Here is a 57671-nt window from a genome sequence, read left to right as displayed (position 1 = left end):
GTTGCCGCCTACCGCGCCAACTACAGTAATGCGGTGGGTTTGGCCTCGGTCGTATTAGAAAACGGCACCAAAACCAATCAATTTCAGGGTATTGGTCGTCAGCGGATTTGGGGGCTTCAGGCCGAAGTAAACTATCTCTGGGAAAAACTCAACGTGTGGAGCAATTTTACATATACAAATCCACTCGACTTAACGTCAAATTTGCGTATCAGTGATATTGCAGATTTTTCATTCAATATTGGGGCAAATTATCAATTCACAAAAAGTCTGAGGCTAAACATCACCTCTCACTATGTGGGTGCCCGTAAAACGGGAGCTGGAACTTCTGGCAGCCGAAACCCCATCCAACTGTTTGCCCCTTATTTCATCATGGATGGTGCTCTGACTTACCACGATGTCATCAAAGGTGTATCGTTACAGATAACAAGTTATAATCTATTAAACAAAGAATATTTTGTCCCTGGCATCAGAGAAGCCGATAATATTGTGGGAGCGTCGCGCTTTCCGCAAGAAAAACGAAATATTTCAATGGGTATATTGTTTGAAATAAAATAATTCATGATGAACACTTTACCCGATTTTTTTGACTTTTTGGTAATGGAAAGAAATAAAATTAAGTCTTTGCCCGACGGGTTTGAAATACATGAGGGCTATTTTCCAGAACGAATGGAAGAAATTGGTCGGTTCAGAATTAGGGCTTGGCGGAATGAGAATGGAATAAATCCAACATTTTTTTCACAGGATGTTTGGATAGATTCTTTAGATAAAAACGCGCACCATTGGATTATAACCAAAGAGGAAGTCATTGTGGCCGCGGCACGTTTAAGTTTTCATGAGTGCATTGAGGAAGTTCCTTACGCTGATTTTTTGCACGACGAACATCGTCCGCTTTTTCAAAAAAGCCCCATTGCTTCCATCAACCGTTTGGTGGTCGACCCCGCGTTTCGGGGTCGGGGTTTTGCCAGAATTCTGGACAATGAGCGCATTAACGAAGCGGCAAAGTCTGGCTCTAAAATAATGATTGCTTTCCCACAGTTGTCCCGACTTGTGCATTTGCAAAAACTAGGTTTTAATTTAATTTCTCAACTTGAAAACATCCCCGAAATGCCCGAACGGCCTTTCTTCCTCATGAAGCTAGACCTTTAGTCCATTTATATTTTACTTGATTATGTTAAAAAAAGAGCGGCTATATCACCTGATGAACTTGAAAGAAGGCGACCTAAAGGTTGTCAATCCTTTCATGCGTTACTCTTTTTTTATGGGGGTATCCGTTGCTATTTTTTATACCGCAACGATGTCTTTATTCCTCAATAGTTTTGACCGAACCATGCTGCCAAAAGCGTACATCGCCAGCGGTATCATCGTTTATGCTTTGGGATACATTGTTTCTAAAATTCAAGAACGCGTTTACTTTTCAAAAATCGCCCTGTTCTTGATTATTTTCTTGATTATTTCCGTTACGGGACTGCTCATTGGCCACTTCATTACGGGCAATAAGTGGATTTACTTTTTTCTGTTTATCTGGAACCGCGTCTTTGTTTTTGTCAACGGAATTTCTTTCTGGGCCATTGTTTCGCGCATTTTCAATCTACAACAAGCCAAGCGTCTTGTTAGCTTTATTACCACAGGCGACGTCATTTCTTCCATCGTAAGTTATTTATCCGTCCCGCTGTTATTGCAGTTAACAGATACCAACGGATTGTTGTATTTATCAATTGGCACCCTGGTCTTTTGTTTAGTTTTGATGGTAACGATTTCTAAAAGATACGAATCAGAACTTTCCATTTTTTCGCGCGAAAAAGAAAAACCGAAACAAAAAACCTTCAATTATTTTTTCAAAACGCCGTATTATACAGCCGTATTTATGTTGGCGTTGTTCCCAGTAATGGGGTTGTTTTATGTCGAATTTATTTTTGCAGTTGAATCCAAAAAAGTATTTCCCGACAAAGAATTACTAACTGGCTTTTTGGGCTTATTTTTTGGGCTTTGTGCCATTATTGAGCTGTTAATCAAAACCTTACTGTACGGGCGCTTTATTGAAAAATATGGATTAAAACTAGGCTTGGTTGTATTGCCCTTGGTCCTTACCATTTTTTATGCGTTTGCCGCAGTTTATGGTACCTTTTATGGTACTACTTACGTGTTTTTTGCATTTATCGTCATGAGCCGTTTTGCAATGAGTACGGTTCGAAAATCAATCAGTGACCCTTCCTACCAATTGCTTTTCCAACCCATACATCCTGAAGAAAGGCTTGAACTACAAAGCCGGATTGAAGGCGGCCCCAAGGCGGGAGGAAATATTGTAGCGGGCGTACTACTTTTAGTCCTGACCTATTTTACATTCATCGACACCATTTATCTTTCCTACATTTTTGTGGGTATCCTTCTTGTATGGTTATGGGTTGCGGTCAGTACCCAAACTCTCTACCGAAACGTATTGAAAAACCTGTTGAAAGAGTCCGCAGAACGTAAAAATACAAGCGATAAAAAAACCACAGAAACATTTATGCCTGTAGAGTATACTGGCAAAAAAACAGATTTCGATGTTGTCACCAAAATGGCAAACTCTCCATTGCCCGAAGAAAGGCTTGAGTCAGTCTCCCTTCTTGAAAACTCAGGACGCTATTATGCCTTCAAATACATTGATACCTTGATGCAGGATCCTAACCCGCGCGTAAAACGGGCTGCCTTGCTGGCCGCGGGCAACATACGAAAAATGGAATTATGGCCGCATTTGTTAAGCAACATTACCTCTAATTATTTTAAACTCCCCACAAAAATTGCTCTAGCATCCATCGGCGACCCTGTCATGGGAGAATTGGAACGTTTTTTTAACCGCTCAGAAAACGACCGTGCAACCCAAAAGGAAATCATCAGTATTGTTGAAAAAATTGATAGTCTATCTTCAACTCGTTTTTTAAGAGCTAAAATGAACCATCCCGACCCTCACATAAGAGACCGGGTTTTTGAAGCGCTCAATCAAAATCGTTATACCGCAACGGTGCTCGAACGCACCCACATCAACGCTGAAATTGACGAAAAAGCCGCCTTTGTGGTTTGGCTGATTGCCGCACAGTCCGATATTGCGAGAATGCCCGATTTAGCCCCTCTACTCCGTTCGTTGGAAGAAGAAACCAAACAAACTGCTCCAAAACTATTTAATCTGCTCAATATCCTGATTATAGACCAAGATTTTGACTTAATTAAAGACTTACACGAAAATAAAAACGAAACTACACAAGGCTTTGTACAAGAAGTCTTTTCGATGGCCCTTTCTGAAGAACTTCGCGTAAAATTGACCCCAATTTTTGAGGATGATACAATTGAAGATAAAGTGCAAAAATGCCGCGAAAATTATCCACAGCAGCACTTGTCACCTGAGGAGCGTGTACTTGACATTATTAACCGGGATTTTGCCCAGCTTTCCAGTGAATTAAAAGCCTCCGCAATTCAAAGCTTGTTGCATTTTCCGAACTCCCAAAATCAATACGTCTTAATCTCAAGCGCACACTCAAACAGTGAAGTGATTGTTGAAACAGCCCTTTATGTGTTGCACAAGTTATATCCTACAGCATTTGAAGAATTTAAGGAAACAGCCGCGTTTTTACCCAATTGCCATCGAACTGATCTTTGCAAAAAGATAGAACATGGGTTTAAGCAGGAAGATTTATTAATCAATAAACTCAACGCCATTCGTTCAATCGATTTATTAAAAAAATTGCCCGCCGATTCGCTCTTGCCAATGACCATTTCACTACAAAAACTTCAATTGACCTCCTACGAAACCCTCCTCATAGATCGGTATTGTACGGCAGGCCCGCCGTTGTTGTTTGTGTATGACGGTGAAATTGAACTACTCGAAACCGATGGCAATAAGCAGTGTATAAGCGAAGGCGGGTATTGGTTTCGCGAACCAGAACCGCCTCCAAAGGTGTATCTACACTCAGTAAATGCCCTGAAAGACAGCACTATTTTTCTTTTAGACCCCTATTTAGTTTATAATCTTATTGCCGAAAATACTGCTTACAAAGAGGATGTTGCTTTGGAAACAGCCTAAACCGTCCAGTATATCAAGAATCAATGAAAAACTTATTGTCAACCTATCAACAACCAAACAGTTTACACCAAATAGCTGTTTTTGCCCGTGGAATAACCATGTGGCTTTTGTTACTGTGGGGAGGTGGAGCGTGGGGACAATACAACAAACAGGCTACTGAAAAGGGAATACCCCTCAGCAGGATGTTTAATCCGAAACAATACAACGCCCATGGTCAAAACTTCGCCATTGCGCAGGATAAACGGGGTTTGATGTATTTCGGAAATTTTGCAGGAGTACTTGAGTACGACGGGGTTTCGTGGAGAACCATACCTACCCAAAACATCACCAAAGTTTCGGCACTGTGTGTGAGTGAGTTCGGGCGGGTGTTTGTGGGTGGAAAAGGAGAGTTTGGCTATTTAAAACCCGATAGCACCGGAACGCTCTATTTTGAAAGTTTAAGCAAAGCCATTAAAACCTCCTTTGGGCAAATACTGAATATATTTCAAACAAAGGCGGGCGTCTATTTTATCTCACAAGATTACGTTTTTTTACTCACCTCCAAAGGCCTCAAAGAATTTAGAGTAAAGGGCACCATTCTGTCTTCGTTTTATGAAAATCAAAAAATTATCTTATTTCTAAAAAACGGAGGGCCACAGTATTTGGAAGGCCAAAACTTGGTTCCCATCCCTAAAACCGCCATCACTCCTACACTTTTTGACCTAACCGCCGTATTTCCTTTAGAAAACAATGAGTTCCTGTTGCTTACGAGCAGTCAAGGTTTGTTCAAATTATCCGAAAACACCATCAAAGTTTTTGATTGTGAAGCCAATAGCCAATTAATTGCCAATCAAACTACCTCTGGAACAGTTCTAAGAAATGGCCAATTTGCCATTGGAACCTTGAATGCTGGCATTGTCATTATTTCTAATAATGGCCAAATTATCAACCAACTTAAGGACAATGACTACTTGCAAAACTTGCTCGTCAATGCCATCTTTACCAACCGCGACGGGGCATTATGGTTAGCGCTTAATAACGGTATTGTACAAATTGAAGTAGACTCTCCCATTGAAAAATTCAACGAATTTAGTAACCTGAAAGGCGAAGTAAAAGCCGTTGTACGGGCCAATGGACGCCTATATGCTGGCACGCTCAATGGTCTTTTTTACATCGACAAATTTAACGTCAAGCCAGTAGCCGCCCTCAATGCAGGCTGTTTTGACTTAGCCGTGGCCCCTAATGGGCTCCTCGCCGCCACCAACCGAGGCCTAATTTTAGTTACTGAACGTGGCACTCAACAACTTACACCTTTTTATTCGCTGTGCGTCTACGTTTCTAAAATCAATCCCTCCGTCGTTTTTGTGGGGCAACAAAATGGGCTAGGGATGTTAAACCTAGCGGGCGGTGGACGAAACTACCGACTTGTTGGTAAAACCAATGAGCAAATAGTAGGGATAACCGAAGACGAAAAAGGGAATCTTTGGCTTGAAACCCTATCAGACGGCGTCATAAAAATCAACGTTCAAGCCAATGAAGAAAAAAAGTACGCTGCCAAAGACGGTTTGCCGCCCTTGTCGTACAATCGAATCACCAACACCTCCAAAGGACTTATTGCCTATAATCAAAAGGGGATTTTTAAGTTTCAGCCCCAAAAAGACCAATTCGAGCCTTTTAATCTTTTCCAGACCGATAGCGCAGCAACTGTATATTGGAATGGAAAAATTTTGGAAGAGCGAAACGGAAAAATATGGACCACCCGTGGCGACGAGAAATTGATTACCTCTTATCTACCCACTGGCCAGCCCAACAAACCCTATCAGGCTACCAATACGGCATTTTTGCCGATTTCAGATATTCCATTTAACGTCATTTATCCAGACCAATCAAACGTAATTTGGTTTGGGGGGTCTGAAGGTTTGATTCGGTTTGATTTAAACCATAGTCAAGAATACCAAAGGTCGTTTCCAGCATTGATTCGGAAAGTGACTGTCAAAGGTGAACAGGCACTTTTCAACGGTTATCCTACCGATACAGCAGCCATCACCGATAATTTGTCAGTGCCGAAAATTAGTTTAGAGCCTAATAATAATAACATAGAATTTGAATTTTCAGCCCCAAGTTTTAATGTCAACGAAGTATTGAGCTTTCAATACTACCTCGAAAACTTTGATAAGGTATGGTCAGAATGGACTACCCAATCTCAAAAAGAATATACCAACCTTCCGCCTGGAAACTATAAATTTAGGGTAAGAGCCCGCAATATTTACGGGAAGCAAAGTGAGGAAGCCATTGTGGAATTCTCAATTGCCACGCCAATGTATCTTAAATGGTGGGCTATTGCAGCTTATATTTTATTTTTTGGAGCGCTTATTTACAACTCCGTCCGTTGGCGTTTGCGGGTATTGGTCCGTGAAAAACTAGAACTTGAAAACCTTATTCGCGAGCGTACCGAGGAGGTGGTGACCCAAAAAGTTGAGTTGGAACAACAATCCGAAGAGCTAACCACCAAAAATGACCAACTCGAAAAAATCGACTTCATCGTTCAGGCCATCAACACTGAAATTAACTTCGCGAATTTGTTTCAAACCGTCTTAAACCGTTTGAAAATCATTCGTAATATGGACTGTGCAAGCGCCTTGATTTTTAATAATGAAACCAACGGCTATCAATTCAAAGCGCTTTATGGATTCAATGAACTATCGACGGTAGAATCGGTTCAGTTAAGCCTCGAAGAAGCCGAAAATCGCTATATTTACGAAGCCATTGAAGTCTACGAAGATATATATTTTAAGAATGACATAAGTTATGAAAAACTGAATAACCCCATTGATTCATTGGTGACTCCCAAATCCATGATTGCCATCGTTATCAAAGTGGATAATCATATTGAAGGTTTTATCACGCTCGAAAACTCCGTCCGCGCCAACGCCTTTGACCAGCGAGATTTCAACATGATTAAAAACTTAAAGGAACACCTGATTGCGGCTTACATCAAAACCCGCATTCTGGAAGACCTAGAAAATACCCTAAGCAACCTTAAAAATACCCAAGAGGAGTTGATTAGGCAGGAACGTCTGGCTTCTGTGGGTCAATTGACGAAAGGAATTGTTGACCGAATTTTGAATCCTTTAAACTATATCAACAATTTTTCTGAATCTTCAACTATTTTGATTGATGAACTCAATGAGCTGCTTGAAAAAAACAAGGCAAGTCTCAACCAGGATTTACAGGAAGAATTTGAAGATTCGCTGACATTACTTAAAAATAGCATTACAAAAATTTATGACCATGGAAACAGTACCACGCGCATTGTCAAAGACATGCAGAAATTGCTGAAAGAAAAATCTCGTGAATTCTTTGAAACAGATTTAAATCATTTTATCGAAAGCAGGGCCAAAGTCATTTTTCACGACTTTACCCAAAAGAACAAGGATTTTAACGGCGATTTACTTATCGAACTTGAAAATCAATCACTCAAAACCCGGATTCTTCCACCTGAGTTTGGGGATGTTCTTTCCAACATTATAGACAATGCCCTCTACACTTTGTCTGAAAAAAGTAAACTCAATAAAAGTTTTTCACCTCAAATTAAATTAACAACAAAATTAATTAACGGAGAAGTAGAAGTAAGAATCAAAGACAACGGTAAAGGGATACCACAACGCGACTTAAATCTGATATTCAGTCCTTTCTTTACCACAAAGCCCACCTCAAAAGGCACAGGATTGGGTCTTTTTATGACCAAAGATATCATTGAACTCCATAAAGGGAAAATAGAACTCAATTCCAAAGAGGGTGAGTTTACCGAAGTAATTATCACATTACCTGCGCTCAGCTAAGCCTCTTTTAATCAAAAGGATATATGGAAAATGACAATAAAACGATTGAGTCTGAAAAAAAAGGTGAATTAGAACACCAAGAAAATCAACAATCTGAGCATGATATTGAAGCCCTGAAAGAGCGATATAAGCAATTAAATAAATTAGCAGAAATTGGTCAATTAACGGCGGGAATTCTGCACGAAATTCAAAATCCGCTTAATTTTGTAAACAATTTTTCTAAACTCTCCATTGACCTGATTAAAGAAATAAAGGAGATTTTTGACAACCGAAAGGATGTTCAGCTAACCGCCGAGGAGGAAGATTTACTTTTTTTGCTTGACCAACTAAACGGTCTAAACGAAAAAATCGGGGAAAATGGGGGCAGAATCACCCGCATCATCCAAAGTATGTTAGCCCAAACAAGAACCGAAAATAAAAACATCCAATTTGACCCCGTCGATTTAAATCTTTTGTTGGAGGAGTTTACCAAACTTGCCTATCAGGGTACGCGGGGAGAAGATAAATCGTTTAATGTGTCGTTGGTTTTTCAACTGGATGCCACCTTAAAAATGGTAAAATTATCAGCCACCGAAATCAGTCGGGTGGTGCTGAATTTGGTGAATAACGCCTGTTACGCCATCAATGAAAAACTCAAACAGGAGATTGAGGGCTACACCCCACAAATTATCGTCAGTTCAAAACGGCTGAATGATGTGGTTGAAATAAAAATCAGGGACAACGGCATCGGTATTCCGAACGAAATTAAAGTAAAATTATTTACCCCCTTTTTTACCACCAAACCCGTCGGCAAAGGCTCAGGATTGGGGTTAGCATTGAGCCGAGACATTGTAACTGTGATGCACCGAGGTACGTTGAGTGTTGACTCTGAGGCGGGTGTTTTTACCGAATTTACCCTTCAAATTCCCCTAACATTATGAAATATTTAAGTGTATTATAACCCTTTACGATCTAACCAATCTGTTAAAACGTTAAAAACTCACCTCAAATTACCAAGACAATGGCAATCAAGATACTAAGTATGGATGACGAATTAGATATGGAAATGCTCATCCAAACTCGATTCAGAAAACAAATTCGTGAAAAAAGATACGAATTCATTTTTGTACATAATGGCGTTGAAGCCCTCGAAGCGTTGACTGAACATTCCGACATCGACATTGTGCTTTCAGATATTAACATGCCCGAGATGGACGGGCTGACTTTTTTGTCGCACCTCAACCAAATAAAAAAATCAAGGATTAAAGCCGTGATGGTTTCCGCCCACGGCGATATGGACAACATTCGCCGGGCCATGAACCTTGGTGCGTTTGATTTTATAACGAAACCCATCAATTTTGATGACTTAGACATTACCATCGACAAAACCGCAGGGTACATCGAAATGGTCATACAGCATGAAAAGGAGCGAGATCAATTGGTTTCGATTCAGAATGATTTGCTCATTGCCCGTGATATTCAGCAGTCCATGCTACCAAAGATTTTTCCACCTTTTCCACAACGAAAAGACCTAGATTTGCATGGCTTTCTCGAACCCGCCAAATCGGTAGGTGGAGATCTATTCGATTTCTTCTTGATAGATGAGAATCACCTCTTCTTCATCATCGGCGATGTATCAGACAAAGGGGTGCCCGCATGTATGTTTATGGCCATAACAAAAGCCATTTTCAAAACCCATTTTTTACACCGAAATTATGAAGACATCGCCGATGAAGTAAAAGAAGTCAATGCATTCTTATCGGAAGACAATGACTCTTTTATGTTTGTGACGGCCTTTGTCGGTATCTTGGATTTACAGACAGGCGTGGTTGAATACGTAGATGCAGGCCATGAGCCACCCTTTATTTTGAGAAAAGACAAGGGTGTTGAACCCGTCGTTAAAACCACAGGGATGGCGCTCGGTATTGATCCCGACTACAACTACAAAAAACAAATACTCACATTAACCCCCGGCGACACCCTTTTTATGTACACCGACGGCGTAACCGATGCCAATAATAAGGCGGGTGATCGCTTCGGAACCCATAGAGCAGAGGAGGTTTTAATGCCATTTGTCAATGCTCCGTTGCCTCAAGACATCAACAACTCCATTCGCCAGCACTTGAAAGATTTTATCGGCGAAAACTCACAATTTGATGATATTACAGTCTTGACCATCCAATTCAACGGCAATTAAGAGACACATTTCTTTTCTTAAACCAATAAAATTCCAAGAAAGTAGCCACAGAAACTAAGCCTTTTAGGTATAGTTTTTGTGGCTACTTTCTTTTCGTATAATTAAAACCTACGATTGGCATATAATTTTTAGCCCTTTCGTACACAAAAAAACATTTTTTAACCCTAAAATGGCTTAATTAGCCCCTTATTTAGTACACTAAAGACCTTGACTTTTTTTACTCAACACTTCCTTTTAGGAAATCATGGATACAATTCAAATCGTTATTGTTGAAGATGACGCAATTATCGGAGCAGACCTCCAAGACCGCCTTGAGGAAATGGGCTACGAAGTAATTGGTCTATTCGATAATGGTGAAGAAGCTTATGAATACATCCAAGAAACTTCGCCAGATTTAATAATCATGGATGTGCAGTTGTCTGGAAAATGGGATGGAATTGAAACTGTAAGGCAGTTAACAAAAAAAAACCAATTCCCTATCATTTTTTTAACGGGTAATTCCGATGAAATCACCTTTTCAAAAGCAAAAACCACTGGTCCAGCGGCTTTTCTTTCAAAACCATATCGGGGTCGGGATTTAAAACATGCTATTGAGTTGGCCATCATTCAATCGGCGGAGAAAACAAAAAAACTGGTTGATGTAGTTGCAGGAGATGAGAGTGCTTACGTTCTTCAGGATCGGCTTTTTGTTAAAGTAAAAAATGGAATGGAACGTTTGTTTTTTCAGGACATCCAATGGGTCGAAGCCAATGATTATTACTGTAAAGTTTTTACCCGAACCAAAGAGATTCAAATTTTGCAAACTTTGGGTAAATTTAGTGAGACACTCAGCAATTTATCCGAATTTTTGAGAGTACACCGTTCTTTTATTGTTAACTTGAACCACGTTGAGCAAATAGGTGATCTTTCACTTTATATTGGTAAACATCAAATCCCCGTTAGCAAATCCGCCAGAGAGGAAATCATGGGACGTTTAAAGAAGATTTCTTAATTTCATTTCAATAATGAAAAAAACTTTACTCAAAACACTGTTTTTTTTGTTTAGTCTTTCGGTTTTTTCACAAAATTCTCTCCCTGATAGTTCTGAGAAAAATATTTTGTTATTAGACAATAATCTCCTTAAAATCAGAAAATTATATACTTTAGCTGAATCTGTAAACAACACCGATATCAGAAGGGCAAAAAGAATTTTTCATTTATCTTACCATATTGCTAAAGCAAATAATCACCAAGAGTGGCTTCCAAAAATTGAGTTTAATCTAGGAAATGCAGGGGCAAACTTAAGCCAACCCGATTCTGCTCTTTATTACTACAATCGGGCTTTATACGCATTTCAGAAGCAAAATAATTTAAAATGGGAAGCCAGAATTTTTGGTAAAATCTGCTGGGTATACACATATCTGGGCAATTTTGAAAAAGCACTACTTTACGGTTTTCGGGCGCTTACAATTTATCAAAAACTCAATGACCCCATTGGAATTGCGAAGGCCAATTCGGATTTAGCTTCCGTTTTTTTTTCTCAGAATAAATTTGAAGAAGCAATCAATTATGCACAAAAAGCATACTATGAACAAAAACAATCAAATATTTTAAGAGACCTCTCCACATCTGCCCAACTGCTCGGGGATGCATGGCTACAGTTTGGTAACTTTCAAAAAGCGTTAGTATTTCATAACGAAAGCCTAAAAATCAGGCGCCTCTTCAACTACGACATAGATATTGCTCTCTCACTAAACAGTAGAGCCAATGTTTATAAAAAAAAGCGACAATATTCATCCGCCCTAGCGGATTACAACGAAAGTCTTCAAATAGCCCAGCGTAGCGGAATCAATTGGCTCACTTCATCGGTTACTGGCAATATTGGCCATGTTTACCATTTGATCGGAAAATATCGGCAAGCCTTGCCTTATTTACTTGAAAATGAAAAACTGCTAAAAAAACCTTTTCACTCCCAAAATGCCGTTAATAATTTTAAACTTCTGGCTGAAGCCTATGGCCAGCTCAACCAATACGATTCTGCCTTCTACTTTCAAAAAAAAGCATCCTATATCGGTGACAGTCTACTTCGTAATCAGAATAGCGCTCAATTTTCGAGTTTAAAAAACCAATACGAATCCGAGCAAAAGGAGACTCAAATTGCCATACAGAATAAACAATTATCGGAGGACCGAATAAAACTTTGGACATTATCATCATTTCTTGGCCTTATGGTTATTGGTGGTCTGATGCTTTTCAGGCTCATTCGTACTTTGCGCCAGCGCAACAAAGAAAAAGAGTATCTGATAAGAGAAATTCATCACAGAGTGAAAAATAACCTTCAAGTTCTTTCCAGTTTATTGCATCTTCAAAGTAGATATATAAAAGATAAAGCGGCTTTGGAAGCCATACGAGAAAGTGAAAACAGAGTAGAAGCGATGGGGCTTATTCACCAAAAATTATACATGGGAGTCAATCCAGGGACGGTTGACATGAACGATTATCTCAAAAACCTGGGTATTTCTTTGTTAGATTCATTTGGTTTGATTAACAAAGAGCAGGTGAGGATTAATTATAAGCTGGATCCAATTTATTTAGACGTAGACACTGCCATGATTATTGGCCTGATTGTTAATGAATTATTAACAAATTCCCTAAAATATGCTTTTCCAGAGGGGCGAACAGGTGAGATAGAACTTTCGTTTTGTGAAGAAAATGGTAAACTCTGCCTTCAAGTAAAAGACAATGGTATTGGCTCCGCCAAAGCCCCAGAATTAAATAACGGAACCGCTTTTGGGCTGAATCTGGTAAAGATTTTAAGTAAAAAACTCAAAGGAGACTCCAAAATCATCGAAACAACGGAAGGATATTCAACTTTTCTGCAATTTGAAAAAGTATTGGGGAATCGAACGGTGTTTGGAATTCAATAAATTTGGTTGATTAATCAAAAATCAATTATGTTTTTCACTTGTCCAAACCCTTGGATGTCCAGATGCTGTTTTGAGTTTATTGTTTGAATTTGATAGTATGGTCTAATAACGGGAGATTCGGGCAATTTTAGGGGATGAGCTAAAGGCAACTCCTCCCCTTTCTGCAATTGCAATACGTCATTGAAATCTTTCGCGGGTGGTGTTGGGCAAAGAATATGAAATAATCTTTGCCCCTGACGTTTTTCGATTTCAGTCGTGATTAATTCAAGGATTAGTGTCAATACATTTGTCAGATTTGGAACCGCAATGGTTGCACGGGTAATCATGTGCTTCAAATTTTCGTCAAATATTGATTCTATCCCTATTTTAGAAGGATTTTCTTCATCCTCATAACTCAGACCATGGATTGGATTTATACCGTGTTCACTTACCAACAAACTTAATGTTTGTACGAAACCTTCATTTTCTTCCTGGGCCTTCCTAACTCCTAATGATAAAGGGTATCGGATTTCTAAACTAAGACGGTTTATCCCAATGGTAAATATATGTTTATCAAATACATTACCTTTTGATTCACTGATAGCAGAAACAAACGTTACAGAGGGTGTAATTTTCATTTCAGGATTTTCATAAGGATGCATCAAGGCCAAATAATTAATCGCAAAACGCAAACCAGCTGGGTCGTTATCTTGGGCCATTACAAGTTGTGCTTGCGGATTTTTATTTATTATTTCTTGTAAAAATTTTATTTGTTTATTGCTAGGTTGTCCACAGGTAGCCACGTAAAGACGGCGTTCATCGGGTTGCTCAGGCGACAATTGCTTTAGTGAAAGAGCGTCTATTGCAGATTCAGAAATCAAAATGCGGTGAAAAGTTAGCTCCTGAAATTTGTTTTTAACCTCATTATTAAGTAGATATACTTGTTTTTCCTCACCTAATTTACCAAATGAAAAAACCCTATTTTCGGTAACTGACCTACCAATAGTGCCGATGATACCCTGTTGTATTTCTTCTTTTTCTCCTATTATTACTGGCGAATTTACCATAAAAAAAGGGTTAGAAATCCAAAGTGCTTCTCCCCTTTCCCCTTCAGGAAAAGCCTTAAAGTTCGTATTTCTTATATCAATTGAGACCATTTTTCCATCACTCGCAAACATCAAAAAAGCTGTATTTATATGCTTTATTTTGTTATAAAAAAGGGTTATATTTTTAATACATCCATTAAACTCTTTCGCAAACAGTACCTTTTTTGCTATTCCCCTTCCTTCTAAATAATCGGTATTTTCTAGTGATAAAATGGAGTATTTGGCATATAATTTCTTTTCTCGTTGTGAATTATCATCTAATAAACTATACAATTGGCGGCTTGCTGGTTCAAATGATTTTTTATTTTGATTAAACTCAATTTTTGACTTGATTAAATCAAGTATTCTAAATATGTTATGATAATTCCCCTGCTCCATGCGTTCCATGAACTTGAAAATATCCCCACTAAATTTTGGGTCGTTCAAGTCAATAAAAAATTTTAAGCCTTGTTGGTTAATCGTCAACACAAGTCGATGCTTATCTTTATTTTGTACTATTTCATACAATCGCCAAATATTCCGTTTATTTGATTTTTTTGTATTCAATTGATACCCGTAGTGTAGTAACACCAGCTCTAAATCTACTTCCTTCCTTAGTTGGTCTAAATCACGATGCATGAGTGTTTTTTTAAGGCGAGGAATTAAAAAAATATATCTTTTAATTCCTCGCTAGTGTATTTATTTGTCAGTAAAAGTTGATAATAGGTGTAAGCTTTGTTTACGAGGGTTTCAGTGAATTGCAATGAAATAAAGTTAACTCCGTTTTCGTACAAAAAAGCCTGATAATGAAGTAAATTCTTCGCATTCCCACGTCCTGAGTACATATTTTTAAAATTATGGTATTCTATCCCCACAATTTCTGCTAAATTTTTGAGATTCATTTTCTTTATTGCATCAATAGTGGCGGTATCGGTACGTTCAAAAATTGCGTCTGTCATCTTGCGATTCTTGTAAACAAAAAAAGAGTAGGTAAACACCAATTTCCAATAATATTCACAAGCTTCTATATGCTTTTTAATCTCCGATAATTTTGCCCTTAACACCGCTGGGTCTTCATTTATTTCGGAAGTTATTTGCAGGGTTTTTAAAACTTTCTCACCAACTAAAATTGGGTTATAGTTCCCTTTTTCATCGCTTTCTAATTTTGGCCTACCTCTGGATTTCATGTTTTTATACTTGAAGTGATTAGATTCATAATTTATTCATATTTTCAGAAAACGTAGAACTTATATTTCTATAATTAAAGATAAATTTCAAAAGTATTCAACTAAAATTATAATATTTATCTAAGCTCTTTCTCATCATAGAGTGGTTGTTTTTTCGATTGACCCATTGATTTTTATTTCTTGAATTTTATTAGAAAAATAAAAAAAGCGAAAAATAAATTACGCCTAAGTGATTTATTCAATTTTGAATTACGAATTTTTTAAAAATCAATTTAATGACATAACTTTATGCTTTTTAGTCTTATCATCATAAATCAATAATTTAATTTCTTTTTTGGGGTTCTATAACTAGTTAATATATCAAGTATGTGTACTATTTAGTGTTTAATTGATAGCATATTGCAGCCTTAACAGTTTCAAATATTGTAACATCTGTGTCATGTTTTCTATACATGGATAAATATACATATCAGCCCAAAATAAATAGTATATTTTATTCATTTATAACTAATAATTAATATTCAAAGATAGTAAAATATAGATTTATCAGTATAGTTTAGTCAAAAAAACAGTTCCAGATTGGGATGTTAGTATTTGTTAAGTCCTGATTTTGCAATCTTTTTTATCTACTAGCAGCTTCTCAATCATTCGGGTTAAAAAGCCTTTTGTACTACTTTGTCTAAATTCTTGCATTCAACTTTTTTAGTTACGTTAGATAGTCATCGTCTGATTAACACTTCTTTGTTACACCCTTTCCATCTTTTGTTTTCGTATTTCTTAATTTTATGCAGATTGAGGAGGTTTGAGTTGGATTAATGCCTAACGTTCCACTAGAACCCCCATAAACCCCTTCTGTTCAACTTTTCAATTAAAATTAATTCAGTATCGTGTTTTGCAATAAAAGAGTTCAGCGAACCCAAAAAGGCGCTTAAATCGCATCCGTTGGTCTCCCGTGGGTGTTTGCTAGAGCAAATCAAAATTACTTCTGTTTTAAAGATTTGCATAATGTATATTCATTCATGTTTCGCAATAAATCATTTTGTTTATTAATTCAAAACCCATTTCTTACCCTCTTTTTAAAGAAGTTAACCTATCTATTTAGTTTACTGATTTTTTTTCCCCGATGGTTAAAAAAATAAAAATTTAAAAATTTTTTTTTAAAGAGTTTTTTAATACTTTTTTAAAGAGTTTTTTAATATAGTTTTTTAGCAGCTCAAAAATAGGGGCTAATTGGCTTATATTCAGTTGATTACAAACATAGTAATGTATATTCATTCATGTATAAATGTATATTCATTCATGTATAAATGTATATTCATTCATGTATAAATGTATACTGAGTCATGTATAAATGTATATTCATTCATGTATAATCACAGAATGAATAAAATGTATATTCATTCATGTGTGGATAACTATATATATTATTGATTTATAGCATTTTATGTTAAAAATTATGTGGATAACTTTCAATAAAATGTATATTCATTCATGTAAAACTGCCTTTTAAGTCACTAAAAAATGTATACTCACTTTGGGTTTTTTACATTATTGTGGATAAAGTGACGTTTTAGTGCTCGTTGGCCAATTTAAATTATTGATAATCAGTCTATTATCCATAAATAATGTAAATGAATTTTGAGTTTATTTACATTATTTATAAGTTTGCTCAATAACTGGATAAACGGTCTTGCCATGGCAAAAAAAAACAATTTAGAATACATTCAGGACTTACAAAATAATTCTGAAGTGGTGATTCTTAACAACCCAATAGCAACGCCAACTTTTATACGTCAGTTATCTAAAAGTAAAAAAGCAGAAATAAATGAAGTATATACCCCCAAGTTATTTTATGAAATAGCTTCGCGACTCAAACCCTCTGACCTCGAAAACTTAAGCCGGAACTCAAACATTGTCCTGACCCTCGAAATCAAAGATTTTTTAAAAAGTATTCAAACTACTAACACGTCAGGCTACTCCTATTTGATTGATTCTATCAAAATGTTGCAAACAACACTTGTTGAATGGGTTGAAGGGCGAGAAACCATCATTGTTCCGATTATTTCACAGAGTGTTCATAAACACGATTCGGGCAAGATTGATCTCTATATTTCACACGATTTGGCAAAACAGATTTTGCAGGTACGTGAGACTGAAAACTTTAGTTTTTTTAAGAAGAATGTCTTTGCACTTCAAACTACGCGGTCTATTAAATTATTCCCTTTTTTTAGCAGTTGGAAAAATTATGGACGTCCGATAGAGGTTGATTTAAAGTCATTTAAAGAAAAACTAGGTTTTAACAAAGCGGTTTATTCACGTTTTTCTTCACTTAAAAAACACGTCATAGACCCTGCTATTCAGGAGATTAATGACAAAACAGATTTGTTTGTCAAGTACGAACTTCTGGGTAATAATTTAGAATCAAAAAAACCGCGTGTGACCGGCATACGTTTTTGGGTATGGGAGAAAAAAAACCTTAAAGCGCTGGAAGACAAGAAAACGGAGGTAAATAATGGGGAGGTTTTTGCCGATATTGATAAATACATCGAACAGCTTTCGACCGACTATAAAGCCCGTCTGCGCAAACATGCCGACGAATTTTATGACCGCCTGCTGGCCAATCCAGCCAACAAGACCCATTACAGTGAATTGATTGTGAAATTTCAGGGGACATCGTTGGTCAATCAGTTCAACATGGTTACGGATGTGGAATGGATGATGAAAGAGTTTTTCCGGATGTTTCCTTACCATGCTGAATCGCTTCGCTCCCTTTCGGCAATACGGTCACACATTGAGGTAACGGAGCTGGACGCCAAAAGCAGGGGTTTTTTGCTGTATTTTGAACTGGATGAGGCATTTGAGTTAAAGATAATCAAGTAAGGGCCCTAAAAATACGCTTCAAAACAGCAGGCTGTAAGTCGAATCTTCAATAGCCCCTAACACTTTTCTCCAATCGATTGGTCTTTGAGTAATATAGTGGTTTTTTAGATAATTTTATATCTAAAAAAAGAAATATTGATAAAATTATATCTAATTTTGGACCACTACTCTAACCCCTAATTGCTGATGTTGACACAGGATATTGTGTTTCGTTTTCTTAGATCAAAACCTGCACTGAATCATTCTCAAATAGAAAAAGAGGCGGGATTGCCTTCAAAAACCCTTTATAAAGCGCAGGGGGGACTGATAAATCTGAACGAGAACCACTTGGCAAAATTGGGTCCAGTTTTGAGAAACTACGGTTTTTCGGAAGAGCAGTTCAGCAAAGCGAAAGTAATATCTATCGTCAATCACAAAGGCGGAGTCGGAAAAACAACCTCCACCATTAACCTTGGCAAAGCGCTGAGTTTGCTCGGGAACCGTGTGCTGATGCTGGATATGGATTCGCAGGGAAATTTGTCACAATGTTTTGGAATCCATCAACCCGAAACGCAGATAATTGATTCTTTGTTGGATAAGCTTGAACTTCCAATCATCGAAATTGAGTCCAAACTGCATTTATCACCCTCTGATATTCAAATGGCATATCGGGAGTTAGAACTGGTAAATTCAATCGGCAGTGAAAAGCGATTATCCAACAAACTTGCTCCTATCCTCTCCGAATACGATTTTATTCTGATTGACTGCCCGCCCGCCCTTAATGTGCTGACTACCTGTGCGTTGGTTGCTTCGCACGAATGTCTCATTCCGATTCAGCCCGAAGCTTCGGCCTATCACGGGGTTGAGAATCTGTTCAATCGGATTTTTGAAATTAGAGAACATTTGAATTATTCGTTACGAGTGAGGGGGATTTTTTTTACAATGGTTCACAAAAATCAGAGCGTTCATCGTACCATGATTGATCATATTCGTCAGGTTTATGGTCATTTTGCCATTTTTGACACCCTGATTGAAACCTCTACGGTCATCAAACAATCGCAGGTAGCCAAACAAGACCTGTTTGAATATTCTCCCAAATCCAATTCTGCTAATCAGTACTTGGCGCTGGCTCAAGAACTGGCAACAGCATAAATTTTCTTCGAGATATGGCAAAAGATTTTATGTCAGGTATCAAAAAAGCAACCGCTCAATTGCCTGGTTCGGCATTTTCTGAAGTGGAAAAAATAAAAAAGCAACTTATCATTCTAGAAGAACTTCGTCAATTTATTACCCCGCTGACGACCGATGAATTGTCCATACTGGAAGCAAATATCTTGAGCCAGGGATGCAAAGACCCACTGGCAGTATGGGAAACAACTCGAAAAGCAGCAGGTATGGATGATACTGACGAAGTGGCTTATGTGCTTATCGACGGGCACAATCGATACACGATTTGCGAAAAATACACGATTGATTTTAAGATTGTACTCCTAAAATTTGATGACCTTGAGAAAGTCAAGGATTACATGATTGATTTCCAACTAGGACGTCGAAATTTAAGTCCCGAGCAATTATCTTTTTTCAGAGGGTTGAGATACAATCGAGAAAAAGGTCGCAAGGGAAAATACGACCGCGAAGAAGGTGGTATAGACATATCGAAGCAGCTAGCCGATGAATTCAAAGTAAGTCAGCGTACAATTAAAAACGACGGAAATTTTGCCAAGGGTATTTCTAAGTTTTCGCCTGAGCTACGTCAACAAGTATTGGCTGGCAACGCCGCTTTGAACAAAACGACAATACAGGAACTAGGCAAACGGGAAGATGTTGCTGAAGGAGCTTTTCAATCCTTTGATGCACTTTCTGAGCCCTCAAAAACTGAATCATCTCCATTTCTGGAAGAGCTGGCACAACGCAAAAAGGAAGTGGCCCGAATTGCGACGAATATGGTTTCAAAATCAGACTATGCACTGCTCGTGCAAAAGGTAAAAGAATTGAAAAAATATTTGTAATTTGCTAATAATCAGGAGTTCTACCCATAAGTGCAAAACTTGCACTTATGGATTTTTTATCTCTTTAATGTAGAGGTATTGGCTACAAAAACTTAGAAATATTCGGTTGTTCTTGTAAAAAAATGAAAGGCTTTAAAATTGTTTTTTTTCTGAAAAGTATGAACGAAAAAAAACAAAATTATTATTTGTAAATATCTAATATACAACGTTTTAGTCATAAGTGCAAAACTTGCACTTATGACTAAAACGTTAGTAGCTTCGCTTGCTTACGGCTTCACTTAAAGTTTCTATGCATTTTAATTGGTTCTCTTTCAAATCGAAAAAATAGGTATAAATGATTCTGTTGAATTAGTAGTTTTGCATGAGTTATGAACGACCAAATCTTCTTTTACTTTAAAATAAGCGTTGAAGTAGCCAAATAAATAACCAAAAGCCTTCGTCGCTGCATTATAATCCGTTAAAACCCAACTTTACTCAATGACCATAAATTTCTATCTAATATGCTAAAAGTCTCCTACACACTGATTGCTTCGTTGCTTTTCCTCTTTTTAAACGGTACTCAACCTTGGAAGAAAGAAACGCCGAAAAATTACACTACTACAAACCAAAAAGATTCCTTGCGGAATGCCTCAGGTTGGCCCGAAGAACTGAATATTTCCAATTTCAGCAGCGCAGATATTACGCCTAGTCCAGCATGCATTGCTGTCGCTCCTTCAGGGGAGGTGTATGTGGGAGTTGACAAAATTGGGTCACTTGGCAAAAAGCCCGGCAACGGAAGCATTGTTAGATTGGTTGATACCAACAATGATGGCAAAGTGGATCAACATACCACTTACGCTATGGTTGACAATCCACGCGGAATCCTACCGATTGGCGACCGGGTTTATGTTCTTCATACCGTATTTTCTAAAGAAACAGGAATTGCATCGGGGATGGATTTGGTCTTTTTTGAAGATAAAAACAATGATGGGGTGGCCGACGGCCCTTCGTCTCCCCTAATCGAGCACATCAGCTCGCCTAAGTTTCTACAAAGTCGCGGAACCGACCACTCCACCAACGGAATCCGTATGGGGATTGATGGATGGATATATATCGCCGTTGGGGATTTTGGTTTCCACAACGCGACTGACCGTTCAGGAAAAAAAATGACCATGTTGGGCGGTGGAATTGTCCGTGTTCGTCCTGATGGGACCGAAATGGAAGTGTATACCCACGGCATGAGAAATATTTATGACGTAGCCATTGACCCGTACATGAATATTTTTGCCCGGGGCAATACCAACGATGGCGGTGGTTGGAACATTCGTTTCAGCAACCAAATTCAATCTGGCGAATACGGTTATCCCGTGTTGTTCAAACATTTTACGGATGAAATTATCCCCGCACTGATTGACTTGGGCGGCGGCTCGGGAACGGGAGCGCTGTTTATGGATGATGCAACTTGGCCCGCAAAATACAACAACGTACCCATGATGGCCGATTGGGGGCGTAGCCAGCTTTATATTCACCGCGTTACGCCAGATGGTGCCAGCTTTACTCAGAAAGAGGAGCCATTTATTAAATTGGCCCAAATCACCGATATTGACATCGACGCTTCTGGGCGGGCCTACCTTTCGGCTTGGGATGGTGCAGGTTATTCGGGCAATCCCAAAAAAGGGTTTGTGGTGCGGGCTGTCCCAAAAAACTGGGTTTACAAGCCTTTTGCTGACCTTAAAAAAGCATCGGTCAGTAAGTTAACTTCCTACTTAGCTTCGGGTAGTGCCGTGGCGCGGTTGGCGGCTCAGCAGGAATTACTTACGCGTCCGACAAAAAAATACAGTAAGGCGGTTTGGAAATTAACGACTGACAAGAATAAACCACTTGCGGCAAGGGTAGCGGCCCTTTTTACCTACGCTCAAGCCACTGGAGTTGAGGGTGTGGCGAATTTGCTCATGCTGACAGAAGATGCCGATTTAAAAGAATTTGCTTTACGCGCATTGGCCGACCGAAAGGGAAATCTGGCGCCAGTGCCAACAGAACCATTCCTCAATGGATTAAAGGATTCTTCTCCCAGGGTTCGAGTGGCGGCTACCGTTGGACTGGGCCGTTTCGGTCGTACAGAGGTCGCGGATGCGCTGTTGCAAGTGGCCGTTCCTTCCACGTTTGCCGCCCCAGCCATTGGTACGGAAGGCCCCCACGCTACGCCAAATTCGGCCATTATTCCAGCCCACATCGCGGTACGGTCACTAGTAAGCCTAAATGCCGTGGATGCCTGCGTAAAAGCCATTGGAACGGCCAATTCAACGATTGCCCTTTGGGCGTTGCGTTATATGCACGATTCTAAAGCCGCAAATGGGTTGATGGCTGCGTACCAGCGTACAAATGATGAATCGCTAAAAAAGCAAATCCTTACGACTCTTTCACGGATTTATAAAAAAGAAGCCGAATACGATGGTTCATGGTGGTGGAGCACGCGCCCCGATACCCACGGGCCTTATTATAAGGCAATTACGTGGGAGTCATCGGCAGCAATCAAGGATTTCTTGGTGGCAGAGTGGCAAAAATCGGCGGATAAGCAGTTTTACATTGACCTAAATAGCCGTCATCGCATGGAAATCCCTGAGTTTGGGAAAGAAGAACCAGTAGCCGTGAAGGAAGAAGTAAAGGTCGATTTGGAAAAAATCAGGAATAAAAAAGGACAGGTAGGAGAAGCGTCGATTGAGGATGTTATGTTGGCTATGGCCAAATTTCAGGGAGATGCGGCATTAGGGAAAACGATTTTTACCCAGCAGGGCTGTATTGCCTGTCACAGCCTTTCAAAAGGTGAAGTGATGAAAGGTCCTTTTATGGGGCAAATTGGCTCCATCATGAATCGTGAACAGATTGCAGAATCTATCTTAAAGCCCAATGCCTCAATTTCGCAAGGATTTTCTACGGTTCTCATCACCGCAAAGCGCAATAAAAGCTACATGGGATTCATTACGGAAGAATCGGCCACCAAAGTAGTATTGAGAGATATTACGGGGCAGGTTACAACCCTAAAAACATCTGACATTGTCAGTCGTAAAGAAATGGAGACTTCGATGATGCCTTCAGGGTTGGTCAATGCACTTTCTTACGAGGAATTTGCCTCATTGCTGACTTTCCTTGCGCAACAAAAATAGTCTAACTTACCTAAAAATATACCGATGAAAGCATCATTAACGGGCCTTTTGATTCTACTTGGAGTCGTGGCTTTTGGGCAAAAAAAAGCCGATAAAGAAGAATGGAAACAATTGTTTAACGGTAAAAACCTCGACGGTTGGGATGTTAAAATCAGGGGATACGCCCTGAATGAAAATTTTGGAAACACCTTTCGGGTCGAGAATGGAAGCATGGTTGTGAGGTACGACGCCTATGATGATTTCAAACAACAATACGGCCACATATTCTACAAAGGTGATTTTTCGTATTATCGAGTTGCCGTCGAATACCGTTTTGTGGGCGAGCAGGCTCCCAAAGGGGAAGGCTGGGCCTGGCGCAATAGTGGCATCATGGTTCATGGACAGCCCGCCGAAACCATGGGCTTAAAGCAAGATTTTCCCGCCTCCATCGAAGTACAGTTATTGGGAGGAAATGACAAAAAACGTACTACCTGCAACTTATGTACGCCGGGTACAAACGTTGTTATTGACGGCAAATTAATCACGCAACATTGCATTAATTCTACTTCACAGACCTACAATGGAGATCAATGGGTACGGGCCGAAGTACTGGTATTGGGGGATTCGCTCATTCAGCATTTTGCCAATGGCGAAAAAGTGTTGGAATACAACAAACCCCAAATCGGGGGCGGTAACGTAAGCGGACACGACCCTGCGCTTTTAGTCAACGGTAAATTGTTGGAACACGGGTCAATCTCGCTGCAAAGTGAAAGTCATCCCGTTGAATTTCGTAAAGTGGAGCTGTTGGAGCTGAAAGGATGTATGGACCCGAAGGCCAAAAATTACAAATCCTATTTTGTAAAGTCCGATAACTCGACCTGCGAATACAAAAGAAGGAGAAGAAAATAGTCGCTTAAGTCATTCATTTAAAAGGGGTTTGTTGAAGTATTTAATTGCTTCAACAAACCCCTTTTTTTATTACAAAGCAATGAAAGAAAGAATTACTCCAACACCCTGACGCTGACATAAGAAGAACTATTGCCTGAGCAATACACGCGGTGAAAGGCTTTCTGAAAATCACTCGCTTCTGCTTTGTAAATATTTACAAACTTTTGCGGATTACGGTCAACCAATGGAAACCAACTGCTTTGGACCTGAATCATAATTTTGTGACCCTTTTTGAAGCGGTGGGCGGCGTCTTGCATGTCGAAGGCTACCTGTTCAATTTTATTGGGGACTATCGCTTCTGGTACCGTAAAACTCTTTCTGAATTTAGCCCGCATTACTTCTCCCCGCACCAATAATTGAAAACCGCCCATTGCTTTGCGTGGATTTTCGGGGCTATCGTTGGGCGCATTGCCCGGATATACGTCAATCAATTTTACCACAAAATCGGCGTCAGTGCCCGTGGTAGAAACAAACAAATTGGCAAAAACATTGCCCGAAATCGCCACATCCTCCGTCAAAACTTCCGATTCATACACCAGCACATCGGGGCGTTGGGCCGCAAATCGCTGGTCTTCGTACATGAAATCGCTTCCTCTGATATTTCTGATTTCGGCGGTGTAAGGAACGGGCTTGTCGGGGTCGCTTAGGTACTCATTGAATGCGGGTGGGGCATTCAACTGCATCGCTGTGATGGTGGGCGAAAAAGAAAGACGACCGTCAGGGTGTAGGTAGAGTTTCTTCTCTACGGTATTTTTGGGAGGCCATTGGTCATATTTTTTCCATTCGTTGGAGCCCGTTTCAAAAATATAAGCTTTGGGCAGTTCTGGGTTTGGCTTGTCTTTCAGGTAATGATTAAAAAAGGGCAATTCAATGTTTGTTTGGTAAAAATCGCTTGTTCGAGAGCCAAAACGAATGTGGCCCAACGATTCTCCCGTACCCCGTGCCCATCCGCCGTGAATCCACGGACCCATGACCAACAGATTGGGCGATTTTGGTTGGTTGCGTTCAATACCTGCGTACGCTTTTAACGGGCCATACAAATCTTCTTGGTCAAACCAACCGCCCACCACCATCACAGCGGGTTTGATGTTTTTCAGGTGCGGAACTGGCGTACGTGATTGCCAGAATTCATCGTACACTTCATGCTCCATCAACTGATTCCAGATGCGGTTTTCTCCCTTAAAAATCTTCTCATTTACGTTTTTAAGCGGCCCAAGATTTTTATAAAACTCGTAGCCATCGGGAGTGCCGTAGGCCGAAAATCCGGGCTTACCCTTGGGGCTGGGCGTCGGTCTTGGCGCGCCGTAAGAAGAAATAAAAGAAAACGTTCCCATCAGAAAAAAAGCCCCATTGTGGTGGCGGTCATCGCCCATAAACCAATCCGTGACGGGAGCTTGTGGCGAAGAAGCCTTCAAGGCGGGATGCGCTTCGATGTTGGTCATGGTGGTATAATAACCCGGCGCAGAGATGCCCCAAGTGCCCACCCGACCGTTGTTTCCTGCCACATTTTTGACTAACCAATCAATCGTATCAAAGGCGTCGGAGCTTTCGTCATTGTCGGTTTTGTTTTTCTTGTTTGGAATAAACGGACGATAGGCTTCAAAATCACCTTCTGACATGTATTTTCCTCTAACATCTTGATAAACAAAAATATATCCATCGCGGGCGAAATGCATGGAAGGCCCCAATGATGTTTTGTACAGCGTGTCGCCATACGGTGCCGAACTGTAAGGTGTACGGCAAAGCATAATGGGGTATTTTGCCCCCGTCGAAACATTCTTGGGAACATAAATAGAGGTAAACAGTTTGACCCCGTCGCGCATGGGCACCATTTGCTCTAGTTTTGTATAATGCTGACGCACGTAGATAGAATCCTCCTTGGCTTTTGTGAGTTGAGCCAACGAACTGGTGGCGTACAAAAGGAGAAAAAACAAAATCAACGTGAAGCCATTTTGTGCGTGTGAGGTCAACCGACGCGGTGAGGGTTTACTAAATAATGGGGGAGGAGGGGACGTAAATCTTAGTTTTTTCATAATGAAGTGAGGACAAAATAGAATAACCTATAATTATCGCAATATACGGCCTGAATGCCTATTTTCAGCTAATAAAGGGACTTAATCCTATTTATTTTAAAGGTATTTTTTTAAAAAGCAGTTTTTTATTTTGTTTTTCAATTGTGTTTTCTTCTCAAACGGTAGTTAAAATTTGCTATTTTTTGTAACTTGCAGAAATACACGTATCAATTATAACCTTCATTTGGTGAAAAAAGCGGCAAAACTCATTGGTTTCTTAGGCATTTTAACCCTGTATAGCTTTGTATTAAGTTTATACAGTGGGAATGTTTTTGTCAACCATTCCGCGGATTCACAACTTGCTGATTCTCAAAGTAAACACAGTAGTTCGGTACAATTACCAGAACTGTTTTGCCTCACTGCGCACGCCGAAATATCGGTTGCGCCTTTGCAATCCCCTTCGCCTCCTCGTCCCGAAAACTTTCTAAACAGGTTTTTGGCGTGGTACAAAACCGCTGAGCAGTTATTTGAAACGACCTTTTCACAGTACAGTTTCTATTCCCTCAACCTATTGGTTCGTTTAGAGCGGACCGACATCATTTTTCCTTTCCATTACTTCTGGTAATTAAGTTTTTATCCTTTCGTGACTTCGTAAAAATTATTTTTTGCAGAAATGGCATTGACTGCCGTCTCTGTAACGATTGTGTATTTTAAAAATTTAAAAAACTAAAAAATGGATTTAGGAGCTTCAATCGTAGGTATGATTGTCATACTTATTTGTATCATTCCGTTTGTTTTAATAAGCATAAATAATCGTAAAAAAGGCGAAAAACTACGCCAAAAGCTTTTCGGATTTGCCGAAAATAGCAATTTTACAATCAGCAGATTCGATTCATGGCATCATTCTAGCATTGGAATTGATGACCAAAATAGCATAGTTTTCTTTACAAGAACCGTAAATGACCAAGCGTTTTTACGACAAATAAATCTTTCTGAAATTCAAAAGTGTCGGGTCATTATCTCACGAAAAACAGCCAGTAATTCGGGTGAAATTGAAAGACTTGAGCTAGCATTTACTTACCATAATAAACAAAAATCAGAGGTTATTTTGGAATTTTATAATGCTGCCTACGATAGTTTGACGTTATCTGGAGAGCTGCAAATGGTAGAAAAATGGGGTAAGATTGTCAATGACAAAATTTCAGTAGTAACCCCTCTGCGATAAATTTCACCTCCCAAACAGGGTAACTTAACGGCTCTGTTTGGGATAAAATTCACCCCCTTCCATTTCAAGATATAAAAAATATGAATTCGTTTTTGACCAAAGTAATCACCCAAACGATTCTTCGCAATAAGAAATCGCTAGGTAACCAACAGAAATATTCCGACTTCGTACTGGCCAAAGGCTTCCGCGAACTCAAGATTAATATTGTCAGGTATTTCAAAGACTTTATCTTGGTTTGCCTCGGCATTGCGTCGGCGGCTTTTGGGTTAGAAAGTTTTTTGATTCCCAATAGTTTCATCGACGGAGGTGCCACTGGTATATCACTTCTTATTACAAAGCTGACGGGTATTCCTCTCGCTGTTTTATTGGTACTTATAAATTTACCGTTTGTTTTCCTCGGTTACATCGTCATCGGCAAACAATTTGCAATCAAAACTGCCCTCGCTATTGCGGGCTTAGCGGTTTGTGTGGCAACCGTTCATTTTCCGGAAATAACCAACGATAACTTGTTGGTGGCCGTATTTGGTGGTTTTTTTCTGGGAGCTGGAATTGGTTTATCCGTGAGGGGAGGAGCCGTGATTGATGGGACAGAAGTATTGGCTATTTTTCTAAGCCGCAAGTTTGGCACCACCATCGGTGACATTATCATCATGATTAACATTGTCATTTTTTCGGCAGCAGCCTACTTTCTTTCCATCGAAACCGCCCTTTATTCAATGATTACGTATTTGGCCGCTTCCAAAACGCTAGATTTTGTCATTGAGGGTATTGATGAATACACGGGCGTTACCATTATTTCGGTTCACAACGAAGAGATACGGCAAATGATTATCAACGAAATGGGCCGAGGAGTGACCGTTTATAAAGGAAAACGCGGCTACGGAAAAAGCGGCGAAACGGGTGAATTTGATATTATTTACACAGTCATTACGCGTTTGGAGCTTAATAAATTGAACACCGAGATTCAAACCATTGATCCCAATTCATTCGTTGTTATGAGCAGTGTAAAAGACACCAAAGGTGGGATGATTAAAAAGCGTTCATTGAAGCACTGATAAAAGTTTGTTGATTAAAGACACCGTTTTGTAGCGCGGGGAGTAGTTGAGGCTACTCCCCTTGAGTGAAAAAGCGTTATTTCTTGCCATTCAACCCTAACTTCAGGGAAATAAACTCTCTTTTTAGCCCCTGAATTTCATTCAGTATTTCTCCAAAGGGTGCTTCTTGTTCGGGCTCGGGAAGTTCAGAACTCATATAAAGACTGAATTCCCAAATCTCCAATACCTCTTCCAATTTTAAATTGTAGGGAGCATAAAGCTTATTTAGGGAGGTAAGGGTCAGGTACGGCTCGGCGGTTTGGGCGGAGGGTTTAGCTGTTATAATTTTGAAAACAATATCTTCTTTGGTGATGATGATATAAGCATTGTTTTCACGTACACTAAACCAGTTATGAACATGAGAGCCAAGTACATACGAGCCATCAGGGATAGGATACATAGAATCTCCTTCTATCTGAAACATCCGAAACTTCCGATTTGTGGGGAGCATTGGTAACCTAAACTGTACTAACTCGGAAATAAAATCGGCGTCTTCATGCCCTCCGCCAATGTAACCTGCTTTGGCTTTTTTCGGCACCAATTCTACGTTATCAAGGTTATCGTTGCCCACTGATATGGGCAGAATGCGTAAGTTGAGGCCCTTGGCATTTTTGAGGTGAGCATTAAAGATTTCATCCAGTTGGCTGGCATTCATGGTTGCCAAATTTTTTCTTACCAACGTCTCCAGACTTACCTTAAAAATATCAGCCAGACGCAGGAGAACCTCCATCGGTGGCATAGAACGGCCGCGTTCGTATTGTGAATAGCTTCCCCGTCCGATTTGTACAGCATCGGCGATGTCATGCTGACTTTTTTGTTCTTTGTTCCTGAGGAAAACCAAGTTTGACGATACGTACATGATACAATTTGTTACGTGACAAATGTACAAATGGTTGGATGAATCCCCAAATAATAGGCGTTCCATAGGTATATAAAAAATATCCCTAAAAAAGCAAGGCGAAAACTTGTATATGATACTTATTGTATCATATATTTGCAACAATAAGTATCAAAACAATCAATCGATGCACAAGCTCAAATCTTTAGCTATACGGTTTTGGGTACAGTCGTCCGAAGTGCTTTAAGTTCAAAAATTAAAACAACAATACGATGGATTGGCGACCCAACAAACGAAATGTATTTAAGGTATGGGATGGGAAAAAGATGCATCTCTCACCCGTCAAGCTTACCCTCGATGGTTTGCCTGTGCAACTTCACATTGACGAAGGCTTGAAACTTATCTTACCAGATGGATCTGCTTTTCAATCTAATCCAAAAATAAAGCGGTTTATCGAACTACAATTTATTGGCTTTAGTGACAAAAACGGTGAAAATCTCTTCGAAGCTGATATTGTCAGCTACAACGGCCAACCTTGCGTCATACTTTGGAATGAGTTTTCTAAAGCCTATCATTTTTATACAGTCAAAGACAATAAACTTCATTTAGAAGGCCCAGTTAGAAGTTCACATGAAAAAGAAATTGAGATACTCGGTAATATTTTAGAGAATCCTGAATTCATAAAACCCTTTCGGGTTCAAATAAACAATTCCTTCAATAATGCCCGACGCATGGCAGGATAGTTGCCTTTACGCCCGTACAGCTTTTCGTTTTTTTTCTCCCATCATTAAGCGGCTTTATGGGATAAATAAATTGTACTCATTTGTATGCTTTTTTCTATAAAATAAATTATTACTTACGATAAGGTTTAATTATCATAGGTAATAATTACTTTTGTTTTTCATTCCTTTTTTGAACCGATGTCAGAAAACGCCGCCTCTCAAAACGTTCCAGCAACTTCAACTAATGTCCAACTTCCCAAAGCGCTTGTTGGAAAAGTCGCTGATTATATCCGCAAAGGCTTGGAAGGGTCAGCCAACACCCAACGGGCGTATAAATCGGATGTACATTATTTTAAGGAATGGTGTAATGAAAACGGACAAACAGAATTCCCCGCCACCGCGGCGACGTTGTCAGCGTACGTTTCACATTTGGCCGATACGCACAAGTGGGCGAGCATCAATCGTAAAATAGCGGCCATCCGGAAGTTGCACGAGTTGAATAATGTAGACCTACCCACCAATGACCGGGCTTTTCAGGCGGTGATGGAGGGCATTAAAAGAACCAAAGGCGTTCGCCAAAAACAGGCTCCAGCTTTTCAAATGAATGAATTAAAGAAAGTTTTACGAACAATGGAGACCGAAACCCACGCTGGTATGCGTGATAAAAGCCTGATTTTATTGGGCTTTGCGGGAGCCTACCGACGTTCAGAATTGGTGGATTTAGACATCGAAAATGTTGAATTTAACGAAGATGGAGCAATCATAACCTTGACCAAAAGTAAAACCAATCAATACGGGGAAGCAGAAGAAAAAGCCTTTTTTTATAGCCCGGAAGCAAGTTTATGTCCCATTAGGAATTTAAAGAACTGGATCATGCGGCTGGAGCGCACCACTGGCCCACTGTTTGTAAGAGTACGTAAAGGCGACCGACTTACGACCGACCGACTCAATGACATGACGGTCTACACTACGGTTAAAAAGTACTTAGGTGAAAAATATTCAGCGCACTCCTTGCGGGCTTCATTTATCACCATTGCAAAAATCAACGGTGCCGACGATTCTGAAATTATGCGACAAAGTAAGCATAAAACGAGTTTGATGATTCAGCGATACACCCGAATTGAGGACATCAAAAAACACAATGCCGCCACAAAATTAGGTCTTTAAAGCCGCCTGAGAATTGTTTATTTTCAGATTCAAAGTACTTAGTCTTGATTTGAACAATTCTCAGGCAGGTTTTAGGCGTATATTTCTACTGATTTACCCTCGTTGCAACCCGCGTTCCAATCAATTCGATGGATTTCATCAGCTTTAAATGTGATAATCCTGCATTGTCCATCTGGAAAGTTAATCGGGAAATACCACCAAGTGCTTCACTGTGACGCAGAATTTTTTCGGCTACTTCTTCTGGATTGCCAATGAGCAACGCCCCTTGCGGGCCTCTTTGGGCGTCAAAATGTTCTCTTCTCACGGGAGGCCAACCCCGTTCTTTACCAATTCGGGTAAAAGTTTCGGCGTAACCCGGATAAAAATCGTCAATGGCTTCTTCGGTTGTATTTGCGACGTATCCTATAGAATGTAAGCCAACTTTTAGTTTATCTGGAGCGTGGCCCGCCCTTCTTCCAGCTTCACGGTACAAATCAATTAAGGGTCGGAAACGGTGCGTTTCGCCCCCAATCACGGCCACCATCAGCGGCAAACCGAGCACCCCCGCCCGTACAAACGACTGAGGTGTGCCGCCTACGCCCAACCAAATGGGGAATGGGTCTTGTTGGGGTCTTGGGTAAATGGGTTGGTTTTTGAGTGCCGGGCGGAAGTTGCCTGACCATGTAACCGTCTCATTGTCACGGATGTTAAGCAACAGTTCTAGTTTTTCCGAGAAAAGCGCGTCGTAGTCCTGAAGATTCAGTCCAAATAGGGGAAAGGCTTCGGTAAATGAACCTCTTCCTACGACCATTTCAGCCCGCCCTTGAGAAATCAAATCAAGGGTTGCAAAGTTTTGGAAAACCCGCACAGGGTCAGCGGCGCTGAGCACCGTAACCGCACTCGTCAAGCGGATTTGTTTGGTGCGGGCTGCTGCTGCCGCCAAAATCAGCGCAGGTGCCGAGTCAAGAAACTCCTTGCGGTGGTGTTCTCCAATGCCAAAGACATCAAGACCTGCCTGATCTGCCTGTTCGATTCGATCCAATAATCGGGCCATTGCCTCCGTACTTGTATTTTCTGCACCCGCCGAGTTGATGGTTACCGAGGCAAAACTGTCAATTCCAATTTCCATATTTTAGTTTACAATTTTGTTGATTTGTTCAATACCAAACACCGTCGTGTCGCTTCTTTTTTGAAAATCGCCGCCACCATATACCAAGTTCAGTTGGGCATCAGGGGCTATTTTTTTGAAATAATGGAGACCTTTAAAAAAATCGTTGTTGATGGTTTTTCCTGATTTTATCTCCACGGCTTTTAGTAGCGTTCCTTCTTGTATCAGTAAATCCACTTCGTTTTGACCGTAATCACGCCAAAAATAAAACCGTGGGCGAGCACCTGCATTGAGCACATCTTTTTGTAACTCATTAATAATCAGGTTTTCAAACAATGTTCCTTTGGCAAAATGTAGGTTTAGGTCATCCGTAGATTTTATCCCTAGTAAATACGCCGCTAATCCTGTATCATAAAAATACACCTTAGGCGTACCCACCACTCGCTTATTAAAATTTTGGTAATAAGGTTGTAAGCGAAAAGCGATGAAAGAAGTTTCCAAGACGGAAAGCCACGAATTCATGGTTTTGTTGTCCAACCCTAGTTCGATTCCCAAACTATTTTGGTTGAATAACTGACCGATTCGGCCCGCCAGTAGCTGAATAAAGCGCTGGAAAAGTCCCAAATCCATAATGTTTTTTATCTGACGAACGTCTCTTTCAATGTAAGTACGCAGGTAATTTTCGTAAAATGTATCCGCATCAATATCATCGACGCGTTTGCGCGGATACGAGCCTTCTCTCAGGTAGTGCTCCCAGTTTTGCGACTGATATTCGGTGTTTTTCAGTTCGTTCCACGAAAAAGGCAAAAGATGAAATACCGCGACCCGTCCCGCCAATGATTGGGTGATTTTTTCCATCAACAGAAAATTTTGCGAACCCGTCAAAATGTATTCTCCTTTGCGGGTTCTTTCGTCAGTATATACTTGCAGGTACGAAAACAATTCGGGTACGTATTGCACTTCATCCAGAATGACTCCGCCTTGGTATTGGGTCAAAAACCCCTGTGGGTCCGATTGGGCAAATTGTCGATTACTCAAATTTTCTAAACTTACATACTGATAGTCTGGTCGTACCATTTTTGCAAGTGTTGTTTTGCCCGACTGCCTTGGCCCAGTTATACTCACAATCGGGTATTTTTCTAACAACGCATTTATTTTAGACGTTAGGTGCCGTTGAATCATTTTTTGTACATTTAGGAATTTAATTCCTAAATGTACAAAAAATCAGCTTTCCTTTAAAAAAACGCCATTGGGAATTACTTTTAATCTAAACCATTCAAGAGATGGCTCCATGTAAAAACGCCCCATCGGAGAAATTAGCCCGTTTCGTAGTATAAGTATGTCTATAAAAGCTTTGTATATATGGTTCGAAATGAGACCGAATCGACTTATTCCATTACCTAAAACACATTTACACGACCTTCTATTTCTGGTATCTATTACCCGGACACTAATTGTATGAAAAAGAGAAATGTAAAGGCTTTATTCAGTCCCATTTTAGTCGTAATTTTTATTGCCTTGGGGTCGGTAGTTGCCCAAAACCAGTCTAAAACAGCCCCTTCTACGAGCAAATTTTTTGAACTCAAAGACAATGACCGAGTTGTTTTTCTAGGAAATTCGATGTTTGAAAATGAATTTCAATATGGGTATTTGGAGTTAGCCCTGACCACGAGGTGGCCGGGGCATAATGTAACATTCAGAAATTTGGGATGGACAGGTGATAATGTTTGGGGAGAAGCCCGGAGTACTTTTACCAATCCGCCGACCCCTTATGAGCACCTCATGCAGCAAATCACCAAAGCACAGCCAACCGTTGTTTTTGTAGCTTATGGTGGTGTAGAGGCACAAGAAGGCGAAGTAGGCCTGCCGCGTTTTAGGGATGGACTTTCCAAGTTACTGGATAAAATTGATTCACTCGGCGCAAAGTCTATATTGCTTTCACCGATTCCTGTCAGGTACGATGATGCCACCGCAAATGTTGAAAAAAGAAATGCAAATCTTGCGATTTACGCTTCTGCCATCGAAAAATTGGCTTCTGAGCGCGGCAAAATGTTTATTGATATTTACAAACCCATTGAAGAAATGAGCAAAAAAACAATCATTTTGGAAAATGGAGTTCATTTAAATGAGGCAGGTTATTATTACTTGGCCGAAGTTTTGGAAAAGAGCCTGGGATTGGATCCACAACCAAAACCAGTCAGCATTGCAGTTACAAAAGATAACGCAGAGGCGGTGGCGACAGCTAAAATACTCGATGCTGATGTAAAGAACGGGATGCTGAAATTTACCACCGAGGAGCGCTTTTTACCCCTTCCGTTTCCGACAAACAACCCCTCGATTTCTACCAAAGGCCAGATAATCAAGGTAACAGGATTGAAAAAGGGATTTTATACCCTGACTGCGGATAATCAGCAAGTGATGACGGCGTCGGAAAAAAAATGGGCCGAGGGGGTTGAGATTACCCAAGGGACATCCTTCAACCAAGTCAGTAAATTGCGGGAAATGATATTGAAAAAAAATGAACAATTCTTTTTTCAGTACCGACCCCTCAATCGAACCTACATTCTTGGGTTTCGCTCGTACGAGCAGGGCCGACACGCCAAGGGCCTCGAAGAGCAAAGCCTCATTATGAAATGGCTAGAAGGACAAATAGCCCTGCACAGCACTCCGAAGCCTATCGTGTATCAACTTGCCCCGGTAAAGTAGTATAAAAGATTTATAAGTTATTATGCAAAAGTTCAGCTTTTTCAACTCGTCCAACACCACAATTGTATTTGTTAAACGGTTTATTTTCATTCCTTTATCTGTGTTGATTACGTCTACGGTTCACCAAGACGACCGCAAGGCAAATCCTGAGCCCGATGTGGAGCGGGAACTTCGTTCGTTTAAAGTAGCAGAAGGATTTGAAGTAACATTGTTTGCCGCCGACCCGCTCGTGGCCAAACCCATACAGATGAACTGGGACGCCGACGGGCGCTTGTGGGTGGTGAGCAGTACCGCCTATCCTCACCTCAAAACGGGAGAAGAAGCCAACGATAAAATTTTTGTAATTGAGGATACCGACGGCGACGGCAGGGCCGATAAGTCGACCGTTTTTGCCGAAGGTCTAATCACGCCTACGGGAATATTGCCCGGGGATGGGGGCGTTTACGTAGCGAATTCAACCGAAATTTTGCATTTTTCCGATACCGATGGCGACGGAAAAGCCGATAAAAGACGCCGTATTTTAAACGGTTTTGGTACGGCTGATACGCACCACCTCATTCATACGTTCCGTTGGGGCCCAGAGGGGCGACTTTATTTTAACCAGTCGATTTATATCTATAGCCACGTAGAAACACCGTTTGGGACTAAGCGCCTCGAAGGCGGTGGCGTGTGGCAGCTCAACCCAAAAAATCTCGACATGGATGTCTATGCCCGTGGGTTGATTAATCCGTGGGGGCTGCAATTTGACCGCTGGGGGCAATCTTTCCTGACCGACGGGGCAGGTGGTGAAGGCATCAATTATGCTTTTCCAGGGGCTACTTTCGTAACCGCTCCTGGCGCGGCGCGAATCATCCGGGGACTGAATCCGGGTCAACCCAAACACAGCGGGCTAGACATTGTTTCGGGCCGACACTTGCCTGAGTCGTGGCAGGGAAGCTTGATTACCAACGACTTTCGTGCCAACCGTATCAATCGGTTCAAACTAGAAGAGCAGGGAAGTGGGTATGCTTCTAAGCAGGTGGAGGACCTGATGTGGACGGACAATGTGGCCTTTCGTCCCGTTGATATTTCGGTGGGCCCCGATGGAGCCATTTATGTAGCAGATTGGTATAACCCCATTATCCAACACGGAGAAGTGGATTTTCACGACCCACGCCGCGACCAGCAGCACGGTCGTATCTGGCGGATTGTGGCAAAAAACCGCCCTTTGGTTAAAAAAACGCAGTTGACCAAAGCTTCCGTGAATGAACTCTTGGAAGCACTCAAACTGCCCGAAGACTGGACCCGGGCCCAGGCCAAGCAGGTATTGAAAGCCCGTGGGGCTACGGAAGTGCTACCCGCCTTGCAAAAATGGGTTCAAAACTTAGATAGAAATGATCCCAATTATGAACATCAGTTGTTGGAAGCACTTTGGGTGTACCAAACCCTCGACACCGTCAATGAACCGCTGCTTTTGACTTTATTGAACGCCCAAAACCACAAAGCGCGCGCGGCAGGCCTGCGGGCCCTTGGGCTTTGGTTTTCCAAAATCACGAATCCAGTTGCCCACTTGACCAAGGCCGTGACCGACCCCCATCCGCAGGTGCGATTGGAAGCAGTCATTGGACTTCGCAATGTAAAAACCGCTGAATCTGCCCGTATGGCGCTCTCAGTATTAGATAATTCGATGGATGAGTTTTTGGATTTTGCGCTTTGGCAAACTGTTCGTGAATTAGAACCGTTGTGGGCCGCGCGTCTGAAAACTACGCCTGATTTCTTTGGAGATGCCAAAAAGACGGTTTTTGCCTTGAAATCAACCAGCAGCCCCGAAGCAGTTGCGCAACTGGCGCAGTTATACCAAGCCGAACGGGTTCTTGAGGAATACCGTAACGATGTTTTGGCATCCATTTCTAAATTTGGTAAGGCGGCAGATTTAGCCATTGTTTTTGGCAAAGCAGTTGAAGGTAACACAACTAAAAATAAACAAGTTGCGGCACAATTAACCGCGCTGGAGGATGCCGCCCGCCGAGGCGCCAAACCATCTGGTGACTTGAATCGCATTACAGGGTTTATTGAAAGTGAGGAGGAAGCAGTTGCCACGGCTGCTATTCGTCTGATTGGTTTTTGGCAAATCAGGGAATTGAACGGTACATTGGTTACTTTGGCCGAAAAGGGGGAAAAGAACCGTCGAAAAGCCGCTCTTGACGCGTTAGTTTCCATGAAAAACGAACAAGCAAGAACTTCCCTGATTGGGCTCACGGGTAGCAAAAAACCAGTTGATTTGAGAGTTGCGGCGGCTTCACGATTGGTTTCGACGGATGCCTCTGAAGCAGCCCGCATCGCCTCGGACCTGTTGCGTACGCTACCAAGTCAAACGGATGTTTCTGAAATATTTAGGTCATTTATTGCTACCAAAGCTGCTACCGTTGCTTTGACCGAAGAATTGAATTTAAAGAAAATCCCTGAACCAATAGCCCTCGCAGCTCGTCAGGTTTTGCAACGCTCAGTCCCTTACAACCGACGAAACAGTGAAGACATTAAAGCCTTTGTAAAAGCATTGGAAGCGTCGGGGGGCGTATTGCCCGTTGAAAAAATGCCGCAGGAATTAAACGAAAAAGAAATCAGCAGTTTGGCAAAAACCGTCGCTGAAACCGCCGACCCTACCAAAGGAGAATTGATTTTCCGTAAAGCAGGGCTTGCTTGTCTCACCTGTCACGCCATTGGGGGAGCAGGCGGCCGCATCGGGCCAGACCTGAGCAGCTTAGGAACCAGCTCGCCCGCCGAGACCATCATCCGCTCTATTCTGTACCCCAATGCCTCCATTAAAGAGGGCTACGAGCTACAACGCATCGTGAAAAAAGACAAAAGTGAGATGATGGGCTACATTGTTAGCAACGGGACCGCCGAAATCATCATCCGCGACGTAACGGGCTCGGAAGTAGCAGTACCTAAAAGTCAAATCAGTGTGGTTGAAAAAATTTCAGGCTCGTTGATGCCTGCGGGATTGACGGCTGGTTTGGACAAAGAAGAATTCAAAAACCTTATCGGTTTCCTTTCCAAAATGGGCGAATCTGGTAAGTTCAGGGTTCCGACGACCCGCTTTGTCCGTCGTTGGAATAGTGTTTCTAACAGCAAGGAGTTGGTCAAAAAAATTCTTGTAGAAGGTCCTAGCTACGTGGTGAAAGACAATGCCAAGCTTACTTATGAGCCATTCTACAGTAAAGTAGCGGGCGATTTGCCCTTGGATGAACTGCCAGTTGTTGAAATAAATGCAAACAAAAAGTACACGTTTATAAAGTTTGATATCGAAGTAGTGAGCAAAGGAAACGTAAACTTAGCTTTTAATTCTACCACAGGTATTACCGCTTGGGTGGGCGGAAAACCGCTTAAACTAACGGAGCGGGGTGGAGCTGCCGACCTTGCACCAGGGATTCATACGTTTACATTGGCATTGGATAGAAGTTTGTTCAAAGACAATGCCTTAAATGTTCAATTGGCTGAAAATGAGGGTGGAGCGGCACAAACACGATTGGTGATGGGCAGATAACAAGACCTGAAAATAACTTAATCTAGCGCAGAGGTTCTGCATAAAAATCATCCCTAACTTTTGGAAAGAAGAGTTAGGGATAATTTTTGTTAACTTTGAAAAAAAACAATCGATGCCGAATCAGGAGCGTATTGAGCAGTTGGAAGCTTATAAAATCAAAGAAAGGTTTATTTTAGATCATTGGGAAGACCGTGAAGTTGAGCCATCGTCGGAGCACACTATTGCACAAATGAGGAATGAAGTGTTGCGTTTTGCCGACTTTTTAATCCACCAACTCAGGGCACAAGTCCCTAACCTTCAAGAGCGTGTACAAACCTATTTTACGGAGTGGGATAATGAAAATTTTAGTCAGGATGAAACGGAGTTTATTGTGGAAGTTGAATACGAAGCCATGCGAATAGCAGGCATCAAAATTGATGATCTTTTGATTTAAGTCCATAGAATTTCCCCAAAAATCACATTTCTCCAACGACTCCTTTTTAATTTTACGGCCAAAGGCTGTCAAAAAATGATTAAAAATATTACGATAGATGAATTTCTTCCTTTAAAAAACGTCATCCCTTTGGCGGACGTTCGAACCCCCGCCGAATTTGAGCAAGGTCATATCCCAGACGCTTATAACTTACCTTTGTTTAGCAACGAAGAGCGCGTTGTGGTGGGTACGACTTATAAACAAATCGGACGGGAAGAGGCGATTTTACTTGGTTTTGATTTGACTGGACCGAAGTGGTCGGGCTTTATAAAACGGGCGTTGGAAATTGCTCCCGAAAAAAAAATCGGCGTTCATTGCTGGCGGGGAGGAATGCGAAGCGGAGCAATGGCCTGGGCACTAAATCTTTACGGATTTGAAGTCTACCTCATAGAAGGGGGCTACAAAAGCTTCCGAAGGTGGGTATTGAATCAATTTGAAAAAACGTATCAGCTTTGGATGGTGGGAGGGATGACTGGGTCAGGAAAAACCAAACTCCTCCACGCGCTTAATGAAAAGGGTGAGCAGGTAATTGATTTGGAAGATTTAGCCCAGCATCAGGGTTCTTCTTACGGGACCATGAACAAAATGGTACAACCCACGCAGGAGCAGTTTGAAAATAACTTTGCCGACCAATTACGCTTGCTCGACTCACAACGCCGAATTTGGGTGGAAGATGAAAGCCTCACCATTGGTAAAATTTTTATTCCCAACCCTTTTTGGCATCAGATGAAAGAGGCCGTTTTGATTAACATTCAGGTGGGATTGGAACAACGTATCAATGCTTTGGCGCAGGAATATGGAGAATTGGACAAAGATTTTTTGGTGGAATGTACCGAAAGAATCCACAAGCGGCTCGGCCCACTCCAAACCAAACAGGCCGTGACGGCTATTCGTGAAAACCGTATGGCGGATTTTGTTCGGCTGGTGCTGGTGTACTATGATAAAACCTATACCTCGGGGCTAGCTAAACGTAAACCCGAAAAACTGTTTACATTTGATTTTACTGATAATGAAATGGCAATTAATGCCGACAAAATTTTAACATTTACCCAAACCCTGCCCATAATGGTGCAGGCATAGCTTACGTCAATGGATAGTTCAACAATAAAACTTACGCAGTACTCTCACGGTGCAGGTTGTGGTTGCAAAATCAGCCCCGCCATTCTTGATAAAATACTTCACAGTTCGGTAGCGGCTCAAACCGATCCTCGACTGCTGGTGGGAAATGACAAACGCGACGATGCAGCGGTGTTGGATTTGGGCAACGGAACTGCCTTGATTTCAACGACTGATTTTTTTATGCCTATCGTGGATGATGCCTATGATTTTGGGCGCATCGCCTCGGCCAATGCCATCAGCGATGTGTACGCAATGGGCGGAAAACCCGTGTTGGCCATTGCGATTTTAGGCTGGCCGATTGATAAATTACCACCAGAGGTTGCCCAAAAAGTATTGGAAGGCTCACGTGCTGTTTGTGCCGAAGCTGGCATTACGTTGGCTGGCGGCCACAGCATTGACTGTCCTGAGCCAGTTTTTGGACTTGCTGTAAACGGAATGGTGAGCATTCCACAGCTTAAACAAAATTCTACTGCAGAGCAGGGGTGTCGCTTGTACCTGACCAAAGCGTTGGGGGTGGGGATTTTATCAACTGCGCAAAAAAGGGGCGTTTTGTTACCAGAAGATGCGGCTATTGCCTTGAAAAGTATGGTTACATTGAATAAACTAGGTGAAGTTTTTGCAAAAATGGAAGGCGTAAAAGCAATGACCGACGTAACTGGTTTTGGATTACTGGGCCACCTTACGGAGATGTGTGAAGGCAGCGGCCTGTCGGCAGAAATTGAATTTGATAAAGTTCCTGTTATTTCATCAATCCCGTATTACCTTGAACTTAACTGTTTCCCGGGCGGCACTCAACGCAACTTGAATAGTTATGGACATAAAGTAGGCCCGCTTACTGAAGAACAAAAATATATCTTGGCCGACCCCCAAACGAGCGGCGGTCTGTTGGTTGCCGTTTCAGAAGAAACTACGGTGGAATTTGAGCAATTATTAAAAGAGTTAGGGCATGAATTTCAATCCTTTGGTCGGCTTAATACGCAGAATGATGGCCCCTTAATTTCAGTTCTGTAATTGATATTTTACCAACATAGCGGGCCAAAAAACATTCGCCCACTACGTTGGTAAAATATAATTGAGAATACGTTACTTTAGATTTCGCTTCAATTCTTCATTTTCTTAAATATACCAGTTTTTAACTTACACTATCATGTGCTCATTTTACAGAAAAGTAAAATATTTAAAATTATAACAGAATTAATCCGTTATAAAATCACATATTATTTAATAAACTTTTACCTAACCTAGATATAACAACGTAGTCGTTGATTCTAAAAAAACAAAATAACATCTTCACCCAATTACATAAACTTAGAAGCCCAAAAATGAAATTGGTATAAATCCAAGTTTGCCATAGTGACCAAAGAGGCAAAACGATTGAACACTCCCGATATTTTTTGGTTCAAACTTAAAATCAAAAATAACTTAACGATTACATCGTACCACAAATTGATAATAATATCCAAACATAAATATCAGTCATTATAATAGTATAGGTAGCAAAATTTGACGTATATACATTATAGTTATATTCTAAGTACCGTTAGATAAATTCTTAACTATTTAAATGTAAATCCTTGGCTAAAGCATTATTTGGAAAATTGTACCCACTAAACAAATACATAATATATACCAAATAGAACAATTCCACTTTCCTAGCTTGATGTATTTTACACTAGAAATATAACTTTTCCCAGAATTTCACCCTGATAACCAGACACTTAGTAAAACAACCCACCTTACTTTAAAAAAAAGTATCTAATAATTTTTAGATTAATACAAATGACACTTGCAAATAGGAATATTTTTCATTTATTTTTGTAGGGGTTTATTTATGCTATACATTGATACTATTTTGTTGTAAAAACACAATTTTTGGCAATTCAGGTTATTGCAATACAAAGCAGTTTAACCTAAATATTGGCCGAAGAGACGAAATTGGTATGAAAAACCTCGCACATGAAAAAAACACATATACTTCTTGCAGAAGGAGAGCCCATTGCAGGGGCTGATCTTAAAGACCAACTACAGGAAATGGGTTACATTGTAACTGGTCCATTTTCTCAGGGTGAAAATGCGGTAAGCTCTTTAAATAACGGTTACCCAGACTTGGTTATTTTGGATATTCAACTGGCAGGAAAATGGGATGGAATCGAAACTGCCAAACGAATACTCACAAAACAGAAGCTACCCATCATATTTTTATCAAGTAACTCTGACGCTGAGACCTTTGCTAAAGCGAAAAATACGGCACCAGTAGCCTTTATGTCTAAGCCTTTCCGCATTCGTGATTTAAAATATACGATTGAATTAGCCATTGAAAATTCAGAAAAAGAACCAAAAGATTTCAAATCCGTCAAAACCCCCGAATGCACTCCGTGCCTCAGCGACCGCCTGTTCATCAAGACAAAAGACCGAATGGAGCGCGTTTTCTTTGATGATATATTGTGGGTTGAAGCCGAAGATTATTATTGTAAAATTATATCAAAAGAAAATGATATTCTGCTTACACAAAACCTGGGCAAATTAAGTGAAGCCCTCGAAAACAGACCCGAATTTATACGAGTACATCGGTCTTTCATTGTCAATCTTAAACACGTAGAGCAAATACGGGAACTACATCTTCATATTGGCACAAAACAGATTCCCTTGAGTAAATCTTCAAAAGAAGAGTTGATGAGCCGACTTAGAAAAATATAGGTAATTTTTCTGCTTATATTAACTCAAAAAGCATTTTTTGACTACTAGAGCTATTTTTGAACCGTTAAATAGTATTTTTCTTTTACCACTCATTACATTATCAAGCCCAAAATGTAGAATACAAATGAATTTTAAAAGACTTGACAAGTCAGTATCTAAAAACAACTGTTTACTGGATAAAAATAGCCATTCACTGAAAATAAACCCACTTTCACTGAAAATATACAAGGTTTTTTACCTTTCTCAAAAAATACATTTGGTCCTAAAAAAGGCATATAAAGTCAATTTTATCCTAAAAAGACACCTATATATTAAAGGCTTATAAAGTTTTGGCCTTCCCTGTAAATTTTAGTGATTAAAAACCGTATCCCTGATGAAGTTCACCATCTTCCCTGTGAATAACATGCAATTCAATGGAAAATAAACGTTCTTCACTGAAAATATTTGGTATTCTTTAGGGTATCCATGATTTTTGATATATCAATGTTAGCATAAAGACTCAAAACAAAGTATTCTCAAACGTTTTAACCCTTCGGCAAGCACCGCTGAAAAACTCTAAATCAATTGTGCTTGGTCCAATAACACTCTTGTGGCAAGCAAATTCATCAATCTATTTTTGTAGGTTATGACCTGATTTGTATTGCCTCTGATTACAAATGTACTCTTTCAATGTGCATTTGTGAAGATGTGCATTTTTTTGACTGTAACCCCTAAACCCGGTAACACTTTTGACCTCATTAATTACAAATTCGAAAAAGAAACTACTGTTTGAAGTTTCTTGGGAAATATGTAACCAAATTGGGGGAATTCATACTGTAATTCGTTCAAAAATTCCATCAATGATGGATAAATGGGGAGATGGCTACATAATGATGGGCCCCTATTTTGCCCAAAAGGCGGTAGAATTTGAACCGATTGATTATCCGAATGATTCCCCTGTTGGCAAAACAGTAGAAAAGTTACGAGGTATGGGATTAACCATACATTGTGGCTATTGGTTGCTGGTTACAGGTAAACCAAGGGTAATTTTATTTGATTTAAACTGTATTTGGTCCAAACTCAGTCACCTCAAAACTGAGTTTCAGGAACAATACAGAGTACAGGACTTTGGGACAGACCCACTTGTAAATCAAGTACTTGCATTTGGCGAATTGATTCAGCTTTTTATCGTCGAATTCATGTCGGTCAATCCCATTTCCAATGAAGTAGTAGTCCATTTCCACGAGTGGATGACAGGTAGTGGTTTGCCAAAATTGTTCGCAAAAAAAGTAAACATCGCCACGGTATTTACCACCCATGCAACCATTTTAGGGCGGTATTTAGCCCAAAATGAACCAGATTTTTATACAAAACTTGAAAAATTTGACTGGCGACAAGAGTCTCGCCGCTACGGGATTGAGGCGCAGGTGATTATAGAACGTATGGCTGCCCAAAGTGCTGGTACTTTCACCACCATCAGTGAAATTACCTCCCAAGAATGCATTCATTTTCTAGGAAGGGTCCCCGATTTGATTACGCCAAATGGCATCAAACTGGAAAAGTTCCCCCTCTTCAAATTAGAAAATCTGCATTTGCAATACCGAAAGCACATTCATAAGTTTATAATGGGCCATTTTTTTCCGAGTTATTCATTTGACCTGAACAAGACCATTTATTTTTTCACGTCGGGTCGATTTGAATATAAAAACAAAGGATTTGATATTACCCTCGAAGCACTTTCTCTGCTTAACACTAAAATGAAGCAGGCGCGTATGGACACTACAGTAGTGATGTTTATCATTACCAATCAAAAAGTTAGGTCGGTCAATGCTTCGGTCATCAATTCACACTCCGTCCTCAATGAATTGGAAGAAACCTGTAAGTCTATTCAAAGGGAAGTTGGCAGTAAGCTCTTCAAGAGTTTTGTGACGGGCGACCAGATTCAATTGCCTAATCTCAATTCTTTTGTGAGTGAATATCTCCAACACCGGAGAGTAAGAACGATTCTGAGCTGGCGCTCTGAAAATCAACCCGCTTTTCTCACCCATGATTTAGCGCAGGAGGATGAAATCACGGATTATTGTCGACAGACCAATCTCCTTAATAATCAGAAAGATAAGGTCAAGGTCGTTTATCACCCCGAATTTATCACTTCTTCCAATCCGCTATTTGGACTTGAATACGGCCAATTTGTGTGTGGATGCCACTTAGGAATTTTTCCGAGTTTTTATGAGCCCTGGGGCTATACTCCCCAAGAATGTGTAGTAGCGGGGGTGCCGACGGTGACCAGTAATTTATCGGGTTTTGGACATTACGTTACCCAAAACATGAAAAATCACGACGACCGGGGTATCTATGTCGTCAATCGAAAATCTCAAACGTATACTGAATCCGTTGAGCAGTTGACAGATATCATGTTTCGGTTTGTCAAAAAAACCCGCCGAAGCAATGAATCAGAGCGCAACCGAATGGAAAATGTACTTGAAAAATTCAGCTGGAACAACATGCGCACCCATTACGACACCGCGCACGAAATAGCCCTGAAAAGAAAAAAAAATATCCCTCATCCCACCGCCTCAGCCGTCGAGGCAAGCGATGTGTATTGAGGTCAAACAGTATTATTAAAGAGTAAATTATAATAATCAATTTATCGTTCATCATAGATTTTTTCTCTTTTATGTCTAAGAAAATTTTGGCTATCCTGTCTGAGTACGGGTACTGGGGCGTTGAGTTAGTCGGGCCCCTCGAAAAATTGGAAGCCGCCGGTTATACCGTCGAGTTCATGACCCCGAAGGGTAAAAAGGCCCAGGCCTTGCCCCCAAGTTATGATACTACTTACGTAGATCCCCCGCTGGGCACCTGCGTTACTACGCCCGAAGCCGCCGAAAAAGTGAAAGCTTTTGAAGCTACAAATCGCCTGGAGCAACGTCGCAACCTTTCGGAGGAAGTTCCTGAAAGACCTTATTTCTCAACACCAAACTTCTTACGGGCCTTTGAGCAGTATTTTGCTGACTTAAAAGTAGCCCAAGAAAAACTGACGGAAGAGTATGCAGGTCTTTTATTGGTCGGCGGAAGCGGTCCAATCATCGACATGGTAAACAACCAGCGCGTTCATGACCTCATTTTAGGTTTTTACAAAAAGAATCAGCCTATCGGTGCGATTTGCTACGGAGTTGCTCCGTTGGTTTTTGCCCGTGATTTCAACGAGCGTATTTCCATCATCAAAGGCAAACACGTAACGGGTCACTGCATCGAGTACGATTATCACGACGGTACGGGATTCCTCAACACTGACCTCAACATGGGGCCTCCACCGTATTGCCTTGAATACATTTTGGCCGATGCCGTTGGCCCCGAAGGTCAATTCCACGGAAATTTTGGCAAAGAAACTTCCGTTATCGTCGATTATCCATTCATTACTGCCCGCTCTCTTCAATGTTCATTCGAGTTTGGCGACCAATTTGTAAATGTGCTTGATAAAGGAGTAAAACGGTATGGCTGGTAAAACAGGTAATCAAAAAATCGTCGAGCAGTTTTTGGCCGACGGGATGGACTTTATGTTTGGTAATCCGGGAACGGTTGAACAGGGTTTCCTGGACGCCGTTGCCGAATACCCCGACATGAAGTATATCCTTACATTGCAAGAAAGTATTGCCGTAATGATGGCGGATGGGTATGCTCGGCATACCCAACGCCCTACGTTGGTACAGCTGCACAGCTCTCCCGGAATTGGGAATGCGGTGGGTGCAGTTTACCAAGCCAAAAGAGGCCACGCACCACTGGTGGTAATTGGGTCGGATGCTGGTACGCAATACATGAACATGGATGCGCAAATGGCCAATGATTTGGTAGCAATGATGGCGCCCGTCACGAAGTTTTCGACGATGGTGATGGATTCAAAATCATTGTTGCGAACCCTCAGAAAAGCCGTAAAAATTGCCTCTACCCCGCCGATGGGGCCCGTGTACGTTTGTTTACCCATGAACGTCCTCGACGAAGTAAATGAAGAGGAAGTATTTCCGACTTGTATTCCATCTACGCGGGTACTACCTGACCCTGAGCTGATTACCCAAACGGCAACTATGCTTTTGGCTTCCGAAAAACCCATGATTTTCATCGGGGACGGAGTGGCCTACTCTAATGCCATTCCAGAATTAACTCAGGTGGCGGAACTCATCGGGGCCGAAGTGTACGGAGTGGATTTTGGAGATGTCATTTTTGATACAACCCATCCGCTCTACCAAGGTACCACGGGACACATGTTTGGTTCTTATAGTTTACCGATTACGACCAAAGGTGATATAAACCTGATCGTTGGCACTTATATGCTACCGGAGGTATTTCCCGAAACGGGTGGTATCTATGCCCCGGGGGCCAAGGTGGTGCATTTTGACCTCAACAGTTACGAAATCGCCAAGAATCACCGGGTTGACGTAGGTGTAGTTAGTGACCCCAAACTTTCGCTGAAAGCACTGGCCGATGCGCTGAAATCAGCAATGACGCCCGAATTTAAAGCAGCGGCAGCGGCTCGGGTTCACCAGATTGGGGACGAAAAAGCCAAAAAACATTCTGCCGAACTAGCCAAAGACCAAGACGAACCCGCCAGAGAAACCTTACGGATGGCGCAGTTTGCTGAAGTACTGTCTCGAAAATTGCCTTCAGATGCCATTATTTTCGACGAAGCCTTGACCAATTCACCAGCCATTACGCGGTACATTCCGCCGCGCCAAGCGGGACATTACTTTGTTACCCGGGGCGGTTCTCTTGGGGTTGGATTTCCGGGTGCAATTGGGGTAAAACTGGCAAATCCTGAGAAAGTCGTGATTGGATTTTCGGGAGACGGTGGCAGTATGTACACGATTCAGGCGCTTTGGTCGGCCATAAGACACAAGTCAGGGGCTAAATTTATTGTCTGCAACAACGGTTCGTACAAGTTGCTTCAACTCAACATTGACGTTTATTGGAAAGAACGCAACATTGATAAGCACGACTATCCGCTGCCCTTTGATTTATCTTACCCTGCCATTCGGTTCGACCTTTTGGCCCAATCCATGGGAGTCAAAGCGGTGCGGGTAGAAAAAGAATCCGAAATCTTGCCAGCCATTGAAAAAATGCTGGCCGATGACGAGCCTTTCCTGATTGACTTGGTGCTTGAGGGTGATTATAAACCAGACTTGATTAAAATCAATTGTTCTCATTAATTTCAGTTGACGTTATTTAAAACTTTCCTAAACCTTTAATGAAATCTCACTGCCACTATGTTATAATCGGAGCAGGTGCTTCGGGAAGCGTCATTGCAAACCGACTCAGTGCCGATCCTTCCGTGCAGGTTGTACTGCTCGAAGCCGGAGAATGGGATCAAACCGCCAATGTTGTTGACCCGGGCGGCTTTGTAAAATTGTGGGGTTCTCAACTTGATTGGTCGCTTCCAACTACTCCCCAGCCCGCGATGGCAGGCCGCGAACTGACCATCAATCAGGGAAAAGTGGTGGGGGGTAGTACCTCCATCAATGCCATGATGTATGTAAGGGGCAACCCCGCCAACTTCGATCAATGGCAAGCGCTGGGAGCTGAAGGGTGGAGCTACAAGGATGTGTTGCCTTATTTCAAAAAATTGGAAGATTACCAAGGTGGTGACCCCAATTTTAGAGGGACCGGCGGCGAAATCTCCGTGCGTGACTGTCCAGACGATGTAATGCGCTCGGAGGAATTTTTGCAGGGAGCCGTCGAGCTAGGTTATGATGGCCCCCATTGGGACTACAACGGGGAGCGCCAAGAAAATGGCGCTGCGTTGCTTCAGTTTCACATCACCCCTGAAGGCCAACGTGCCAACAGTGCCACCGCTTTTTTGCAGCCAATTCTTGACCGTCCAAACTTTTCGCTCATAACAGGCGCTGAAGTAACGCGTATATTAATCAAGGATAAGCAAGCAATCGGCGTTGAATACCAGCTAAACGGCAAGATTGAGCAACTCCTGGTGGAGAAAGAAGTAATTGTCAGTGCGGGAGCGCTAAGTTCTCCTAAAATCCTCTTGCTATCTGGCATTGGGGAGGCTGAACATTTACAAAGCGTTGGCATTCCAGTACAGCATGAGCTACCGGGCGTGGGTAAAAACTTACAGGATCACGTGCAGCTGCCGGTTATTTTCCGCACCAACGACGGTCCAATGACCACTTTATTGACGGGTAATGCGTTGTTTGTCAGAACCAACGAAAATTCAGTTGGGCCAGATTTACAGCTCAATTTTACCCCCAGTATTCCTGCGCCTTTAGCCCCTGTTTTACCAGATTTCGGCGGCAATGTCTGCATTTTTCTCCCGATTCTTGTGCAGCCCAAAAGTGTAGGCGACGTCAAACTTCGTTCAGACGACCCGCACGACAAGCCGCTCATTAATCCCAATTATCTGGAGCATCCCGACGACATGGAGGTATTGCGAAAAGCCATTCAACTGGTTCGTAATTTGAGCAATACCAAAGCATTTGCGCCCATTAATGGGGGTGAGTTAGCGCCAGGCCCTGGAGATCCTGATGGATTCATTCGCACCCAAAGCTCCACGCTTTGGCACCCCGCAGGTACTTGCAAAATCGGTACTGACGACTTAGCCGTGGTAGATTCCCGCTTGCGTGTTCACGGAATAACTGGTTTGCGCGTGGCCGATGCCTCCGTAATGCCAAACGTGACGAGTGGCAATACCGTAGCGGTCTGCTTTATGATTGGCGAAAAAGCCGCTGAAATGATTTTGGCAGATGCTTAAATGAATAATTACAAATCCTGATTTGAAGTAACTAAACCAGCTTATAAATTTTAATTTCTACAAAAATGTCACAAGGCAACCCAAACAAAGCCATCGCGCGTCGGTACTTTCATGAAATCATGAACCAGGCGAATAAGGATTCAGCCTATGAAATTCTGTCAGAAGACTTCGTTTTCACTTTACCCACTCACCCCGAGCCCTTTCACGGGCCAGATGGTTTTTTGGGTCTGGTAAATATGTTACACAGTGCATTTCCCGATTTTTATATTGACCCCCAAGACATGGTGGCCAGTGGAGATTGGGTAGCTACCCGCTGGGTAGGTGGCGGCACGCACGTTGGCGGACCTTTGTTGACCGTAAAAGGCAATTTGGAAGCTACCGGAAATTATTTCCAGATTGATGGAATGACTTGGCACACCATCAAAGACGGCAAAATCACCGAGTCAATCGGCCACGAAGACACGCTCGGTTTGATGATGCAGCTCGGTGTCATTCCTGCCCCTGAGATTGTGGAAGAAACCACGCCTGAGCAAAACGAGGCCTTGGCCATGCGTTATTTCCAAGACATCATGAGCGAAGGTAAACTGGAAGTGGTTGAAGAAATTCTGGCACCCAATTTCGCCTTCATTATTCCTACCCAACCAGAGCCAATTACGGGATATGAGGCTTTCAAAGGCTTCGTGATGTACCTCCGCAATGCATTCCCCGACATTCAGTTTACGGCATTGCGCCACATGAGCGAAGGCAACAAAGTAGCCAGCCGTTGGCAAATTACGGGAACTCACTTGGGAGAGTTCTTAGGAGCACCCGCCACAGGAAACAAAATCAAAGACTTTGGTATCGACATTTTCACCATTCGTCACGGCAAGATTGTGTCTGTTCACGTCAACGAAAATGATTTCGGTCTCATGCAGCAATTAGGCGTTATTCCAATGTAGTCGACCCATTCCCATTCAACGAACTTCATAAAATTATGTCTGTAGAAGCGAATAAAAAAGTGGTCACCCGGTACTGGATTGACTTTTGGAACGAAAAACAAGGGAATATTATCTCTGAAATTACGGCTGCGGACCTTAAACTCCATTTTCCACCGGGACAGGCACACCAACCGCCTTCTTTGCAAAAATGGTTTGAAACGGCACTTTCGGCTTTTCCAGACGTTCATTTTACGATGCACGACCTCATCGGCGAAGGGGATAAAGTGGTTTGTCGGTGGTCATACGTTGCCACCCACACAGGTGATTTTCTAGGAAATCCCGCCACCCACCTCAAAGTTACGGATCAAGGTATCAATATGTTTCGCATCGAAGATGGCAAAATTGCCGAAATGTGGATGTCGGGCGATAGCCTCGGTTTGTTGCACCAACTAGGTGTTCTTTAAGTAAATAAAACGCCTCAAAAAACGTCATTTTCAATCATGCAGGAAAATCAAAATACCCAAACCACTGAAGCCGAAGCTTTACAAGCGAAGCAAATGGGTTTTCTGCAACAAGGGGATATTGACGGCATGGTTGAGGGGTGTTATGCTGCCGATGCCCGTATCCACGGATTCACTTTCAGGGCAGAAGGATACGCAGCCCTAAAAGAGTTGATACGACTGTATTTGAGCCGTTTAAGCACGCTGGGAGAACGTACCATTGACAAGTTTACGGTGGGCAAAAATTTCATTTGGATGGAAATGACCATTCAAAATCCCCAAGGTAATCCTGTCAAAATTTACGAGGTAAAGTTTATTCAAAACGGGAAATTCTACCTCCAACTCTTTGGCTTGCGTCAAGGTACGGTGTGGCAACCCGACGATTTTTCGGGGTTTAAAGCTCCTGACTCCAGCATAGCGCGAGCGTTTCACAGTCGCTATCTTGAGTTCCACAGTGAGGGTGATTTTAATGGATTGGCGGATGATTTTTTTACGGAGGATGCGCAACTGATTACGGCCCGCGTAGACGTAGCGGGTCGCGAAGCCATCCGACAGATGTTTCAAGACCTGTTTGCCAAAGAATCGGGTTTTACGCCCCTTTCGGTCGAAAACATTACCAACGACCGAGATTACATTTGGTTTGAGGCCACTGTGAAAAGTTCGTTGGGCGAACGACGTGTTTATGATGTGATGCTGTTTCGGGAAGGAAAAGTACACCTGCAATTGGTAGGTTCATTGATGGGCACACTACCAACGGAAGTTGCTTTTGCTAACGATACAACCACCTCATAAATAACATTTTACAACAAATGACAAACAATTTCCTTTACAAATAACCAATAATAAAACCTAAAACACACAGTTATGTCACTTACTCCCGAACAAAATAATGCGATTTGCATTGAGTTTTTTGAGGCCGCATGGAACACAGGCAACGTACGCGAAGATTTATTATCTGCCGATGCAGTTGACCACTCTTTGGTAGGTGGTAAAAGTAAGACAGAACCTGGCTCTGGTAGCTTCAAACACATTGTTGGCATGTTTCGTCATGCCATGCCCGATGTTAAGTTGACCATCCTTGACGAGATTTATACTGCCGATAAAGTAGTACACCGTTGGAGCCTTTTGGGAACAGATACAGGTGGCGTAATGGGAATGCCCCCAAGCGGCAAGACAATTACACTTACAGGCACAACAGTTGTTCGGATGGCAGATGGCAAAATTGCTGAGCGCTGGGCAAACGTTGATGAATTAGGCCTTTTGCAGCAATTAGGTGTGGTTCCTCCTCCTCCCGGTGCTTAATCAATCCATAAGTTGGGTTCAAAACCCAACTTCCATCCTCTCAAGCCAACTGTCATCATGACTAGAATAGAACAAAACAGGGTAGCGATTCGCCAGTTTCTGGAAGATGTCTGGAGTAAAGGCAACGTTGAAATCGCCGAAAAAATCATAGACCCAAATTTCCAGTTTATACTGGCTTTTGCGCACCTCGACGGACGTGCTGCATTCATGGGATTGGTTGAAAGAAACAGAAGTATTTTTGAAAACTTGACGTATTCCGTTGAGTCAGAAGACGATATTGTTGCTGATGACACAAAAGGAGCTGCTTTCTGGGCCATGAAGTCAAAGCACATTGGTACTTGGCGCAATGTACCTGCCAGCTACAAAGATGTTGCCATCAATGGTATGACGCTGTTCAGATTCAACGAAGAAGGAAAAATCTACGAAGCCAAGGTTCAGAATGATGTCATGAGCCTGATGAGTCAAATCGGAGGCATCAAAAAGCTGTACGACTTTTAAGCGTTGCAGGTTGCAGTCATTAAACTCTTTTTAAAACTCCAAAAAATTATGTCAGTCGAAGCAAACAAAGAACTTGTACGAGGATACGTAAATGCCATCCTCGTAAATCGGGACTTTAGTAAATTTAACGATTTTACAGCACCCGGCTTCTACATCGACCGTTCGGCCGTTCCAGAAGCTATCAAAGGGGAAAATGCCCTGCATAACCAAATGGATATGCTCTACGGCGCGTTTCCTGACCTTGACCTTAAAATCGTAGACATGGTGGCCGAAGGCGACAAAGTCGTGGTACGGTTTGCCGCCCCGGGTACGCACCAAAACACCTTTGCGGGAATCCCAGCCACGGGAAAAACAGCCACTTGGAAAGGCATAGTTATGTATCACGTCGTAGATGGAAAAATTACCGAAGCATGGGCGAACTGGGACGATTGGGGATTGCTGGAGCAACTTCGCTAAACCTTACCTTCTACAAAATCCCAACTAAACATAAAAATGGAAACTAACACCTTATCCAAAGTACTGGTAAGATTACCGAATCTAATCACGTTGTTTTTTTCACTAACGCTCGTAACGGGCTTTCGTCTTCTTAATGACCGCTTTCATTGGAACACATCCCCAAACTTTGATTTTACCGTTTGGAACGATGTATTGGTGTTAGTTTCTTTTCTGACCACGCTGTTTTTTATCGTTACGGCGTGGTTGGGGTTCAGTGTTTTGATGGAACGCGTGCCGTATCAGGGTTCTTTCAACCGATTTATCTTCGATACCGCGCGCTTTTCGGCTTTGTTTCCGATTTTAATGTGGTCATTCTTGGCAGAATCTCCGCATCATTTTCAACTGTATGTTTGGGCCCTTTCAACTTGGCATTTTGCCATGACGATTTGGTACGTTTGGCCCATCGTTTTTAACCATAGCAACCGTACTGGCCATTCTTCAGACCTTAATAGCCACGCAATCATCTGCGCGGTCTATTTTGTATTAGGACTTGCTTATTATCTGTTGATTAAAAAGAGATGGGAGACCGAACCCAACGACACACTACGAATTACCCTCGTTTTAGTGACATTGGCGAGCATCTTTTTTTGGTCGCTCAACCGGCTTTTAGGGCTTCAAAAAAGGCTTATCAACGAAGCTGCTCACAAAGAATAAACAACCTGAAAAAATATTATTTGTCATGAAAAACGTACCCGACAGCCCACTGGGCAACATGTACCGAGAACACATCCAACTTATCCTTGACAAAAACATTGAGGCCCTGCTGGATCAATACACCGACGACGCGCTCCTGATCAGCAGTTTTTCAAAAGCGCCCGTCATTTATAAAGGTCGTGACCAAATCCGCGAACACATGCAAGGAATTTTGGGAATCGACGGACTAGAAACCGACATCGTGTTTTGGGCCGAAACCGAAGACCCACAAACCCTGATGATTACCGAACAAATCACGATGAAATTCGGGAACGATACCGCCAATATGCGCTTTGCCGACAGCTGGGTGCTGAAAGACGGCAAAATCGCCATTCACTTTGCCGGTATGGTTCAACATCCTGACGGTACATTGGCCTAAGGCCTCACCTACAACCCATCGCATCAAATTATAACTCGTCATTTATTAAACAAAAAAATTATATGTTAACTCCAGAATCAATACAATCACTTGCCGAGGTTTGGTACCGCAAGTTAGACGTTCACGCTCCCATGGTTGAAGTACTTCCGATGCTGGCCGACGAAGGATTGGAAATGGTTTTTCCGGAAGCAACGGTCTACGGTTATGCTGGCTTTGAAGGCTGGTTTCAGCGCGTTATCCGCATTTTCTTCGACGAAGTACACACCGTAAAGTCGACCGAAGCCGTCATCAACGGCGACACCGCCGTGGTTAAAGTAGTAGTTAAATGGGAAGCCAGTGTTTGGAATGCACCCGATGCCTACAGCAAGCGTATTACACTTGACGCCTACCAAACTTGGGACGTGAAAGTGGGCCCCAACGGTAGCCCCATCATCACCAGATACACCGTCGACGATTTGAAATACTACGAAGGGTCGGCAACGCTTTAAATCAAAGCAGGTAAAATAAAGGATTAATACTGTATCCATTATTTTACCTGACTTTCTGAAATTGTTTAGAAAGTTACTGATTAACAACCCGTTAGATTAGCCTTTAAACCGGATTAACATGAAACTTATTGGTAAAAAAATTGGAATTCTCTTTGAAGCCGACTATTACGAAAACGAGATATTTTATTATCAATATCGTTTTCCGGAAGAAGGTGCCGAAATTCATTTCCTGACCCGGCTCTGGGGACAGCCCAAAATCACTTTCGCCGGTCACGAACACAAAGTGCCGATGGACTGTTGGGAAAGTTTTGAAAACATGAGCGACGAAGAATTGCGGAGCTACTCGGCCATCATCGTACCCTCGGGCATGGTTTCTGACAGGCTTCGGTATACTGAGGATGTCGAAAAAATCCCGCCTGCTACGGAGTTCCTCAAACGCGTTTTTGCCGAGCCAACCATCCTCAAAGGCATCATTTGCCACGGATTGTGGCTTACAGCTCCCGCAACAGAGTTGGTCAAAGGCCGCAAACTGGTTTGTCATAACAATCTCATCGGCGATGCCAAAGCCTACGGAGCGATTTATGTCAACGAGGATGTGGTCGTCGACGGCGATTTAGTCACAGGTCGTTCGGGTGGACATGCGCACTTTTTTGCCGCCAAAATCATCGAAATCTTATCCGAAAAAGCTTAACTCAGGCTGTATATGCTCTCTACCTCCTTTTTTCACGTAGCGGTAACGGTCAAAGACCTCGCCGCATTTGAGAATTTTTATACAAAATACTTCGGGTTTAAACGTGCGCGTACCATTTCGTTGGGCGAAGGAAAAGAACTGGTCTTCATGAAAGATGCAGGTAATTTTTATTTTGAAGTATTTCCCCCCGACGAGGAGCGCCCCATTCCCAACGTAGAGGGCGACGGCCCACATTATCCCGGTCTGCGTCACTTGGCTTTTTCAGTAGCCGATGTGGATGCCAAACTGGCAGAAATGGGTGCTGATGCCGTCATTACGCTGGGCCCGTTGGCGTTTGATGATTTTATTCCCGGCTGGAAAACTGCCTGGGTCAAAGACCCCGAAGGGAATATCATTGAAATCACCCAAGGGTACGTTGACCAAGAGGATTAATCACCGATTCAAATTCTGACTGATTTCTAAATCCTTAATTTAACACTATTAAACTCTCAATTCATGAAACTCGATTTTACCTTCTCTGATACCCTAGCAGGGTACGTCATAGAATACAACGCTGCCGAAAAATGGTATACTGTCGAAACCTCCGATAAGCGGGTTTTCAAAGTAAATTTGCTTCCTTCTACCTATGCGCGCACTTTCCGTAACCTTGATGAATCCTATCAAGATGCCTCGGGAGTGATGCAAGATTTGCTGGCCCAAAAAGGTCAATTTTTATATTCTTACGGTACGTTTTATCCGCCAGTAGAAGGGGGCGAGCCTGTTTTTGAAGTGCAGTGGATTATTTTCCCAAGTACCCAGCCCCACGAATACCGCCACGAAGCGCAGGATTGGTGGATTCAGCAAATTTCTTCCATTGCCACGAGTTATTTGAAATGGCAGTTTAATCATCCGCAAGAGCCGATTGATTATAAAAACTACCGCACCATGCTACACTTGGCGGGTGCAAAAAAAGGGGATTATTTGCAAGAAACGGATACCATTTCCCGCATGATTTACGGGTTTGCCTCGGCATACATGCTCACAGGAAATGACTCGTTTTTGGAAGGCGCTGAATTAGGAACGGAATACCTCCGCGACCACATGCGTTTCTACGATCAGGATGCTGACTTGGTATACTGGTACCACGGCGTAAAAGTAGAGGGCCAAAAAGAAACCAAGTTGTTGACTTCTGAATTCGGAGATGACTTGGATTCACTGCCAATGTACGAGCAGATTTACGCCTTGGCTGGTCCTACCCAAACTTATCGTTTAACGGGTGATCCACGCATTATGTGGGACATCGAAAAAACGATTGAACTCTTTGAGAAATACTTTAAAGATGACAAGCTAGAAGGCTATTATTCACACATTGACCCGATTTCGTTGGATGCCCACGAAGAATCGTTGGCCCACAACCGCGCCCGCAAAAACTGGAACTCGGTAGGTGACCACGCGCCCGCGTACCTCATCAACCTGTACTTGGCCACGGGTGAGAAAAAATACGCTGACTTCCTTGAGTACACTTTTGATACCATCACAAAATACTTCCCTGATTACGAAAACAGTCCTTTTGTACAGGAGAAATTCTTTGAAGATTGGAGCAAAGACCAAACTTGGGGCTGGCAGCAAAACCGGGCTGTGGTGGGTCACAACCTCAAAATCGCCTGGAACTTGATGCGTATGCAATCGCTCGTTGCCAAAGATTCTTACCTCGAATTTGCCAAGAAAATCGCCGCCCTGATGCCCGAAGCAGGCTCTGACCCGCAGCGCGGTGGCTGGTATGACGTAGTAGAGCGCGAAACCAAAACCAATGGCCGTCACCAGTTTGTATGGCACGACCGCAAGGCTTGGTGGCAACAAGAGCAAGCCATTCTTGCGTACATGATTTTGCACGGTATTCTAAAAGACGACGATTACCTCAAATACGCCCGCGAGTCGGCCGCTTTCTACAATGCGTTCTTCCTCGATACCGACGACGGCGGGGTGTACTTCAACGTGTTTGGCAACGGTATGCCATACCTGTTGGGTACTGAGCGTTTCAAAGGCAGCCACTCAATGAGTGCCTACCACAGCACCGAGTTGTGCTTCTTGTCGGCGGTGTATACCAACTTGCTCATCACCAAACAGCCAACTTATTTCTACTTCAAGCCGTATCCAAACGGTTTCAAAAACAATAAGTTGT

At 41.9% G+C, this 57671-nt stretch carries 46 protein-coding genes (1 of these 46 running past the window's edge); 40 read left to right on the top strand and 6 right to left on the bottom strand.

Annotated features, from left to right (window positions below; genetic code table 11):
• The 8 genes from DVG78_RS27415 to DVG78_RS27380 form a co-directional block, all read left to right on the top strand.
• Positions 1–555: the 3' end of a TonB-dependent receptor plug domain-containing protein gene (locus DVG78_RS27415; protein ID WP_158550126.1), read on the top strand. 1977 nt of this gene lie to the left of the window's left edge; 555 of the gene's 2532 nt are visible here — the last part of the coding sequence; its start codon lies beyond the left edge, outside the window; it ends in the stop codon at positions 553–555.
• A 3-nt stretch (positions 556–558) separates the two neighbouring features.
• A complete protein-coding gene (locus DVG78_RS27410; protein ID WP_114464211.1) occupies positions 559–1146 on the top strand; it encodes a GNAT family N-acetyltransferase in 588 nt (195 codons plus the stop codon).
• 22 nt (positions 1147–1168) lie between these two features.
• Complete coding sequence (locus tag DVG78_RS27405) at positions 1169–4057, top strand: MFS transporter (protein ID WP_114464210.1); 2889 nt, start codon at positions 1169–1171, stop codon at positions 4055–4057.
• A 98-nt stretch (positions 4058–4155) separates the two neighbouring features.
• Complete coding sequence (locus DVG78_RS27400) at positions 4156–7878, top strand: sensor histidine kinase (RefSeq protein WP_158550124.1); 3723 nt, start codon at positions 4156–4158, stop codon at positions 7876–7878.
• Positions 7879–7901: 23 nt separating this feature from the next.
• On the top strand, positions 7902–8798 hold the full coding sequence (locus DVG78_RS27395) for a sensor histidine kinase (protein WP_114464208.1): 897 nt from the start codon (positions 7902–7904) through the stop codon (positions 8796–8798).
• Positions 8799–8878: 80 nt separating this feature from the next.
• On the top strand, positions 8879–10054 hold the full coding sequence (locus DVG78_RS27390) for a PP2C family protein-serine/threonine phosphatase (protein WP_114464207.1): 1176 nt from the start codon (positions 8879–8881) through the stop codon (positions 10052–10054).
• Positions 10055–10298: 244 nt separating this feature from the next.
• A complete protein-coding gene (locus DVG78_RS27385; RefSeq protein ID WP_114464206.1) occupies positions 10299–11045 on the top strand; it encodes a LytR/AlgR family response regulator transcription factor in 747 nt (248 codons plus the stop codon).
• Between the two features lie 13 nt (positions 11046–11058).
• Complete coding sequence (locus DVG78_RS27380) at positions 11059–12960, top strand: tetratricopeptide repeat protein (RefSeq protein ID WP_114464205.1); 1902 nt, start codon at positions 11059–11061, stop codon at positions 12958–12960.
• A gap of 14 nt (positions 12961–12974) precedes the next feature.
• On the opposite strand, the gene DVG78_RS27375 is transcribed toward DVG78_RS27380, so the two are convergent.
• On the bottom strand, positions 12975–14663 hold the full coding sequence (locus DVG78_RS27375; protein WP_114464204.1) for a toprim domain-containing protein: 1689 nt from the start codon (positions 14661–14663) through the stop codon (positions 12975–12977).
• Between the two features lie 23 nt (positions 14664–14686).
• Positions 14687–15211 (bottom strand): hypothetical protein, encoded by a 525-nt coding sequence (locus tag DVG78_RS27370; protein ID WP_114464203.1) that lies wholly within the window; start codon positions 15209–15211, stop codon positions 14687–14689.
• Between the two features lie 1695 nt (positions 15212–16906).
• Here DVG78_RS27370 and DVG78_RS27365 point away from each other — a divergent pair.
• From DVG78_RS27365 to DVG78_RS27345, 5 genes are all read left to right on the top strand, one after another.
• Positions 16907–18091 (top strand): replication initiation protein, encoded by a 1185-nt coding sequence (locus tag DVG78_RS27365; RefSeq protein WP_114464201.1) that lies wholly within the window; start codon positions 16907–16909, stop codon positions 18089–18091.
• A 186-nt stretch (positions 18092–18277) separates the two neighbouring features.
• A complete protein-coding gene (locus DVG78_RS27360; RefSeq protein ID WP_114464199.1) occupies positions 18278–19222 on the top strand; it encodes a ParA family protein in 945 nt (314 codons plus the stop codon).
• Between the two features lie 14 nt (positions 19223–19236).
• The gene (locus DVG78_RS27355) at positions 19237–20079 is read left to right on the top strand and encodes a ParB N-terminal domain-containing protein (protein WP_114464197.1); all 843 of its coding nucleotides are present in this window, start codon (positions 19237–19239) and stop codon (positions 20077–20079) included.
• Positions 20080–20579: 500 nt separating this feature from the next.
• Complete coding sequence (locus DVG78_RS27350; RefSeq protein ID WP_114464195.1) at positions 20580–23222, top strand: DUF7133 domain-containing protein; 2643 nt, start codon at positions 20580–20582, stop codon at positions 23220–23222.
• A gap of 24 nt (positions 23223–23246) precedes the next feature.
• Positions 23247–24110: a 3-keto-disaccharide hydrolase gene (locus DVG78_RS27345; RefSeq protein ID WP_114464193.1), complete on the top strand. Its 864-nt coding sequence runs from the start codon at positions 23247–23249 to the stop codon at positions 24108–24110.
• A 92-nt stretch (positions 24111–24202) separates the two neighbouring features.
• On the opposite strand, the gene DVG78_RS27340 is transcribed toward DVG78_RS27345, so the two are convergent.
• Positions 24203–26182 carry a CocE/NonD family hydrolase gene (locus DVG78_RS27340; RefSeq protein ID WP_114464191.1) on the bottom strand — a complete coding sequence of 660 codons (1980 nt, stop codon included), beginning with the start codon at positions 26180–26182 and terminating at the stop codon, positions 24203–24205.
• Positions 26183–26408: 226 nt separating this feature from the next.
• Here DVG78_RS27340 and DVG78_RS27335 point away from each other — a divergent pair, with 226 nt between their 5' ends.
• The 3 genes from DVG78_RS27335 to DVG78_RS27325 all read left to right on the top strand — a co-directional run bounded on the left by DVG78_RS27335 (position 26409) and on the right by DVG78_RS27325 (position 28441).
• Positions 26409–26786, top strand: a complete 378-nt coding sequence (locus DVG78_RS27335) for a hypothetical protein (RefSeq protein ID WP_147277188.1) — start codon at positions 26409–26411, stop codon at positions 26784–26786.
• 108 nt (positions 26787–26894) lie between these two features.
• Positions 26895–27386: a hypothetical protein gene (locus DVG78_RS27330; RefSeq protein ID WP_114464188.1), complete on the top strand. Its 492-nt coding sequence runs from the start codon at positions 26895–26897 to the stop codon at positions 27384–27386.
• An 80-nt stretch (positions 27387–27466) separates the two neighbouring features.
• Positions 27467–28441 carry a YitT family protein gene (locus tag DVG78_RS27325; protein ID WP_114464187.1) on the top strand — a complete coding sequence of 325 codons (975 nt, stop codon included), beginning with the start codon at positions 27467–27469 and terminating at the stop codon, positions 28439–28441.
• Between the two features lie 76 nt (positions 28442–28517).
• Here DVG78_RS27325 and DVG78_RS27320 read toward each other — a convergent pair whose 3' ends face one another.
• Positions 28518–29405 carry an XRE family transcriptional regulator gene (locus tag DVG78_RS27320; RefSeq protein ID WP_114464185.1) on the bottom strand — a complete coding sequence of 296 codons (888 nt, stop codon included), beginning with the start codon at positions 29403–29405 and terminating at the stop codon, positions 28518–28520.
• 185 nt (positions 29406–29590) lie between these two features.
• Between DVG78_RS27320 and DVG78_RS27315 the strand changes: the two genes are divergently transcribed.
• Together DVG78_RS27315 and DVG78_RS27310 are read left to right on the top strand one after the other, a co-directional pair.
• On the top strand, positions 29591–30061 hold the full coding sequence (locus DVG78_RS27315; RefSeq protein WP_114464184.1) for a YopX family protein: 471 nt from the start codon (positions 29591–29593) through the stop codon (positions 30059–30061).
• Between the two features lie 177 nt (positions 30062–30238).
• The gene (locus tag DVG78_RS27310) at positions 30239–31207 is read left to right on the top strand and encodes a site-specific integrase (RefSeq protein ID WP_114464183.1); all 969 of its coding nucleotides are present in this window, start codon (positions 30239–30241) and stop codon (positions 31205–31207) included.
• An 85-nt stretch (positions 31208–31292) separates the two neighbouring features.
• On the opposite strand, the gene DVG78_RS27305 is transcribed toward DVG78_RS27310, so the two are convergent.
• Positions 31293–32315 carry an LLM class flavin-dependent oxidoreductase gene (locus DVG78_RS27305; RefSeq protein WP_114464181.1) on the bottom strand — a complete coding sequence of 341 codons (1023 nt, stop codon included), beginning with the start codon at positions 32313–32315 and terminating at the stop codon, positions 31293–31295.
• 3 nt (positions 32316–32318) lie between these two features.
• On the bottom strand, positions 32319–33476 hold the full coding sequence (locus DVG78_RS27300) for an ATP-binding protein (protein ID WP_114464180.1): 1158 nt from the start codon (positions 33474–33476) through the stop codon (positions 32319–32321).
• Between the two features lie 276 nt (positions 33477–33752).
• On the opposite strand from DVG78_RS27300, the gene DVG78_RS27295 reads away from it, so the two are divergent.
• The 22 genes from DVG78_RS27295 to DVG78_RS27190 all read left to right on the top strand — a co-directional run.
• Positions 33753–35000 (top strand): SGNH/GDSL hydrolase family protein, encoded by a 1248-nt coding sequence (locus DVG78_RS27295; RefSeq protein ID WP_114464178.1) that lies wholly within the window; start codon positions 33753–33755, stop codon positions 34998–35000.
• Positions 35001–35022: 22 nt separating this feature from the next.
• Positions 35023–38526 carry a PVC-type heme-binding CxxCH protein gene (locus DVG78_RS27290; RefSeq protein ID WP_114464177.1) on the top strand — a complete coding sequence of 1168 codons (3504 nt, stop codon included), beginning with the start codon at positions 35023–35025 and terminating at the stop codon, positions 38524–38526.
• A 112-nt stretch (positions 38527–38638) separates the two neighbouring features.
• Positions 38639–38959, top strand: coding sequence for a hypothetical protein (locus DVG78_RS27285; protein ID WP_114464176.1), 321 nt, complete (start codon positions 38639–38641; stop codon positions 38957–38959).
• A gap of 75 nt (positions 38960–39034) precedes the next feature.
• Complete coding sequence (mnmH, locus tag DVG78_RS27280) at positions 39035–40078, top strand: tRNA 2-selenouridine(34) synthase MnmH (protein ID WP_114464175.1); 1044 nt, start codon at positions 39035–39037, stop codon at positions 40076–40078.
• Positions 40079–40087: 9 nt separating this feature from the next.
• Complete coding sequence (gene selD / locus DVG78_RS27275; protein ID WP_114464174.1) at positions 40088–41128, top strand: selenide, water dikinase SelD; 1041 nt, start codon at positions 40088–40090, stop codon at positions 41126–41128.
• Between the two features lie 945 nt (positions 41129–42073).
• A complete protein-coding gene (locus DVG78_RS27270; RefSeq protein ID WP_114464172.1) occupies positions 42074–42814 on the top strand; it encodes a LytR/AlgR family response regulator transcription factor in 741 nt (246 codons plus the stop codon).
• A 728-nt stretch (positions 42815–43542) separates the two neighbouring features.
• A complete protein-coding gene (locus DVG78_RS27265; RefSeq protein ID WP_114464170.1) occupies positions 43543–45399 on the top strand; it encodes a glycosyltransferase family protein in 1857 nt (618 codons plus the stop codon).
• A gap of 71 nt (positions 45400–45470) precedes the next feature.
• Entirely contained in the window at positions 45471–46298 is an 828-nt protein-coding gene (locus DVG78_RS27260; protein WP_114070642.1) for a type 1 glutamine amidotransferase domain-containing protein, read from the top strand.
• Positions 46288–47994: a thiamine pyrophosphate-binding protein gene (locus DVG78_RS27255; protein ID WP_114464169.1), complete on the top strand. Its 1707-nt coding sequence runs from the start codon at positions 46288–46290 to the stop codon at positions 47992–47994. The genes DVG78_RS27260 and DVG78_RS27255 overlap by 11 nt, the downstream gene beginning before the upstream one ends.
• A gap of 38 nt (positions 47995–48032) precedes the next feature.
• Positions 48033–49547, top strand: a complete 1515-nt coding sequence (locus DVG78_RS27250; protein ID WP_114464168.1) for a GMC family oxidoreductase — start codon at positions 48033–48035, stop codon at positions 49545–49547.
• Between the two features lie 65 nt (positions 49548–49612).
• Positions 49613–50485, top strand: a complete 873-nt coding sequence (locus DVG78_RS27245; RefSeq protein ID WP_114464167.1) for an ester cyclase — start codon at positions 49613–49615, stop codon at positions 50483–50485.
• Positions 50486–50520: 35 nt separating this feature from the next.
• Positions 50521–50928 carry an ester cyclase gene (locus DVG78_RS27240; protein WP_114464166.1) on the top strand — a complete coding sequence of 136 codons (408 nt, stop codon included), beginning with the start codon at positions 50521–50523 and terminating at the stop codon, positions 50926–50928.
• 36 nt (positions 50929–50964) lie between these two features.
• Entirely contained in the window at positions 50965–51756 is a 792-nt protein-coding gene (locus DVG78_RS27235) for a nuclear transport factor 2 family protein (protein ID WP_114464165.1), read from the top strand.
• A 72-nt stretch (positions 51757–51828) separates the two neighbouring features.
• Positions 51829–52266 (top strand): ester cyclase, encoded by a 438-nt coding sequence (locus DVG78_RS27230; RefSeq protein ID WP_114070636.1) that lies wholly within the window; start codon positions 51829–51831, stop codon positions 52264–52266.
• A gap of 57 nt (positions 52267–52323) precedes the next feature.
• Complete coding sequence (locus DVG78_RS27225) at positions 52324–52764, top strand: ester cyclase (protein ID WP_114464163.1); 441 nt, start codon at positions 52324–52326, stop codon at positions 52762–52764.
• Between the two features lie 48 nt (positions 52765–52812).
• Entirely contained in the window at positions 52813–53220 is a 408-nt protein-coding gene (locus DVG78_RS27220) for an ester cyclase (RefSeq protein ID WP_147277187.1), read from the top strand.
• Positions 53221–53256: 36 nt separating this feature from the next.
• A complete protein-coding gene (locus DVG78_RS27215; RefSeq protein WP_114464160.1) occupies positions 53257–53913 on the top strand; it encodes a hypothetical protein in 657 nt (218 codons plus the stop codon).
• A 25-nt stretch (positions 53914–53938) separates the two neighbouring features.
• Positions 53939–54331, top strand: a complete 393-nt coding sequence (locus DVG78_RS27210) for a nuclear transport factor 2 family protein (RefSeq protein ID WP_114070632.1) — start codon at positions 53939–53941, stop codon at positions 54329–54331.
• A 62-nt stretch (positions 54332–54393) separates the two neighbouring features.
• Entirely contained in the window at positions 54394–54819 is a 426-nt protein-coding gene (locus DVG78_RS27205; protein ID WP_114464159.1) for a hypothetical protein, read from the top strand.
• A 118-nt stretch (positions 54820–54937) separates the two neighbouring features.
• The gene (locus DVG78_RS27200) at positions 54938–55510 is read left to right on the top strand and encodes a DJ-1/PfpI family protein (RefSeq protein WP_114464157.1); all 573 of its coding nucleotides are present in this window, start codon (positions 54938–54940) and stop codon (positions 55508–55510) included.
• A gap of 12 nt (positions 55511–55522) precedes the next feature.
• Entirely contained in the window at positions 55523–55942 is a 420-nt protein-coding gene (locus tag DVG78_RS27195) for a VOC family protein (RefSeq protein ID WP_114070629.1), read from the top strand.
• A gap of 63 nt (positions 55943–56005) precedes the next feature.
• Positions 56006–57671 (top strand): AGE family epimerase/isomerase (locus tag DVG78_RS27190; protein WP_114464155.1); only part of this gene is annotated, 1666 nt, incomplete at its 3' end.

The organism is Runella aurantiaca, assembly GCF_003339505.1.
In the GTDB taxonomy this organism is placed as follows: domain Bacteria; phylum Bacteroidota; class Bacteroidia; order Cytophagales; family Spirosomataceae; genus Runella; species Runella aurantiaca.
Note: the sequence above shows the minus strand (reverse complement) of the source record. Positions and strands in the feature narration are given on the sequence as shown.

Coding starts and splice junctions, on each gene's coding strand:
- DVG78_RS27240 (WP_114464166.1), top strand. CDS start 50,521: ATGTCTGTAGAAGCGAATAAAAAAGTGGTCACCCGGTACTGGATTGAC.
- DVG78_RS27395 (WP_114464208.1), top strand. CDS start 7,902: ATGGAAAATGACAATAAAACGATTGAGTCTGAAAAAAAAGGTGAATTA.
- DVG78_RS27215 (WP_114464160.1), top strand. CDS start 53,257: ATGGAAACTAACACCTTATCCAAAGTACTGGTAAGATTACCGAATCTA.
- DVG78_RS27290 (WP_114464177.1), top strand. CDS start 35,023: ATGCAAAAGTTCAGCTTTTTCAACTCGTCCAACACCACAATTGTATTT.
- DVG78_RS27220 (WP_147277187.1), top strand. CDS start 52,813: ATGTCAGTCGAAGCAAACAAAGAACTTGTACGAGGATACGTAAATGCC.
- DVG78_RS27235 (WP_114464165.1), top strand. CDS start 50,965: ATGCAGGAAAATCAAAATACCCAAACCACTGAAGCCGAAGCTTTACAA.
- DVG78_RS27250 (WP_114464168.1), top strand. CDS start 48,033: ATGAAATCTCACTGCCACTATGTTATAATCGGAGCAGGTGCTTCGGGA.
- DVG78_RS27410 (WP_114464211.1), top strand. CDS start 559: ATGATGAACACTTTACCCGATTTTTTTGACTTTTTGGTAATGGAAAGA.
- DVG78_RS27305 (WP_114464181.1), bottom strand. CDS start 32,315: ATGGAAATTGGAATTGACAGTTTTGCCTCGGTAACCATCAACTCGGCG.
- DVG78_RS27385 (WP_114464206.1), top strand. CDS start 10,299: ATGGATACAATTCAAATCGTTATTGTTGAAGATGACGCAATTATCGGA.
- DVG78_RS27230 (WP_114070636.1), top strand. CDS start 51,829: ATGTCACTTACTCCCGAACAAAATAATGCGATTTGCATTGAGTTTTTT.
- DVG78_RS27300 (WP_114464180.1), bottom strand. CDS start 33,476: ATGATTCAACGGCACCTAACGTCTAAAATAAATGCGTTGTTAGAAAAA.
- DVG78_RS27315 (WP_114464184.1), top strand. CDS start 29,591: ATGGATTGGCGACCCAACAAACGAAATGTATTTAAGGTATGGGATGGG.
- DVG78_RS27365 (WP_114464201.1), top strand. CDS start 16,907: ATGGCAAAAAAAAACAATTTAGAATACATTCAGGACTTACAAAATAAT.
- DVG78_RS27375 (WP_114464204.1), bottom strand. CDS start 14,663: ATGCATCGTGATTTAGACCAACTAAGGAAGGAAGTAGATTTAGAGCTG.
- DVG78_RS27210 (WP_114070632.1), top strand. CDS start 53,939: ATGAAAAACGTACCCGACAGCCCACTGGGCAACATGTACCGAGAACAC.
- DVG78_RS27345 (WP_114464193.1), top strand. CDS start 23,247: ATGAAAGCATCATTAACGGGCCTTTTGATTCTACTTGGAGTCGTGGCT.
- selD (WP_114464174.1), top strand. CDS start 40,088: ATGGATAGTTCAACAATAAAACTTACGCAGTACTCTCACGGTGCAGGT.
- DVG78_RS27390 (WP_114464207.1), top strand. CDS start 8,879: ATGGCAATCAAGATACTAAGTATGGATGACGAATTAGATATGGAAATG.
- mnmH (WP_114464175.1), top strand. CDS start 39,035: ATGATTAAAAATATTACGATAGATGAATTTCTTCCTTTAAAAAACGTC.
- DVG78_RS27225 (WP_114464163.1), top strand. CDS start 52,324: ATGACTAGAATAGAACAAAACAGGGTAGCGATTCGCCAGTTTCTGGAA.
- DVG78_RS27370 (WP_114464203.1), bottom strand. CDS start 15,211: ATGAAATCCAGAGGTAGGCCAAAATTAGAAAGCGATGAAAAAGGGAAC.
- DVG78_RS27260 (WP_114070642.1), top strand. CDS start 45,471: ATGTCTAAGAAAATTTTGGCTATCCTGTCTGAGTACGGGTACTGGGGC.
- DVG78_RS27320 (WP_114464185.1), bottom strand. CDS start 29,405: ATGGAACGCCTATTATTTGGGGATTCATCCAACCATTTGTACATTTGT.
- DVG78_RS27325 (WP_114464187.1), top strand. CDS start 27,467: ATGAATTCGTTTTTGACCAAAGTAATCACCCAAACGATTCTTCGCAAT.
- DVG78_RS27295 (WP_114464178.1), top strand. CDS start 33,753: ATGAAAAAGAGAAATGTAAAGGCTTTATTCAGTCCCATTTTAGTCGTA.
- DVG78_RS27350 (WP_114464195.1), top strand. CDS start 20,580: ATGCTAAAAGTCTCCTACACACTGATTGCTTCGTTGCTTTTCCTCTTT.
- DVG78_RS27355 (WP_114464197.1), top strand. CDS start 19,237: ATGGCAAAAGATTTTATGTCAGGTATCAAAAAAGCAACCGCTCAATTG.
- DVG78_RS27205 (WP_114464159.1), top strand. CDS start 54,394: ATGTTAACTCCAGAATCAATACAATCACTTGCCGAGGTTTGGTACCGC.
- DVG78_RS27310 (WP_114464183.1), top strand. CDS start 30,239: ATGTCAGAAAACGCCGCCTCTCAAAACGTTCCAGCAACTTCAACTAAT.
- DVG78_RS27360 (WP_114464199.1), top strand. CDS start 18,278: ATGTTGACACAGGATATTGTGTTTCGTTTTCTTAGATCAAAACCTGCA.
- DVG78_RS27285 (WP_114464176.1), top strand. CDS start 38,639: ATGCCGAATCAGGAGCGTATTGAGCAGTTGGAAGCTTATAAAATCAAA.
- DVG78_RS27400 (WP_158550124.1), top strand. CDS start 4,156: ATGTGGCTTTTGTTACTGTGGGGAGGTGGAGCGTGGGGACAATACAAC.
- DVG78_RS27330 (WP_114464188.1), top strand. CDS start 26,895: ATGGATTTAGGAGCTTCAATCGTAGGTATGATTGTCATACTTATTTGT.
- DVG78_RS27195 (WP_114070629.1), top strand. CDS start 55,523: ATGCTCTCTACCTCCTTTTTTCACGTAGCGGTAACGGTCAAAGACCTC.
- DVG78_RS27270 (WP_114464172.1), top strand. CDS start 42,074: ATGAAAAAAACACATATACTTCTTGCAGAAGGAGAGCCCATTGCAGGG.
- DVG78_RS27245 (WP_114464167.1), top strand. CDS start 49,613: ATGTCACAAGGCAACCCAAACAAAGCCATCGCGCGTCGGTACTTTCAT.
- DVG78_RS27255 (WP_114464169.1), top strand. CDS start 46,288: ATGGCTGGTAAAACAGGTAATCAAAAAATCGTCGAGCAGTTTTTGGCC.
- DVG78_RS27380 (WP_114464205.1), top strand. CDS start 11,059: ATGAAAAAAACTTTACTCAAAACACTGTTTTTTTTGTTTAGTCTTTCG.
- DVG78_RS27340 (WP_114464191.1), bottom strand. CDS start 26,182: ATGAAAAAACTAAGATTTACGTCCCCTCCTCCCCCATTATTTAGTAAA.
- DVG78_RS27200 (WP_114464157.1), top strand. CDS start 54,938: ATGAAACTTATTGGTAAAAAAATTGGAATTCTCTTTGAAGCCGACTAT.
- DVG78_RS27405 (WP_114464210.1), top strand. CDS start 1,169: ATGTTAAAAAAAGAGCGGCTATATCACCTGATGAACTTGAAAGAAGGC.